The 46,937-nt window shown below is 38.5% G+C and carries 49 protein-coding genes and 1 tRNA gene; 32 read left to right on the forward strand and 18 right to left on the reverse strand.

The genetic code is table 11. The annotated features are described in order from the left end of the window. Window positions 1-126: 126 nt before the first annotated feature. The 3 genes from JOD14_RS07850 to JOD14_RS07860 form a co-directional block, all read right to left on the reverse strand. On the reverse strand, window positions 127-1,137 hold the full coding sequence (locus JOD14_RS07850; RefSeq protein WP_204654279.1) for a peptidylprolyl isomerase: 1,011 nt from the start codon (window positions 1,135-1,137) through the stop codon (window positions 127-129). Between the two features lie 200 nt (window positions 1,138-1,337). After that, on the reverse strand, window positions 1,338-1,691 hold the full coding sequence (locus JOD14_RS07855; protein WP_204654280.1) for a YtxH domain-containing protein: 354 nt from the start codon (window positions 1,689-1,691) through the stop codon (window positions 1,338-1,340). Then, on the reverse strand, window positions 1,692-2,117 hold the full coding sequence (locus JOD14_RS07860) for an HIT family protein (protein ID WP_204654281.1): 426 nt from the start codon (window positions 2,115-2,117) through the stop codon (window positions 1,692-1,694). 183 nt (window positions 2,118-2,300) lie between these two features. Between JOD14_RS07860 and JOD14_RS07865 the strand changes: the two genes are divergently transcribed. The 3 genes from JOD14_RS07865 to manA all read left to right on the forward strand — a co-directional run bounded on the left by JOD14_RS07865 (window position 2,301) and on the right by manA (window position 5,186). Further along, window positions 2,301-3,110 (forward strand): VOC family protein, encoded by an 810-nt coding sequence (locus JOD14_RS07865; protein WP_204654282.1) that lies wholly within the window; start codon window positions 2,301-2,303, stop codon window positions 3,108-3,110. Between the two features lie 82 nt (window positions 3,111-3,192). Beyond that, window positions 3,193-4,203, forward strand: a complete 1,011-nt coding sequence (locus JOD14_RS07870) for a serine hydrolase domain-containing protein (protein ID WP_204654283.1) — start codon at window positions 3,193-3,195, stop codon at window positions 4,201-4,203. A 35-nt stretch (window positions 4,204-4,238) separates the two neighbouring features. Beyond that, window positions 4,239-5,186: a mannose-6-phosphate isomerase, class I gene (gene manA / locus JOD14_RS07875; protein ID WP_204654284.1), complete on the forward strand. Its 948-nt coding sequence runs from the start codon at window positions 4,239-4,241 to the stop codon at window positions 5,184-5,186. Between the two features lie 235 nt (window positions 5,187-5,421). Here the strand turns inward: manA and JOD14_RS07880 are convergent, their stop codons facing one another. The 3 genes from JOD14_RS07880 to JOD14_RS07890 all read right to left on the reverse strand — a co-directional run bounded on the left by JOD14_RS07880 (window position 5,422) and on the right by JOD14_RS07890 (window position 9,568). Continuing rightward, window positions 5,422-6,150, reverse strand: a complete 729-nt coding sequence (locus JOD14_RS07880; RefSeq protein ID WP_204654285.1) for an alpha/beta hydrolase — start codon at window positions 6,148-6,150, stop codon at window positions 5,422-5,424. Beyond that, window positions 6,147-7,172, reverse strand: a complete 1,026-nt coding sequence (locus JOD14_RS07885) for a LacI family DNA-binding transcriptional regulator (RefSeq protein WP_204654286.1) — start codon at window positions 7,170-7,172, stop codon at window positions 6,147-6,149. Before JOD14_RS07885 ends, JOD14_RS07880 begins: the two co-directional genes overlap by 4 nt. A 131-nt stretch (window positions 7,173-7,303) precedes the next feature. Beyond that, entirely contained in the window at window positions 7,304-9,568 is a 2,265-nt protein-coding gene (locus JOD14_RS07890) for a glycoside hydrolase family 65 protein (RefSeq protein ID WP_204654287.1), read from the reverse strand. Between the two features lie 183 nt (window positions 9,569-9,751). Here JOD14_RS07890 and JOD14_RS07895 point away from each other — a divergent pair, with 183 nt between their 5' ends. After that, on the forward strand, window positions 9,752-10,597 hold the full coding sequence (locus JOD14_RS07895) for an endonuclease/exonuclease/phosphatase family protein (RefSeq protein ID WP_204654288.1): 846 nt from the start codon (window positions 9,752-9,754) through the stop codon (window positions 10,595-10,597). Window positions 10,598-10,628: 31 nt separating this feature from the next. On the opposite strand, the gene JOD14_RS07900 is transcribed toward JOD14_RS07895, so the two are convergent. From JOD14_RS07900 to JOD14_RS07940, 9 genes are all read right to left on the reverse strand, one after another. Further along, window positions 10,629-11,093: a PTS sugar transporter subunit IIA gene (locus tag JOD14_RS07900; RefSeq protein WP_204654289.1), complete on the reverse strand. Its 465-nt coding sequence runs from the start codon at window positions 11,091-11,093 to the stop codon at window positions 10,629-10,631. 2 nt (window positions 11,094-11,095) lie between these two features. Continuing rightward, on the reverse strand, window positions 11,096-11,554 hold the full coding sequence (locus tag JOD14_RS07905) for a hypothetical protein (protein WP_204654290.1): 459 nt from the start codon (window positions 11,552-11,554) through the stop codon (window positions 11,096-11,098). Continuing rightward, entirely contained in the window at window positions 11,551-12,324 is a 774-nt protein-coding gene (locus JOD14_RS07910) for an SIS domain-containing protein (protein ID WP_204654291.1), read from the reverse strand. Before JOD14_RS07910 ends, JOD14_RS07905 begins: the two co-directional genes overlap by 4 nt. Window positions 12,325-12,391: 67 nt before the next feature. Continuing rightward, entirely contained in the window at window positions 12,392-13,729 is a 1,338-nt protein-coding gene (locus JOD14_RS07915; RefSeq protein WP_204654292.1) for a 6-phospho-alpha-glucosidase, read from the reverse strand. A gap of 33 nt (window positions 13,730-13,762) precedes the next feature. Beyond that, window positions 13,763-15,361, reverse strand: a complete 1,599-nt coding sequence (locus JOD14_RS07920) for an alpha-glucoside-specific PTS transporter subunit IIBC (RefSeq protein WP_204654293.1) — start codon at window positions 15,359-15,361, stop codon at window positions 13,763-13,765. Window positions 15,362-15,555: 194 nt separating this feature from the next. Next, window positions 15,556-16,218 carry a type 1 glutamine amidotransferase gene (locus tag JOD14_RS07925; protein WP_204654294.1) on the reverse strand — a complete coding sequence of 221 codons (663 nt, stop codon included), beginning with the start codon at window positions 16,216-16,218 and terminating at the stop codon, window positions 15,556-15,558. Then, entirely contained in the window at window positions 16,218-17,564 is a 1,347-nt protein-coding gene (locus JOD14_RS07930; RefSeq protein ID WP_204654295.1) for a Mur ligase family protein, read from the reverse strand. Before JOD14_RS07930 ends, JOD14_RS07925 begins: the two co-directional genes overlap by 1 nt. A gap of 261 nt (window positions 17,565-17,825) precedes the next feature. After that, window positions 17,826-18,623 (reverse strand): Cof-type HAD-IIB family hydrolase, encoded by a 798-nt coding sequence (locus tag JOD14_RS07935; protein WP_204654296.1) that lies wholly within the window; start codon window positions 18,621-18,623, stop codon window positions 17,826-17,828. Between the two features lie 399 nt (window positions 18,624-19,022). Next, window positions 19,023-20,432 carry a TrkH family potassium uptake protein gene (locus tag JOD14_RS07940; protein WP_204654297.1) on the reverse strand — a complete coding sequence of 470 codons (1,410 nt, stop codon included), beginning with the start codon at window positions 20,430-20,432 and terminating at the stop codon, window positions 19,023-19,025. A gap of 226 nt (window positions 20,433-20,658) precedes the next feature. Between JOD14_RS07940 and lepB the strand changes: the two genes are divergently transcribed. From lepB to JOD14_RS07960, 4 genes are all read left to right on the forward strand, one after another. Beyond that, window positions 20,659-21,243: a signal peptidase I gene (lepB, locus tag JOD14_RS07945; RefSeq protein WP_204654298.1), complete on the forward strand. Its 585-nt coding sequence runs from the start codon at window positions 20,659-20,661 to the stop codon at window positions 21,241-21,243. A 15-nt stretch (window positions 21,244-21,258) separates the two neighbouring features. Then, window positions 21,259-21,651, forward strand: coding sequence for an OsmC family protein (locus JOD14_RS07950; RefSeq protein ID WP_204654299.1), 393 nt, complete (start codon window positions 21,259-21,261; stop codon window positions 21,649-21,651). Between the two features lie 117 nt (window positions 21,652-21,768). Continuing rightward, a complete protein-coding gene (locus tag JOD14_RS07955; RefSeq protein ID WP_204654300.1) occupies window positions 21,769-22,467 on the forward strand; it encodes an endonuclease/exonuclease/phosphatase family protein in 699 nt (232 codons plus the stop codon). Window positions 22,468-22,481: 14 nt separating this feature from the next. Further along, complete coding sequence (locus JOD14_RS07960) at window positions 22,482-23,048, forward strand: GNAT family N-acetyltransferase (RefSeq protein ID WP_204654301.1); 567 nt, start codon at window positions 22,482-22,484, stop codon at window positions 23,046-23,048. Between the two features lie 80 nt (window positions 23,049-23,128). Here JOD14_RS07960 and JOD14_RS07965 read toward each other — a convergent pair whose 3' ends face one another. Then, window positions 23,129-23,581: an NUDIX hydrolase gene (locus JOD14_RS07965; protein ID WP_204654302.1), complete on the reverse strand. Its 453-nt coding sequence runs from the start codon at window positions 23,579-23,581 to the stop codon at window positions 23,129-23,131. A gap of 162 nt (window positions 23,582-23,743) precedes the next feature. On the opposite strand from JOD14_RS07965, the gene JOD14_RS07970 reads away from it, so the two are divergent. The 6 genes from JOD14_RS07970 (at window position 23,744) to upp (ending at window position 29,638) form a co-directional block, all read left to right on the forward strand. Further along, window positions 23,744-24,322: a thymidine kinase gene (locus JOD14_RS07970; RefSeq protein ID WP_204654303.1), complete on the forward strand. Its 579-nt coding sequence runs from the start codon at window positions 23,744-23,746 to the stop codon at window positions 24,320-24,322. A 12-nt stretch (window positions 24,323-24,334) separates the two neighbouring features. After that, a complete protein-coding gene (gene prfA / locus JOD14_RS07975; protein WP_204654304.1) occupies window positions 24,335-25,408 on the forward strand; it encodes a peptide chain release factor 1 in 1,074 nt (357 codons plus the stop codon). Continuing rightward, window positions 25,401-26,231: a peptide chain release factor N(5)-glutamine methyltransferase gene (gene prmC, locus JOD14_RS07980; protein WP_204654305.1), complete on the forward strand. Its 831-nt coding sequence runs from the start codon at window positions 25,401-25,403 to the stop codon at window positions 26,229-26,231. The genes prfA and prmC overlap by 8 nt, the downstream gene beginning before the upstream one ends. 203 nt (window positions 26,232-26,434) lie before the next feature. Then, window positions 26,435-27,457: an L-threonylcarbamoyladenylate synthase gene (locus tag JOD14_RS07985; protein ID WP_204654306.1), complete on the forward strand. Its 1,023-nt coding sequence runs from the start codon at window positions 26,435-26,437 to the stop codon at window positions 27,455-27,457. A 147-nt stretch (window positions 27,458-27,604) separates the two neighbouring features. After that, a complete protein-coding gene (glyA, locus tag JOD14_RS07990) occupies window positions 27,605-28,846 on the forward strand; it encodes a serine hydroxymethyltransferase (protein WP_204654307.1) in 1,242 nt (413 codons plus the stop codon). Window positions 28,847-29,008: 162 nt separating this feature from the next. Next, entirely contained in the window at window positions 29,009-29,638 is a 630-nt protein-coding gene (gene upp / locus JOD14_RS07995; protein WP_204654308.1) for a uracil phosphoribosyltransferase, read from the forward strand. A gap of 103 nt (window positions 29,639-29,741) precedes the next feature. Here the strand turns inward: upp and JOD14_RS08000 are convergent, their stop codons facing one another. Further along, window positions 29,742-29,981 carry a hypothetical protein gene (locus JOD14_RS08000; RefSeq protein ID WP_204654309.1) on the reverse strand — a complete coding sequence of 80 codons (240 nt, stop codon included), beginning with the start codon at window positions 29,979-29,981 and terminating at the stop codon, window positions 29,742-29,744. Window positions 29,982-30,192: 211 nt separating this feature from the next. Between JOD14_RS08000 and JOD14_RS08005 the strand changes: the two genes are divergently transcribed. The 7 genes from JOD14_RS08005 (at window position 30,193) to JOD14_RS08035 (ending at window position 34,240) form a co-directional block, all read left to right on the forward strand. Continuing rightward, entirely contained in the window at window positions 30,193-30,735 is a 543-nt protein-coding gene (locus JOD14_RS08005; protein WP_204654310.1) for a GNAT family N-acetyltransferase, read from the forward strand. A gap of 190 nt (window positions 30,736-30,925) precedes the next feature. Then, window positions 30,926-31,471: an AAA family ATPase gene (locus tag JOD14_RS08010; RefSeq protein ID WP_204654311.1), complete on the forward strand. Its 546-nt coding sequence runs from the start codon at window positions 30,926-30,928 to the stop codon at window positions 31,469-31,471. Window positions 31,472-31,719: 248 nt separating this feature from the next. Continuing rightward, a tRNA-Thr gene (locus JOD14_RS08015) sits at window positions 31,720-31,792 on the forward strand. A gap of 211 nt (window positions 31,793-32,003) precedes the next feature. After that, the gene (locus JOD14_RS08020) at window positions 32,004-33,179 is read left to right on the forward strand and encodes an FtsW/RodA/SpoVE family cell cycle protein (RefSeq protein ID WP_204654312.1); all 1,176 of its coding nucleotides are present in this window, start codon (window positions 32,004-32,006) and stop codon (window positions 33,177-33,179) included. A 14-nt stretch (window positions 33,180-33,193) separates the two neighbouring features. Then, window positions 33,194-33,553, forward strand: coding sequence for an arsenate reductase family protein (locus JOD14_RS08025; RefSeq protein ID WP_204654313.1), 360 nt, complete (start codon window positions 33,194-33,196; stop codon window positions 33,551-33,553). Next, on the forward strand, window positions 33,550-33,888 hold the full coding sequence (locus JOD14_RS08030; protein ID WP_204654314.1) for a biotin/lipoyl-containing protein: 339 nt from the start codon (window positions 33,550-33,552) through the stop codon (window positions 33,886-33,888). Before JOD14_RS08025 ends, JOD14_RS08030 begins: the two co-directional genes overlap by 4 nt. Before the next feature lie 100 nt (window positions 33,889-33,988). Next, window positions 33,989-34,240 (forward strand): hypothetical protein, encoded by a 252-nt coding sequence (locus JOD14_RS08035; RefSeq protein WP_204654315.1) that lies wholly within the window; start codon window positions 33,989-33,991, stop codon window positions 34,238-34,240. Window positions 34,241-34,315: 75 nt separating this feature from the next. On the opposite strand, the gene JOD14_RS08040 is transcribed toward JOD14_RS08035, so the two are convergent. Continuing rightward, window positions 34,316-34,906 carry a 50S ribosomal protein L25/general stress protein Ctc gene (locus JOD14_RS08040; RefSeq protein WP_204654316.1) on the reverse strand — a complete coding sequence of 197 codons (591 nt, stop codon included), beginning with the start codon at window positions 34,904-34,906 and terminating at the stop codon, window positions 34,316-34,318. Window positions 34,907-35,203: 297 nt separating this feature from the next. Here JOD14_RS08040 and JOD14_RS08045 point away from each other — a divergent pair, with 297 nt between their 5' ends. From JOD14_RS08045 to JOD14_RS08095, 11 genes are all read left to right on the forward strand, one after another. Further along, window positions 35,204-35,923, forward strand: coding sequence for a pseudouridine synthase (locus JOD14_RS08045; RefSeq protein WP_204654317.1), 720 nt, complete (start codon window positions 35,204-35,206; stop codon window positions 35,921-35,923). A 26-nt stretch (window positions 35,924-35,949) separates the two neighbouring features. Next, a complete protein-coding gene (locus tag JOD14_RS08050; protein WP_204654318.1) occupies window positions 35,950-36,633 on the forward strand; it encodes a YjjG family noncanonical pyrimidine nucleotidase in 684 nt (227 codons plus the stop codon). A gap of 84 nt (window positions 36,634-36,717) precedes the next feature. Then, window positions 36,718-37,350, forward strand: coding sequence for a uridine kinase (udk, locus tag JOD14_RS08055; protein WP_204654319.1), 633 nt, complete (start codon window positions 36,718-36,720; stop codon window positions 37,348-37,350). Between the two features lie 288 nt (window positions 37,351-37,638). Further along, on the forward strand, window positions 37,639-38,595 hold the full coding sequence (locus tag JOD14_RS08060; protein WP_204654320.1) for a Gfo/Idh/MocA family protein: 957 nt from the start codon (window positions 37,639-37,641) through the stop codon (window positions 38,593-38,595). A gap of 116 nt (window positions 38,596-38,711) precedes the next feature. Continuing rightward, a complete protein-coding gene (locus JOD14_RS08065; RefSeq protein ID WP_204654327.1) occupies window positions 38,712-39,494 on the forward strand; it encodes a Cof-type HAD-IIB family hydrolase in 783 nt (260 codons plus the stop codon). Window positions 39,495-39,520: 26 nt separating this feature from the next. Continuing rightward, complete coding sequence (gene mgsA / locus JOD14_RS08070; protein ID WP_204654321.1) at window positions 39,521-39,943, forward strand: methylglyoxal synthase; 423 nt, start codon at window positions 39,521-39,523, stop codon at window positions 39,941-39,943. Between the two features lie 178 nt (window positions 39,944-40,121). Further along, on the forward strand, window positions 40,122-40,919 hold the full coding sequence (locus JOD14_RS08075; protein WP_204654322.1) for a TIGR00282 family metallophosphoesterase: 798 nt from the start codon (window positions 40,122-40,124) through the stop codon (window positions 40,917-40,919). 10 nt (window positions 40,920-40,929) lie between these two features. Then, a complete protein-coding gene (locus JOD14_RS08080; RefSeq protein ID WP_204654323.1) occupies window positions 40,930-41,352 on the forward strand; it encodes a YlbF family regulator in 423 nt (140 codons plus the stop codon). Beyond that, window positions 41,300-43,843 carry a DNA mismatch repair protein MutS gene (gene mutS / locus JOD14_RS08085; RefSeq protein ID WP_204654324.1) on the forward strand — a complete coding sequence of 848 codons (2,544 nt, stop codon included), beginning with the start codon at window positions 41,300-41,302 and terminating at the stop codon, window positions 43,841-43,843. Before JOD14_RS08080 ends, mutS begins: the two co-directional genes overlap by 53 nt. 17 nt (window positions 43,844-43,860) lie before the next feature. Then, window positions 43,861-45,831, forward strand: a complete 1,971-nt coding sequence (gene mutL, locus JOD14_RS08090; protein ID WP_204654325.1) for a DNA mismatch repair endonuclease MutL — start codon at window positions 43,861-43,863, stop codon at window positions 45,829-45,831. Beyond that, complete coding sequence (locus JOD14_RS08095; RefSeq protein ID WP_204654326.1) at window positions 45,828-46,394, forward strand: Maf family protein; 567 nt, start codon at window positions 45,828-45,830, stop codon at window positions 46,392-46,394. Before mutL ends, JOD14_RS08095 begins: the two co-directional genes overlap by 4 nt. Window positions 46,395-46,937: the final 543 nt, after the last annotated feature.

Consider the following 46,937-nt stretch of genomic DNA (forward strand, 5'->3'; position numbering starts at 1 on the left):
CTTTAAAAAGCCAAAATTAAATAACAAAAAAAGAAGAACCTGAGTCCTTCTTAATTATACGGATATTGCTAAACAACACTATTTGACAAAGAGCCTAAAAATAAAGTGGAAAGGTTCTGTCGGCTCTTATTTTGAGCTAGAATCATCCGTTGTTGTTTCTTGTGTTGCGGCAGTATCTTCTGTTGTTTCAGTTGTGTTTTTTGCTTCAGAAGAGTCTTTTGTTTCCTCTGTTTCACTTGATGCCCCTTGATCAGCCGCTTCAATATAAGTGGTTAATAGACTAGCAAAAGCATCATCTTTAATTTTCACGTTCGCTGCTTTTAATTCTAAACCAATCACTTTGTTAACAAAGTTTTGATCAGATAAAATCGTATTTGTTGCAATTTCTTCCACTTGCTCTTGGTATTTACTCATGTCATTGCCTTTATCTTGGTTTTTCACCATTTTAACAATATAAAAAGCGTTACTATAGCCAGATTGTACCGTGATGACATCTGAAACTTCACCGTCTTTTAAAGCAAATGCTGCTTGTTGAACGGCTGCTGGGATTTCAGTCGATAAAGAATCAAATTTAACGGTACCATCTTCGTCTTTTGAAGCATGTAAAGAATTTTCTTTGGCAAGTTCACCAAAATTCGCATCGTCGGCTTTCGCTTTTTCTAATAAACTATCCGCATCTTCTTGTGAAGCAACCATGATGACTTGTGCTTCGACTTCAGGATGGAAAGCTTCCCAAGCGGCTTTTAAATCGGCATCGGTTAATTCAACATGGGCTTTTAAACCAGCTTGGTAAGCAAGACGGTCACGAATAATCGCATTGGCTTCTTTTTTCGTTAAGTTATTTTGTTGTAAAACGGTGTCTAAATCATCACCGAATAAATTTTTCAATTCTGCTTCAACGTCTTTATCAGTAATCTTATCACCATAGGCTTTGTTGAAAACTTTTGATAAAATCATATCAAAAACAATTTGTTGACTACTTTGTTGCGTTCTTGCATTATCGTAAAAATCAAGGGCCGTAATGGTAGCACCTTTCATTGTTGCGATATCGGTGTTTTTTTGATCATTTGAGCAAGCTGCTAAAGCTAAAACACTCATAGAAGTTGCTAAAGCTAAAATGATTTTTTTCTTATTCATTGGGTTACACTCCTGTAATTTAATTTCATTTCTAATGACAACATATACTATACCACACTCTTTTTTAGAAAAGAAAGGCGTGTAAAATTTTTTTGCGAAAAATTCGTAAAAAAGTCTAATTTTAAGGGGGAAATCATGCAATGTTCGCTTTTAAAAGAAAAAAACGCCTCACTTGTGGCATTTTGAGGCGTTTTTTTCTTTTATATTTTATTTTTTTTAAAATCAGCCGCGTCAAGATGTTGTTTTAATGTTTGCACTTGTTCACGAATGCGAGCCATACGAGGATTGGCTTGGAATTTAAAGTCTTCAATCTCTTGTGCGAGTTCTTTTTGAAAAGTCGGTAAGATTTCTTGCGCGAGTTGTTGTGTTTGAAGCAAATTTGCTTGAACGGTTTGAACATCTTGTTGCACCATCTGTACGTTTGCTAAGCCTTCATCGAAAACTTGTTTTAACTCGGCTTGCGTTTCTTGGCCTTTTTTAGGTGCAAATAATAAACCACCAGCTGCACCAATCACGCTACCAAAAAGTAGGCCTTTCATAAATCGAGCAGACATTTATTTCACCTGCTTTGCAATTTTAGCGGCAATTTCAGTTAATTCCTCAGTAGTGTATCGTTCAAAGTTGTTGCTAAAATGAATCGAGAAGTCATCTTCTTGATCAAAGCGTGGAATGAGATGCACGTGTGAATGAAAGACGCTTTGGTAAGCGAGTTCTTTATTGTTATTAACGATGTTTAAGCCTTGCATGTCAGGAAAGGCTGCTTCGAGTGCGCGGGCAATTTTAGGTACGCGAGCAAAGACTTGGCTAGCGAGTTCTTCATCGTAAGAAAAGATGTCTGTAACGTGTTTTTTAGGGACGATTAGCGTATGCCCAGGCGTCACTTGCGAAATGTCTAAAAAAGCATAAACGGCTTCGTCTTCATAAATTTTATAGCTAGGAATTTCTTGTTCTATGATTTTACAAAAAATACAATTGTCCATCTAAAAAACCTCCGAATGTTTTTCTATTACTGTATCATATTTCGGTGAGAAAGAAAGCATCCAAGAGTTTCTTTTTTCGATTCTTCGTTAATCGCATCACAATCTAATAGGTTTTTAGTTGCTTAATTTTTCATTTATCAGTAAAATGATTTGGAAGAAGTAGTTCGAGAGAGGAAGTTTAAGATGTCAGGTTTTACTTTAGGTAACAGCGCTACATTAGCAACGGTGACAATTCGAGTGAAGGATCGCGATAAGATGATTGCATTTTACCGCGATTTGATTGGCTTTGCTTTAAAACAAGAAGAAAATGCGTTAGCCATTATGGGAACAAAAGAAAATGAAAAAGAACAAATTTGGTTAGAAGAAAGCCCAAGAGCAACGGATCATTTTGGTGAAACGAAACGCTTAGCTAATTATGCCATCTGGTTAGATTCTTTAACAGATATTGCGAGCGTGTATCAACGTTTGAAAAAAGCGGCATACGCGAACTTGCAAGTGAATATAACACCGACACAAGTAACACTAAACATTGTTGATCCAGAAGAAAATATTTTAATTTTATCTTGTTTAAATTCGGAAGAAAAAGTGAAACTAGAAGCGGATTTGAGCGCGCTCGCAACGGAAGAAGCCCGTTTTTTAGCGCCAAGTACGCGTGTGTCGACTTTATCATTTAATACACCTGACATTAGTCAGATGCAAGACTTTTTCAATCAAACACTAGGTTTTCAAAAGAAAGCAACGAGTGTTAGTCTACCAGATACGTTAGATATTGAGTTAAATACATCGAATAGTGATAAAATTTTGACACCAAGTCATGAGATTTTAGGAATTGATTTTGTCAAATTTATTTTATCAGAAACCGATTTATTTGCTTTAGAACAACATTTAATTAGCATTGAACAAGAATATTTCATTGATCAAAAGAAAACGATTTTAACCGTCTACGATCCAATCGGCATTGAATGGTGGTTTATGCGTGAAAAAGTAAAATAACTTTTAAAAGGGGAAAGCTTTTCTCCTTTTTTTGTGGAATTTATGCCCACAAAAAATCAACTACGAATAAGGAGCAGTTAAAATGTATCCAAAAACGCAACAAATGATTGAAGAAAAACGAGCAGAAGGTCTTTTTTCGGGTGTCGCTTATCAACTAATTGATCGAGAAAAAGAAACCCAACAAGTCTTAGGCTGGGCCGCTACTTTGCCCGAAAAAGAAGCATTAACCTTTGATCACTTGTTTGATGTTGCTTCTTTAACAAAAGTGGTCTGTACAACAAGTGTCCTTTTACGTTTACTTGAAACAAATAAAATTGAGTTGGATCAAACACTGCACACGTACTTACCTACTTTTTTAGATGAACGGATTACCATTCGTCACTTGCTTACTCACACAAGCGACATTCAAACTTGGATTGAAAAACGTGATCAATTAGATCAAGTGGCATTAAAAGCTGCTTATTTGACGTTACAAGCAGGAGAAAACTTAGGCAAAAAAGTTTGCTACACGGATGCTGGAACAATTTTACTAGGATTTTTACTTGAAGAGCTTTATCAAAAACCTTTAACAGTCATTTTTCAAGAAGAAGTTCTTCAACCACTAGGGATGACGCAAAGCTTTTTCCCACCGTTTAGACAACCGCTAGTAGTACCAACTGAACAGTTAGCCAGTGGTCAAATTTTAAAAGGAATCACCCATGATCCTAAAGCGCGTGTTTTGGAATCTCATGCAGGCAATGCTGGCTTGTTTACGACACTAGCGGATTTGACGCGTTTTGTGCGCATGTACTTAGCCGGCGGGGCAGGTTATTTGAAAGCCACTACCATTTCGGCTTTATACCAAGACCATACCCCAAATCAAACGGGCTTTCGTTCGCTAGGGTGGGATTTGCGAGGAACAAAAGAGCAGCCAATTTTGTTTCACACAGGATACACTGGGACGTTTATGCTCATCGACGTGAAGCAGCAACAAGCCTTTATTTTTTTATCCAATCGGGTCCATCCAAAAGACGAACGAGAAAAATATATCAAACACCGCGATTTATTAATTGCGACATATTTAGCTGAAAAAAGTACCGCAAGCATGTTATAATAGGCAAGAAATAACGAATAAAGAAGGAGATTTTCATGCAACCACTATTTATGCAACCTGTTTTCCAAGAGAAAATTTGGGGAGGAAACCGTTTACGCACGGTCTTTGGCTTTGAGATTCCAAACGATAAAATTGGGGAAGATTGGGCAATCAGTGCGCATCCTCACGGTGTTAGTGTAATTGAAAACGGTCCCTATAAAGGCCAAACATTAGATCAACTTTGGGCACAACACAAAGAATTATTCGGCAACCCAACAGAAGAGGTTTTCCCGTTATTAATTAAAATTTTAGACGCAGAAGATGACTTGTCGGTTCAAGTACATCCAGACGATGCGTATGGTTTAAAACACGAAGGCGAACTCGGTAAAACCGAATGTTGGTATATTATTGATGCCGCTCCAGGAGCAGAGATTATTTATGGTCACCATGCCCAAACGAGAGAAGAATTAGCAGCGATGATTAACGAAGGCCGCTGGGATGATTTATTAACACGCGTACCCGTTAAAAAAGGCGATTTCTTCTACGTACCAAGTGGCACCATCCACGCCATTGGCAAAGGCATCATGATTTTAGAAACACAACAAAGTTCAGATACGACTTACCGTGTGTACGATTACGATCGAAAAGACGACAGTGGCAACCCACGCGAACTGCACATTCAACAGTCGGTGGATGTAACGACGGTTCCTGCTAAAGCACCAGCCTTAAATATTCAAGAAGTCAGAAAAGGAAATTCAGCCGTTGTAACATACGTGAAAACAGACTTCTTCAACGTTTATGAGTGGCAAGTCAAAGGTGCTCTAAGCTTTAGCAAACAAGCGCCGTACACGTTAGCAACGGTAATTGACGGATTTGGTCAATTAGTTGTTAACGGTGAAACGTATGAACTAAAAATGGGTACGAGCTTCATCTTACCAGCTCAAATTGAAAACTGGGAAGTGCAAGGCGAGTTAACGATTATCGCTTCAGAACCAGGGAAATAAGCAGCGATTAGAGGCTGTCATTTAAAAAAATCGATTTGCAAAGAGTACGTTTCTTTTGCAAATCGATTTTTTGATTTTGGAGGAAAATGCGATGCAATTACCTGGTCAATAAAATAAAAGCCACCGCCATTTTCCGTGAAATAAAAGGAAAATGGCGGTGGTTTAACCTTAGTCGTATTCGAGTTAGGTCATTTTTACAACGAGGGATTGTACGTGGCAATGGATGGATTTGACCTTAAAAAGACGTTTCAAGCCAATGAACAATCGTTTGGGCGATTTGGGTTTGTTGGTCTAAAGGTGTAATTGTTGCATTGGAATCCCCTTTTTGAGGACCATAAAGCCCAAAGCCAGCGTGGTTCCCACCTTCAATTGAAGCAAAACGCGTTTGGCTTGGTAAGTAGGCTTTGGCTTGTTCATAGTTTGCTTGGTTTAACACACCATCATTGGTGGCGGTAATTGATAAAACGGGCCAGTCTAATTGGCTAAGATCCCCTTTTTGGTCCGGATAACTGGCTAAAAAGAGGAGGCCGGCGATTTGTTGCTTATTTTTGGCGGCAAATCGACTCGCCATAACACCGCCAAGTGAATGGCCGGCTAGCACAAAAGTTTCTTCTGGGCGTGTTTGTAAAATTTTCTCTGCGATATTGCCTTTTAAGACCGCTAAATTAAAAGGAAAGGAAACGACATAAACATCATAGCCAGCAGTGGCGATTTGTTGCGCTAGGACACTGTAACTCGCTGGGTCAACTAACGCTCCCGGATATAAAATAATGCTAGTCGAATGTTCTTTTTTGCTCGTATAAAAGGTATAGTCTTTTGTGTGAACGGCTTGCTCGCTCAGGATTTGGGCTTGGTTTGAAGCAGGATACATTTGCTTTTGAAGCAACAAAAAGCCAAAGAGTAATAGAAGAAAAAGCGCTCCAATTGTTCGCCATTTTTTAGGGCTCTTTTTTAAAAGCGTCATTTTACGCCTGCTTTCTTATTCAAAACGGTTTCGCGTGGAATTAATTCGTGTGGTACGACGACACGTAGACTCGTTTTAGCAGAACCTTCTTGGAGTTGGGCCATTAATTGTTGGGTTGCAATTTTTCCAAGTGAAGCGACATCAATGTCCATACTCGTTAAATAGGGATGCGTTAAAGTCGTGAAAATCGAATTGTTAAAACTAATCACAGATAAGTCATCGGGCACTTGATAGCCGAGTAGTTGAGCTAATTGAATGATACGTACGGCAAATAAGTCGTCAATCACGACGAGTGCCGAAGCTTGCGTCTGTTCTAGAATATCAGCGAAATTCGTATAGTCTTCGGCTGATTCAAAGGCAACAGCTGGAAAATGAGGCAAGTTCGCCATCATTAATGCTTTTTGGTAACCAAAAAAACGTTCAAAATATAAATTTTCATGCGTGGTATTGGTCGCAAATAAAATTTTTGTGTGCCCTTTTTCAATTAAGTATTCGGTCGCTTGTTTACCAAGTAGTTGGTTATCGTTATCGACATACATCACTTTTTCTTCTTGGGTATACGGTTGTCCAATTAAAGTAAAAGGAATTTTTTCTTCAATTAAGTATAAAATAATCGGATCAAATTTATCAGAGTAAGTGAGGATAAAGCCGTCCACTTGTTTTTGGCGATGCATGCGTTTGACGTTTTCAAGTAATGTTTCAAAATCTCGTGCAGAAGCGACCGCAACTGACATGTTTGACTGGCGAGCTTCTTCGTTAATCGTTTCAATCGTTTCTAAGTAAAAAGGATTACCTAATCGTTCTTTTGAATCTAGTGGTGGTAAGATCACACCAATCGCGCTGGCAATTTGTTTTCCTAAGTTTCGAGCCGCTAAGTTTGGCGTATAGCCAAGTTCTTCCATGACTTTGCGGACTTTTTTCTTGGTTTCTTCAGAAATACTCGGGTGATCATTAATGACACGCGAAACAGTAGAAGTAGCCACGCCCGCTTTTTTAGCGACGTCTTTTACGGTAATACTCATTTTTTTCACTCCCTTACAAAAAATTATCGTATCATACTCGTGATTTGAATACTACTAAAAAACCAAAGCAATCAAAGAAAACGACTGAAAAAGAAAGATTCCTTCAGCCGTTTTCTTTTCCCTATCATTGATTAAGCAAGAGGGAGTGAGCAAGTTTCATTCAATGTAATTTGTTCTTCGTAAACGTTAAAACGTAAAGGTTCTCCTTCTAATAAGCGGAAATTCACTGTTTCAGCATTAACCGTCACAAAAATTAACCGGCCACGATAGTTAATGTGAAAAGCATAAGAGCGCCAAGCTTTTGGTAAAAATGGTGCAAAACTTAGTTCGTTCCCAAAAGTTTTCATTTGCGCAAAACCTTGGACAATCGCTAGCCAACTACCGGTCATCGAAGTAATGTGCAAGCCATCTTCCGTATCGTTGTTGTAGTTATCTAAATCAAGGCGTGCGGTGCGCTCATACATTTCTAACGCTTTTTCTTCTAAACCAAGTTCGGCAGCTAAAATCGCATGGATACTTGGAGAAAGGGACGATTCATGAACGGTCATTGGTTCATAAAATTCAAAGTTTGCTCGTTTTTCTTCTAACGTAAACTGATCACCAAAGAAATAAATTCCTTGTAAAACGTCGGCTTGTTTAATAAAACAAGAACGTAAAATATGATCCCATGACCATTTTTGATTAAGTGGCAAGTGAATCGGGTCTAATTCTGCCACCGACATTAACTCTTTATCTAAGAAAGTGTCGTGTTGGACGAAAACGCCTAATTCTTGATCAACTGGGAAATACATTTTTTCAATAATTTCTTGCCAGTGCGCTTGTTCCTCCGCAGAGATGGTTACGCTTGTTTCATTTTCGTAGTTTAAATAATTTTCTAATGTATAACGTAAAACCCAAGTGGCCACTGTATTCGTGTACCAGTTATTATTCACGTTATTTTCGTATTCGTTTGGACCGGTAACGCCGTGAATCATATATTTGTTGGTGCGTTTTGAAAAGTGTACACGATCTGCCCAGAAGCGCGCAATTTCGACTAAAACTTCTAAACCTTCTTGTTTTAAGTAACGGTCATCGCCAGTATAGTTTGTATAGTTATAAATCGCATAAGCAATCGCACCATTGCGGTGAATCTCTTCAAAAGTAATTTCCCACTCGTTATGACACTCAACGCCAGTAAAAGTCACCATCGGATAAAGGGCGCCTTTTAAGCCTTGTTGACGGGCGTTATGTTGTGCTTGTGGCAATTGGTTGTGGCGGTATTTTAATAAGTTTTTGGTGACTTCTGGTTTGGCTAACGCTAGGTAAAGTGGCACGGCGTAAGCTTCGGTATCCCAATACGTAGCCCCACCGTATTTTTCACCGGTAAAGCCTTTTGGCCCGATATTTAGACGCTCATCTTCACCGTAATACGTTGCAAAAAGTTGGAATAAATTAAAGCGAATCCCTTGTTGGGCCGCGTCATCGCCTTCAATGAGGACATCAGCGAGTTCCCAACGTTTTTGCCAAGCGCGGACGTGTTCGGCTTTTAATTGCGCATAATCTGCTCCAAAATCATTGAATAATTGTTGTGCGAATGGTACTTGTTGCGCGGCTTTTGTATCGCGACTCGTCACAATAAGCACTTGTTTTTCTAACGTTACTTGTTCATTGGTTTTTAAATCGAAGGTAAAGTGTTGGCTCATGCAGAGTGGTTCGCTCGTTGTTTTATCACTCGGCAGATTATGAGCCATACTAGCCGTAATCGTAAATTGTTCAATCCCAAAATCATTTGCAACCGTTTGCGTTGTTAAAAAACTTCTCCCGTCCGCTTCATGAGTGGCAATGGCTTGCCAAAACATTTCATCGTAATTGCTATCTTCGTTTTGAATGTTGTTATCTAATTTTGAAATGACTTCAATTTTAGCTTGTCCCGCTAAAACTTTCGCCTTCATTTGAATCATTGCGAGTTCTTTTTTTACGACACTTAAAAAACGCTCAAAGGTAAACGCGACACTTGTTTCACCAATTGTTACCGTAAATTTACGGGTTAAGAGCCCTTTTTCCATATCGAGTTCTAAGTAAAAATCTTGTACGTCCATTTTGGCTAAATCAATTTCTTGCTCATTCACGAAAATGGACATGGCTGTAAAGTTCACGGCATTGATCACTTTTCCGAAATATTCTGGGTAACCATTTTTCCACCAGCCCACTCGGGTTTTATCAGGAAACCAAACTCCAGCCAAATAAGTGCCGAGATGGTGATCACCACTATAACTTTCTTCAAAATTCCCACGCATCCCCATATAGCCATTCCCAATACTGGTTAAGGATTCTTGTAAGCGACGATTTTCTTTATCAAGTTGGTGAGTTTTAATTTTCCAAGGATCTATTTCAAATAAACGCTGAATCGATTTCATTTTAACGCCTCCAAATGTTCTCTATTTATAGTTACATCATAAACGCAATCGGTTGCGTAGTCAAGTAAGATTCTTTCGTCCTAAGAGGGAAAAATTCCTAAATTTGGGAAACGCCCGGTAAATGCGGGAACGACAAGGAAATATGCTATAATTTATTTGAAGATAAAGGAAGTAGGAAGATAGATGAAAATATTAACATTAAATACGCATAGCTGGTTAGAAGAACAGCAAGCTGAAAAAATGGACCGCCTTGTTGAAAAAATTGTAACTGAAGATTATGATTTGATTGCCTTACAAGAAGTCAATCAACGCGTAGGAGGAGAGCGCGCCGTTTTAGATGATTGGTATTGTCTAAATGAAGACAATGACCGCTTTCCGATTTTAGTGGATAATTTCGCTAAAGTTTTAGCCGAAAGATTACAAATTGCTGATTGTGATTATTACTGGACGTGGGCGTTTAGCCATATCGGTTATGAAGTCTTTGAAGAAGGTTTGGCTTTGTTTTCTAAGACGCCTTTATTAAGTACTTGTACACGCGTTTCAGCTTGTGATGATTTTGCGGATGCGCGCCGTCGTATTTTATTAAGCGCGGTAACGGAACACCAAGGACAACTCTACACGTTTGCTAGTGCCCATCATTCTTGGTGGGAAAATGGTGCTTTTCAAATCGAATGGCAACAAGCTGAAGCTTATTTGAAACAAAGTCCGTACCCGATTATTCTAGCAGGCGATTTTAACCAAATTGCTGGTACAAAAGGACATGATTTAATTTTAGCGAGCGAATTAAAACTTCAAGACGCCTACTTAGCCGCAGAAGTTAAAATTGGAGCCGCGACGATTGAAGGGCCCATTGCTGGTTGGGAAGAAGTGGCAGAAGCGTTACGAATTGATTATGTCTTTTTCACGGATGCGTGGGTTGCCAAAAAGTATGAGGTCGTTTTTGAAGGCCAACGTGAGCCTTTAGTCAGTGATCATTTTGGCGTGGCCGTTGAGTTGTTGCTAAATAAAAAATGCTTAGAAAAATCTTGAAAAAGATTTTTCTAAGCATTTTTGTTTGTGTTTATAAATCAAATAACGGTGCTTGTTGTTCCGTTTGGCCAAGCGGATAATCAGGGATGGTTTTTTCTTCTGGAAATAAAATAACGAGTAAATCGTCTTTGCCTTGTTCTTTTAAAAAGGCGCGGTCGATTTTAGCTAGCCGTGTGTTCGGCGTCACTAAGTCGTTTTCTTTTACAAAAATTTCAAAACCCGCACCATTTAACTCAACCGTATCTAAGCCCATGTGCAGTAAAATCGCTTTTTTGTCTTTTGTTTCCAGACTAATCGCATGTTTAGTTGGAAAAACCGACGTTACCCGCCCTTCAATCGGAGCGTAAATTTCGTCGCTGGCCAGTTCAATTGCTAGGCCTGGTCCCATCATCCCTTCAGAAAAAACGGGATCAGGTACTTGCGCAAGTGCAATCACGGTTCCGTTGGTGGGGGCATGGAAGGCTAATGTTTGTTTCTTTTTAAAAAATGAGAACATAATTAATTCAATCCTTTCAATCGTAAATTTAAAAAGGTGACGAGTAAGCTGAAAAGCAGTAGGGCGAAGGCACTTGCCCAAACAATCCATGTTTGTTTAGTAGTAGGGTTTTCGCAATCATGAGAATCTAAAAAATGATAGGAAAGATAAGCTAAAAGCACTCCAGGAAAGTTGAATAATAGCAATTGTTGGACGATAGCAAAAAGTAAGAATTTTCCTAGGAGACCTTGTTTGCTGTTTGAAATTTGTCGAACGTAATAAAAAAGTGAGGTCATCATTAAAAGTAAGCAAGTCACGAGTAAGCTTACCGTATAGGTCGGATTACTTGTGAGTAAAATAGTAAACGTTTGTCCTTTCAAGACACTAGTAAAAAGCAAAAATAAAAAGAAAAAAGCCGAAATAACTAACCAATACCCCATTAAGAGGTGTTTCATAAAAGGTTTTGCTTTCAAAAAGCTCATGTTGATTCCTCCACTTGTTGTTGATAAATACCATAAGAACGATATAAATAATCAATTAATACATGAATTGAAATTAAAGAAATCACTTCTTTCTTTTTCTTCCCAATATTAAAACTCGAGCAATAATAATTTAAATGATGGGTACTATTACGGGCAAAATAATTATTACCAGACGCGGTAATGGTTAAAACAGGGATTTTTCGCGCTTGAAAAGAAGTTAGATTCATTTTTACATCATCGGTTTCACCACTCACAGAAGAAATGACGACACAATCTTCCGCCGTAATCATCGGCATGGCAACGTCTAATTCTGTTTTATTTGGGATTAAAATCACTCTTTTTTCAAGTGTTAACATCAGCTTTGAAAATTCTTCGAGTGGCTTTTTTTGTGAAAAACCGGTTGAATAACAATAAATCGTTTTACTGTCATGGAAAAGCTTGTTAATTGGTGTGAGATCAATCGAATCCAAATAATGAATCGTTTGCGTGATGTCTTCAATTTGCATGGCAAAAAGTTCTTTTTCACTTGTTTGTTCCAGGGGTTCCTTGTTTTCATTTTTCAAGAAATATTTAAATTCTGAATATCCTGAAAAACCTAACTTTTTAGTTAATCTTAAAATGGATGATTTAGAAGAATGGACTTGTTCCGCCAAATCAATAATACTAAGATTTTCTACTTGTCGTGTATTTTCTAAAATATAATACAAAATCGATAAATCCAGTTCACTCAAATCTTTAATATGCTGATGGATCAATTGTTCAAATTTCACGTCAGCCCCTCCTTTTTCTAGTATTATACTAGAAAAGAAGGGGCGTCGTGTGAAAACTTTCGCTTGTCTAGTTTAATTCAGGCCAAAAATCAAGATTAACCGCGATGAGTTCATCTAAAATTTGTTTGGCTACTCGCGCGTTAGGTACAATTTTTGAAAGGGTTAAAGCTTGCCACAGTTTTTGGTAAGAGCCTTCCACCCAAGCTTCAACGACTAATTTTTCAACGGCCACTTGTTGTTCCATTAAACCTTTTTGGAAACGAGGAATTTCGCCTTGTGTCAATGGTTCGGGTCCATTTGCTCCAACAATACAAGGAACTTCAACCATCGCAGTATCGTCAAAGTTTACAATAGCGCCTTTATTTTGCACAATAAGTAGCATGCGCTCATGCGTGTTATAAGCAATTGCCCGAGCTAAATCAACGATATAACTTGCATGCTCATCAATTTCAAGGGTAGTGCCAAGCGAAGACCCACGCTTAGTAATCGCATGGCACTCACCAAAGACATGGCGCTCGCGTCCAGCCATGACTTCATTTGCTCGCGTATAATCGGGATTGGCTGTAGCCACTTCATCTTGTGGGTAGAAATAATATTTTAAATAAGTATTCGGTAAAGTGGTTGGGTCAATATTGTAAATTTCTTTGGCTTTGGCAAAAGTATGCATCCAACTGGCGTCCATGTGTTGCGATTCTGCTATTTCTTCTGGTAAAGAGTAGCCATGCTGTGCCACGTGGGCTTTAATTTGGGGCATTAAATCATTGCCTTCAAGGTCACGAATATCCGTCCACCAACCAAAGTGGTTTAAGCCGTAGTAACGAACAACCATCTCTTTTCTAGAAGTTAAGCCGATTGCTCTGGCCATGCGCTCTTCAATTCCGACTGGCATATCACAAATATTAATAATTTTTGAATGCGGGCGTAATTTCCGTGTGGCTTCCGCGACAATGGCGGCTGGATTGGAATAATTTAACATCCAAGCATCGGGTGAATATTTTTCCATATAATCTAAAATTTCTAAGACACCACCAATGGAACGCATACCATAAGCGATTCCACCAGGTCCGCAAGTTTCTTGGCCAATCACCCCATATTTTAGTGGGATTTTTTCATCCAGTTCACGCATCGCATAAAGACCTACGCGAATGTGCGCCATAACAAAATCAACGTCAGTAAAGGCTGTTTTTGGATCCGTTGTTGCCATAAATTGAATATCGGACGCTTTTTCTTTTAATAAAATTGCACAAGCATCAGCAATTTGTTTTTGGCGTTCTTCGTTATTATCATAAAATTTAATTTGACGGATGGGGAAACGCTCTAAGTGATCAAGCAACATTAAGACAATACCAGGTGTAAACGTACTGCCGCCACCAGCAATTACGATTGAAAATTTCTTCTTATTCATACTAGTCACCTTTCTTTTTACTTAATCTTGTATCTAATCTTGTATCTCAAGTAGCTTTTCAAATTGTTCGCGCACTTGTGGGACATCTAAACCGACGATGACTTGAAAGGCATTGCCGTTTCGCACGACACCATGTGCACCGCCTGAACGAAATGAATCATCCGGTAACACGAGTGATTCGTCTTTTACCGTAATTCGTAGACGTGTTGCGCAATTATTGACTTTGTCGATATTATCGGTGCCACCGAAACTTTCTAAAAAGACGGCTGCTTGTTCTAAATAACGATTGCTTGCCATAGCAGGTGTTTTTTCACCTAGCGTGCCAGCTTTTTTTTCTTTATAATCTTTTTTGCTAAATAATTTAATTTCGGCGTCATCAATTTCTCGACCAGGCGTTGCTAAATTCATTTTGACAATTAAATAACGGAAAACAAAGAAATAAATGACGGTGAAGCTTAAACCAATCGCTAATTGAGTGAATATCATCCCTTTATGATTGGCAAATAAAGGAATCCAGTTCTTAGCTAATAAATCAAGGAAACCACCGCCCATATCACCAACAACCCCAAAAGCAAACATGGTTGCTGACATTGAGGCCGCAAGTAATGCGTGAATTAAAAAGAGTGGCGGAGAGATAAATAAGAACGTAAATTCAAGCGGTTCCGTAATCCCAGCTAAAAAGGCCGTTAATGTAATCGGGATTAAAATCGAAAGAACGCGTTTTTTATTTTCAGGGCGTGCCGTAAAGTAAAGAGCCGCTGCGATTCCGAGAGAACCAAACATTTTTGAGTTGCCGTGTAAAGCAAAGCCACCTTCTGGGAAAAGTTGTTTCACAGGTGTTGTCGACGCAGAGAAACTATTTAAGTTAGCCATCCAAGCCTTCGTAATCCCTTCCGGAACCACTGCTGGACCAAAAACAAATGGTGAATAAATAAAGTGATGCAATCCAGTTGGAATTAAAATCCGCTCTAAGAACGTATAAATCCAGACGCCTAAAACGCCTGAAGTAGCTAAAAATCCTTGCATGGAGCTAATCCCAAATTGAATTTTCGGCCAAATTAAACAAACGAGAAAGGCCATTGGAACCATCGTGAAAAAGCCGATAATAACGACTAAAGAAGAACCTTGGAAAATTCCTAAGAAATCCGGCAATTTCGTATCAAAAAAGCGGTTATGAATGAAAACAACAATCGCAGAAATCACAATCGCTCCGACAATTCCCGTATCGAGCGTTTGAATGCCGGCAATTAATTTCATACCACTTTCACCACCGACTTCTTGGAAGAAATCAACCCCAAAGAATGGACCAAAATATTTTAACATGCCACTGACGAAGTATTGGAACGTTAAATACACCACAAAAGCTTCCATAACTGCTCGGGCATTGGCTTTTTTAGCTAAACCAATCGGTAAACCAATCACAAACAATAATTCCATTTGATTGAAAACAGTCCAAGCCCCGTCTTCTAAAATCGACCAAACACTATACCAAGTCGTGCCCTCTGTCGCGATACTGCCGACTAACATTGGATTTTTAAAAATAATTGCAAGAGAAACCATTAAACCAGAAAACGAAAAGAGTAATACCGGGGTAAACATGGCTCCACCGAACCTTTGTACTTTTTCCATCATAAAACCAAACAACTCCTTCAATAAGATTTATCAATTGATAAGATAACTGTACGCTAAGCTGATAACGGTTACAACAAGTTCCCGTAGAACTGGGAAGAATTAAGAAGACTGGAATAAAGCGCCAAGTCCCGGGAAATTTCCCATAATTTATTAAAAAAAGCCCTGAAGTGCCTCTCTTCAGGGATCTTTGAACATTATTCACCATATTTTTTAGTTAAAGCAAGCGATAATAAACGTTGGGCAAGGTGTTCATTACGAGCTAAAATGGGCCCGTGAAAATAAGAACCAAAAACATTACGGTAAATAACACCTTCACTTTGATCTTCACCATTATTCCCGTGGCCTTCCAAAACTTTTCCAAGTGGTCTTTCGCTAGCCCCAAGGAACGTTCGGCCGTTATGGTTTTCAAAACCGAGATACGTTTCATCAAACGTTTCATTATAGATTTTAATATCACCAGTAAAGCGTTGATTGTCTTGATTGAGCGTATAGTGATCGAGGGCCCCGATACCTTCGATTTTTTCTCCATTTGCTGTAATATAATAGTGGCCTAATAACTGGTAACCACCACAAATAGCGAGTAAAACACCATCGTTTTCGATGTATTCAATCAAAGCAGCTTTTTTTGTTTGAAGATCTTTTGAAACAATTTTTTGTTCATAATCTTGTCCACCACCAAAAAAGACAAAATCATAGTGATCTGGTTCAAAAGTATCATATAGACTGACCATCTCAATGCTGAAATCAACGTTAATTTTTTTAGCCAAGTAATTTAAAACGAGTAAGTTGCCATTGTCGCCATAAGTATTGAGTAAATTCCCATAAAGGTGGGCCACTCGTAATTGTTTTTTCGTCATTACTTTTGCCCTCCTTTTAAGATACCTTGTTCGGTTAGTTTTTTACGCAGTTGTAAGACGGCCGTGTAAGTCGCTAAAATATAAACGTGTTCCGTTTCAAGTTGTGGAATTTGAGCAATGACTTGATCGAAAGTCGCGAGTTCTTGAATTTTATCTTCTGCAATTCCTGCTACTTTTAAGCGGAACGTCATATCTTTCCGGCGCTCTCCACCTGTAATCACTTGTGGAATCGTATGTTTCGTTAAGTTTTCGTATTCGCCATCCCAAATCCAACTGACATCGACGCCATCCGCATAGTTGGCGTTTAACAAGCAAACCAGTGAAAAATCATAAGGCGCTAAATCAATCATCTCAATCACTTGATTTAAACCGACCGGATTTTTAACTAAGACCAAGGTACATTTTTTATCCCCGATTTGAATCACTTCTTGGCGGCCAAAAACTTTTTCATCATAAGCTAAAGCAGCTTTCATTTTTTCAGGAGCCACGTGATAATATTCCCCAACCGCCGTAGCAGCTAAAGCATTATAAATATTGTACATGCCGCCGACTTCAATTTGATAGTCATTGCCGTCAATCGTAAACGCCGAGGAAGTGTTGGTCATTTCTCCGAGTGCTGTTAATTGATAAGTTAATTCGGGACGTTTGAAATCACAATTTGGGCAATAATATTTGCCTAAATTTGCATAAGTAATCATTTTATAATGTAAAATATGTTGGCAATTTGGACATAAAATGCCGTCGGTGTTATAGTGGGCCATCTGTTCAACGTCGGCTTGATGATTAAAACCATAATAAACTCGAGGGTTTATCGTTGCGACCGAGTTAAAAATAGGCGAATCGCCATTTGCTAAAATCGTTGCTTGCGGTGCTTTTTTCACCCCGTCAAGAATCATTTGATACGTCGAGTAAATTTCCCCATAGCGATCCATTTGGTCACGGAAAATATTAGTGAAGACAAAGAGTTCGGGTTGAATGAAATCCGTCACTTTCGTTAAACTGGCTTCATCAATTTCTAACACCGCAAATTTCTTTTGACCTTTATTTTTTGGTGCGTCTAAAAAGGTTGAAACAATTCCTTGAATCATATTTGAACCGGTTGGATTGGTTAAAACCGGGCCAAATTCTTGTTCTAAAATTTTAACAATTAATGCCGTTGTGAGTGTTTTCCCATTGGTTCCGGTCACGACAATCACCTGGTAGTCTTTTGCTAAATAATCTAAAATTTTTGGATCAAGCTTCAAGGCTAATTTCCCTGGATAACTCGAACCACCTTTAAAGAAAGTTTGTAAAATCCAGCGCGAAAACTTACCGGCTGAAGCTGCAAATAAATGCCTTATTTTCATCAAAATTCCCCATTCGTCCTAAATTAAAAAGAATCATAAAATTCAATTAATCATACCATATTCGAAGAAAAATTGAAAAAACACTTTAATAAAAATTAAAGGAGTGACCAATAACAAAAAAATAGACGAAAGTTCGTCTATTTAATGTCTACTGATTCAATAAAAAAAGATTGAGACAACGGTGTTTGACCTTGATATTTTATATAATGTGCAAGACTTTTAAGGGGAGAACACGGAAAACCGTGCACTTTTATCATTTGTTTAGAGGGCGAGGATTTTTTCAATGGTGTCTAAAACGCCATTTTCATCGTTTGATTTTGTGATAAATACGGCGATGTCTTTGATTTCTTCGAAGGCATTTCGCATCGCAAAGCTATAAGCAGCGGTTTCTAATAGCTCACGATCGTTTAAACCATCGCCAAAAGCCATCGTTTCTTCTTTTGTCACTTGGAGCATCTTTTGTAATTCTGCTACGGTGGTTCCTTTATGGACGCCTGCATTTGAAATGTCAATCCAAGCTGCCTCAGAAGCAACAATATAAGCTTGCTCTTTGAACGCATCTAACTCAAGAACACTTTCAAAACATCTTTTTTGTGAATCAAAAACCGTGATTTTAACAAAATCTTCCGTAATGTCTTGGTAGTTATCCACGGTTTTTACCACTGCATAGGAACCACGCACCATTTTTGCTTGGTCTGTCGGGGTGGTCGTCTTAATAAAAGCGGCTGTTGGCGTACAAGCGATAACTACATGATCAGGCGCAATTTGTTCTAATTTTTCAATAATGGTTAAACCGAGTGCATTTTTTAAGAGGGACTCGTAAACGTATTGGCCCCGATGTTTAATGCGAGTCGCACTATCCCCTAAAATCCAAATTTCTTGACTAAGCTCTTCGCCAAATAATTCTTCGACGCGTTCACATTGTTTTCCTGTACAAACGGCAAAAACCACTTCTTTTTCCTGCATAAGCTGACGGACTTTTTGGTAGTAGGCTTTGTCAAAGCTTCCTTGGCTATTTAAAAAAGTACCGTCTAAGTCTGTAATAATTAATTTAATCATGATGATCCTCGTTTCTTTTTTGGTATTTTGCTGGCGTATGGTAATTGTAACGGGAGAATAGGAGCAACTGACATCCTTAATTAAGGATAGGAACAAAAAGATTTCTTGTCAAATTCATTTTGCGAAATAAGTAAAAAATAGTTAATATCTACCGATTAAATAAAAAATATTGAAACAGCAGTGTTTGACCTCGATATTTTATATAACAAGTGCAAGACTTTTAACGGTAGAACACGGAAAACTGTGCACTTTTATCAATATTGGAGGCTTCTAATGTAGAAACCATAAATTTACACGTAACTTACTTTTGCAGACTTTGATCAATCTGTGAGTAAAAAGAATAGACCTTGAGAATTGTTGGATTAAAAAAACGCCACCCTTTTGATAGGGCGGCGTTTTTTAGCCAGTAATAATTTTTTCTTTCGGGTATTCATAGCCTAAATCTCGCGTTTGTTTTGGTACAAACAGTAAAAGGGTGTAAAGCATGCCAATTCGGCCGATAAACATCAGTGAACAGATCACAATTTTTCCGGTAAAAGAAAGCTCTGCCGTAATCCCTAAAGACATTCCGGTTGTTCCAAAAGCCGAAGCAACTTCGACAATAATCGCAATTAAAGAAAAATCTTCAATCGCAGTCAAAAAGATAACCGAGCCAAAACACATCATTAACGAAAGCATAAAGACTGCAATTGCTTTTTGGACGTCCTCTTCATCAATTTGACGACCAAAGACATTGACACGTGATTCTCTTTTCAAAAAAGAAATTAAATACAAGGCAATTACGGCAACTGTGGTCGTTCGAATCCCTCCACCTACGGAACTAGGGCTACAGCCGATGAACATTAATAAAGCAAAAATAAATAAAGTCGTTGTTTGAAATTCGCTAATGTCGTGAATTTGTAAGCCGGCATTTCGCGTCGTAATCGAATAAAACATACTCGTTACCCATTGTTCTGAAAAAGAAATGCCGTTAAATAAGTGGTTTTTTTCTAAAGCAAAGATGAGTAACGTCCCACCAATAAATAAAACGGTAAAAGTGAGTAAAGAAATTTTAGTAAATAAGGAAAAACGATAGGGCAATTGATGGACTTTTTTCTTTTTAAAATAGCTCTTAAGCCAAGAACGAACGTCCATAATTACAGGGAAACCAATGCCGCCTATAAAAATGAAAAACATAATCCAAAATAAAAAGAAATAATCACGAGCGTAAGGTAAAATAGAGTGCCCCGTTACGTCAAAGCCTGAGTTTGTGACCGCTGAAATGGCTTGATAAAAGCCATTAAAAAAAGCATCGCTCCAATGTTCATAATAACCATTTAATTTGAAATGCAGTCCAAATAAGAGGCCACCAAAAAATTGAAAACCAATTAAAATTAAAAACGTCGACCGAATCATGGAAACAATCCCACTTAAGTGTTGCTGATTGGTGTCAGTCATAATTAACTGACGTTGCTTTAAAGAAATGCGCTTGTTTGACAAAATAAAAAAGAAAGTCGAAATCATCATAATGCCTAACCCACCGATTTGGAATAAAGAGGCCAGTAAAATCGCACCATTTCGATTAAAGACTTCGTTGATTGGAAAAGTCGTTAACCCAGTCACGCTAATTGTGCTAACAGACATAAATAACATGTCGATGAAAGCAACGGAACTACCCGGTTGTCGAAAATAGGGCAAGTAAAACAAGCCCAGTGCTAGTAAAACCATTAATAAATAATAAATAACAATAATTTGAACGGAAGAGACACGTTGGTACAAGAAAGTACGACTACGTCTAAAAAATAGCTGTATTTGCCTTTCCAAATGCATAAAAAAACTCCTCTTCTACCAAGCTGTTGGCGAATATTTCCTATAGTATAACAAATTTTTAATCGCCTGACTCCCAAAACGGCGATTCTCTTTTTTATTTTGGATTTACCAATCTCAAAGAAGACTTTCATTCTTTTGCTATGTTATACTGTTTTTAGGAAAATAAACAATCAAATGATTAAGCCAGTTCTAAAAATAAAATGAAACGAGGAGGGGGGAAATCTAAATGAAGGATTTTATGAAAAATTGGGGCTTTTTTATTATTATTTTAAGCGTCTTTATTCTTCTTCGTTTATTTGTGGTGACGCCAGTTTCAGTGAAGGGGCATTCAATGGACCCAACACTGGCGGACGGCCAAAAGTTGCTTACTTTAAAAACGGACAAGGTGGAACGCTTAGATATTATTACGTTGCAAGAGCCTGATGAACCTGAAAAAATGGCCGTCAAACGGGTGATTGCATTACCTGGCGAAACGGTTGAGATGAAAAATGACCAACTAACCATTAATGGCGAAGTTTTTGCCGAGCCGTACTTAGATGAATACCAAGCGTTGTTTGATACCGGACAGTTAGCAGAAACATATGCCTATAACCCTCAATTTCAAAAAACAGCCGAGAATGCCGAAACATTTACGAGTGATTTTAGTTATACCGTTCCAGAAGGTCAGTATTTTGTATTAGGGGACAATCGTTTAGTCTCAAAAGACAGCCGTTATTTCGGTTTTGTTGATCAGTCGTATATTAAAGGCCGCGTCATTTGGCGTTATTGGCCACTAAATCAAATGTCATTGTTTACCAAAGATAGCAATTAAGAAAGGATGAGTCATTTGACTATTGAATCACTTGTTTTAACCAAAGATGGAAAAGCTTTTACCATGCCGTCCCCAACTGGCGATTGGCAATTATTAAGAGAAATCGGCTATTCGCCCGTCCAAATGCTCGTTAGCAGTATTGCTGGTTGTGGCGGTTATGTTTACGAGTCGGTTTTAAAAAATTCCGACGTGCCCCATACGATTGAACGCGTTCGGGTCGAATACACGCGTAACGAACAAAAAAGATCTCAACCACTCGCATCCGTTGATTTAGTCATTGAGGCAAAAATTCCAGCAGAATACCATGAAAAAGCCTTACGCTGCTTAAAACTAATTGCGCCGAATTGTCCAGTGATTCAATCACTTGATCCAGCCATTCAAGTCAACGAAACGGTCAAATTTATCTAGTACCAAAAACGAGGACGGTTGAAGTGCGCCCCCTAAGTTAGACCAAAAATCTAACCATTGGGTCTCGCTTCACGGTTCCTCGTTTTTTTATCGAATAAAATAAAAGGAAATCATCAGATGAAATTAAGAATTGGGACTTTTAACGTCGCTGCCGGCTTACAACCAGATACACAAGCTCTTGCCCAATTGCTGGCCGCACAAAAACTACAAATAGTCGGTTTACAAGAAATCGACCAAAAATCAAAGCGTAACCCAAAAGAGATGTTACAAGAAATCGCGGGGGCGCATTTTAACGAAGCGTTTTTTCAAGCGACTTTAACTTTTACAGATGGCGGGGAATATGGCGTAGCGAGTGTGAGTCAATTCACAGCACAAACCTATGAAGCGCGTACTTACCAAATAACCGGGGAAGAAAAACGCGTCTTTCAATTTCTCACCTTTGAACTTTCACCTGGGAAAAGACTTGGATTTTATAATACTCACTTGTCTTTTGAAACGCCAACCATCCGAGCCAAACAAGTAGCCGAACTAAAAAAACACCTGAAAACCCATCCTTGCGAGTGGGTAGTCATTGTTGGCGATTTTAACTTTGATCAAAGTTATGATGAATGGGCGCTTTTTGAGGGCTTTCAATGGTGTAATGGTGGCGAAAATCCATGGCAAGACACTTTTTTAGCACCGGATGAAACGATGCAAGTCTTTGCGATTGATAATATCTTAACGACACCAAATGTTACGATTAAACAAATTCAAAAAATCGATACGAAATATTCAGATCACGCTTTATTATGGGCGGAGTTAGATTTTCAAATATGAAAAGAGGAATAAAAATGCGTGGAAAAAAAGTTTATTTGACCCACTTACAAGACGGTGACGCGGCATTACTTAGTAAGTGGCAATGGGATGAAACATTTATGCATGGGATTAGTTCAGATGTTTTTCATCCGTTTCAAGAAAAAGATTGGGAAGAAATGTTTGCCAATACTCAAAGCAATGAAGATTTTTATTTTACCATCCGCAAAGTGAGCGATGACATGCTAATTGGCTTTATTTCACTGACGGATGTGTTGTTACGTAACCGTTGGGGAAATGTCGGTATCGGGATTTTAAATGCCGAAAATCGTGGGAAAGGCTACGGTCAAGAAGCGATTGAACTACTATTAGCTTTTGCGTTTGATCATCTTGGCTTACACAAAGTACGTCTACAAGTGCACGCTTTTAACCAAGCGGCACTGGCACTTTATCAAAAATTAGGGTTTGTCCAAGAAGGCGTCAACCGCGAGAGTGTCTATCACGGTGGCAAATGGTACGATCAAATCGACTTTGGTTTATTGCAAAAAGAATGGCGTGAAATGGAAAGCCGCAAAGTTAGCCGTTTTAAGAAAGAATTTTGTTAGCTCGAATAGACAAAGCATAAAATGAAAGAAAAACGCAAGAAAAGAGTCATGCTTGCGTTTTATTTGTGTTAGGCAGTATTTTAAAATTCCCTATTCACAAAATGGCGTACTTGGCCATCAAATGGTTGTTCCAATAATGCGTGCAAGACGTTTGGTTGAATTTTTGAAAATTGTTCAATAGGAAGCCAAGTAATGCACTGTTCTTTGGTTGGTGCATTTGGGTAATCTTCTTGTAAAGGGTAATCACCTGTATAAACAAATAAAAGCTCGTGAAACAAAGCCCCATCACTTGGGAAAAAATTTTCGATAACCGCCATTAATTGCGGTGCCTCAAGAAAATAGCCAACTTCTTCAAGGAGTTCACGTTGAATGGCTTTTTCGCTTGTTTCACCAAACTGGACCCGCCCGCCAGGCAAAGAATAGCGCCCGCTTGGGAATAAGCTGACGAGGATTTGTTCTTTTTGGGTAAGCCAAAAAGCCACGCGAATATTTAGTTTTCCTTCAGATAATTGACACGTTAGATCTTCAGCCATTATCACAACCTGCTTTCTTTTTCATTTTTGTTGTTTAATTTTAGCATAAATTTCTTAATAATTAAGCCGAAACCTGCTTTTTAAAAGGTGTTTTGAAAGAAATTACTGTAAAAAAATGTTGTTTTCAAGTATAATACCCTAGGAGCAAGTGGAGGATGAAAAATGGCACAATTATTTTTTAAGTATGGCGCAATGAATAGTGGCAAGTCCATTGAGATTTTAAAAGTCGCTCATAATTATGAAGAACAAAATAAACCGGTTGTTTTGATGACTAGTGGTTTAGATACGCGCGCAGGAGTTGGACAAGTGGCCAGTCGGATTGGGATTGAAAAAGACGCGATTCCGATTTTTAGCGAAACGGACCTGTTAGACGTGGTCGCAAATATCCCTTACAAGCCGTATTGTGTGCTAATTGATGAAGCACAATTTTTAACGAAAGCCCATGTGTTGTCACTAACTAAAATCGTTGATCAATTGAAGATTCCAGTAATGGCCTTTGGATTAAAGAATGATTTTCGCAATGAACTTTTTGAAGGTTCAAAATATTTATTATTATACGCGGATAAAATTGAAGAAATGAAGACGATTTGCTGGTTTTGCCACAAAAAAGCCATTATGAATTTACGCTATGTCGATGAAAGACCCGTTTATGAAGGGGAACAAGTTCAAATTGGCGGCAACGAAGCGTATTTTCCAGTTTGCCGACAACATTATTTTGCACCAACTATGAAAAAAGAATAAAGGAGAATCTCTATGTACGATCAGTTACAAGCAATTGAAGACCGTTATGAAGAACTAGGGGAATTATTAAGTGACCCAGCTGTTGTCTCTGATACAAAACGCTTTATGACGTTATCAAAAGAAGAAGCCAGCACACGCGAAACCGTATCCGTGTATCGTCGATATAAAGAAGTCGTAAAAGGTATCGCAGAAACAGAAGAATTATTAGGTGAAAACTTAGACGCGGACATGGCAGAAATGGCCAAAGAAGAACTAAGTGATTTGAAAAAAGAAAAAGAAATCTTAGAAGAACGCATTAAAATTTTATTATTACCAAAAGACCCAAATGATGATAAAAACATTATCATGGAAATTCGTGGGGCAGCAGGCGGCGATGAAGCAGCATTATTTGCCGGTGATTTATTTGAAATGTACCAACGCTATGCCGATGCACAAGGTTGGAAAGTCGAAGTAATGGATGCGAACGTGACGGGCATTGGTGGTTACAAAGAAGTGATTATGATGATTACGGGTGAAAATGTCTTTTCAAAATTAAAATATGAAAGTGGCGCTCACCGTGTGCAACGAGTGCCTTCAACCGAGTCACAAGGGCGCATTCACACGTCAACGGCGACGGTTGTTGTTTTACCAGAAGCCGAAGAAGTCGAAATTGATTTAGCAGATAAAGATATTCGAACTGATATTTACCACGCGTCAGGTGCTGGTGGTCAGCACGTTAACAAGACGGCTTCAGCAGTTCGTTTGACCCACATTCCAACCGGTATTGTGGTGGCGATGCAAGACGAGCGTTCACAGCTTAAAAACCGTGAAAAAGCGATGAAAGTTTTACGCGCCCGTGTATATGATCAATTGCAAACAGAAGCCCAAAGTGAATATGATGCGAACCGTAAGTCAGCGGTTGGAACAGGCGATCGTTCAGAACGGATTCGAACGTATAACTTCCCACAAAACCGTGTGACCGATCACCGAATCGGCCTAACCATTCAAAAACTCGACCAAATTTTAGCTGGAAAGTTAGATGAAGTCGTAGATGCCTTAATTTTATACGATCAAACATCGAAATTAGCTGAGTTGCAAAATGGGTAATACCTATCGAGAAGTCCTTTCCTGGGCTTCTTCTTTTTTAGAAAAGCAAGGAATTGAAGGAAATAGTATTTTATTTGTTTTTTTAGGTCGTAAAAATTGGACCAAGACCGATTGGTTACGTCATTGGGGAGAAGAAATTTCAGCAAAAGATCGTGCTCAAATCAAAGCGGATCTAGAAAAACTAGCACAACACTATCCACCACAGTATTTGCTTGGTTTTGAAGAATTCTATGGTCGTCGTTTTCAAGTAACAAAAGATACTTTAATTCCTCGTCCAGAAACCGAGGAACTCGTTGCGCTTTGTTTGGCAAACGTGACAAACAAAGCGGTATCGGTTGTAGACGTCGGCACCGGAACAGGCGCTATTGCGTTAACGTTAAAAGCCGAACGTCCCAATTGGCAAGTTTGCGCGGTTGATTTATCGGCTGCCGCTCTTGCTATCGCTAAAACGAATGCTCAAGCGTTAAAGGTCGAAGTAACATTTTATTTAGGGAGTATTTTGGCACCGATTCAAGCCCCTGTGGATGTGATTATTTCAAATCCACCTTATATTAGTGAAAATGAGTGGGCAGTGATGGATGAAAGTGTCCGAACGTATGAACCGCAAATGGCTTTATTTGCTGAAAATGAAGGCTTAGCGATTTATCAACAATTGGCCAAAGAAGCGCAAACGAAATTAAAACCAGCTGGACAAGTTTTTTTAGAAATCGGGTTTCAACAAGGCGCCAGTGTCCAAGCCATTTTTCAACAAGCCTTTCCGACGAAAACAGTCACGATTCACCAAGATTTAAGTGGGCAAGACCGCATGATTTGGGTGAGATAATTATCCACAAACTTGTGGGTAAAAATATATTTTCACCATGAATAACAAAAGAAAAATCTTGATTTAACCAAAATGAGAACCTTTTAGTGAATTACCCACAGAATTATCCACACTTGACAAAGGAGTTTTCCACAATCCGTGGATAACTCTGGTGGAGATGTTGATAACTCACCAATCGTTAAGAAAAAGGATGTGTATAACTTGTGGAAACAAAAATTTTCCAAAAAAATGAAATAAAAATGGCAGCAGACACCTTAAGACAAAATGAACTTGTCGCCTTTCCAACTGAAACCGTTTATGGTTTAGGGGCGAATGCGACAAGTGAACAAGCAGTAAAAAAAGTCTTTGCGGTAAAAGGTCGTCCAACAGACAATCCATTAATTGTCCATGTGCAAAACTTTGAGCAAGTTAAAAACTATGTGGCGCAATTTCATCCGCTTACGCCACAAATCGTTGAGCGATTTTGGCCAGGCCCTTTAACATTAATTTTTAAAACCAAACCCAATGCCTTTCCAAGCGTTGTTTCAGCCGGCCTTTCAACGGTTTCGTTTCGGATGCCCAATCATCCGTTGACGTTGGCATTAATTGAAGCGACCGGTGTACCATTAGTCGGCCCATCTGCCAATACTTCTGGCCGCCCAAGCCCAACAACGAGCCAACACGTTTATCATGACTTACAAGGGAAGATTGCCGGTATTTTAGAAGGAGGGGCCACTGAAATTGGGGTTGAGTCGACCGTCTTAGATTTAAGCGATAGCCACCGAGCACCAATGATTTTACGTCCAGGTGGGGTGACGAAAGAAGAATTAGAAGCCGCACTAGGCATGGACGTCTTAGTTGATCCCCATTTAGTCAGCGAAAGCGAGGCACCAAAATCGCCCGGCATGAAATACCAACATTACGCGCCAAGTACCAAGGTTTTGATGATTGGCCCAACCGACTGGGAAGAAGCCTTGAATTGGGCCCAAAAACAGCAGTTAAAAGTCGGCCTACAAGCTAGCCCGGAAGTCGTGCGTCGTTTTCAAAGCCAAGCGCAAGCCAGTTATTGTTACGCCGATAATCAAGTAGCGAGCGCCACCAAAGGCTTATTTGCCGGATTACGTGCTTTAGATGAAGCGGATCTAGATTATATATTCGTTGCAACCTACCCCGAAACAGGGTTAGGTACTGCCTATATGAATCGTCTAAAAAAAGCCGCGAATCAAAAGTATTTTATGAATAATTAAATAAAATAGCAGAAGAACATTCGTGTTTTCTGCTATTTTTTCATGATATTTTTGAAATAATTCATTTTTACGAGTAAAATCATTTCATTCTTTTTTTTGTTTGTGTTACAATCACGATATCTTATTTGAAAGGGTGTTTGGATTTTAATGGATTACAAAGAATTTGACCAAGAATTATGGAATGCAATTGCAAATGAGGGCATTCGTCAGCAAAATAATATTGAATTAATTGCTTCAGAAAATATCGTCTCTGAAGGCGTCATGGCTGCACAAGGAAGTATCTTAACAAACAAATATGCAGAAGGTTATCCAGGCCGCCGCTACTATGGAGGTTGTGAATTTGTTGATGTGGTAGAAACATTAGCGATTGAACGTGCCAAAGAAATTTTTGGAGCAAAATTTGCCAATGTCCAAGCACACTCAGGCTCTCAAGCCAATACAGCTGCTTATCTTTCACTTGTTGAAGCAGGTGATACCATTTTAGGGATGGACTTATCAGCTGGTGGTCATTTAACGCATGGCTCTCCCGTGAACTTTAGTGGAAAAACGTATAACTTTGTCGCTTACGGTGTGGATCCAGCCACCGAAACCATTGACTATGAAGTCGTGCGTATTTTAGCACGTAAACACCAACCAAAATTAATCGTTGCCGGTGCCAGCGCGTATTCTCGCACCATTGATTTTGCAAAATTTAAAGAAATTGCCGATGAAGTTGGGGCAAAATTCATGGTTGATATGGCGCACATTGCCGGTCTTGTGGCAACAGGACATCATCCAAACCCAGTTCCTTATGCCGATATCGTAACAACAACGACACACAAAACTTTACGTGGTCCACGTGGCGGCTTAATTTTAACCAATAACGAAGATTTAGCGAAAAAAATCAATAGCGCCATTTTCCCAGGTATTCAAGGTGGTCCATTAGAACACGTGATTGCTGGAAAAGCAATTGCCTTTAAAGAAGCATTACAAGATGATTTTAAAGACTACTCCGCACAAGTAATCAAAAATGCCCAAGCAATGGCGAAAGTCTTCAATCAATCAACCAAAGCACGTTTAATTTCTGGTGCAACCGATAACCATTTATTATTAGTCCAAGTAACCGATTTTGATATGACTGGTAAACAAGCCGAACAATTACTAGACACGGTGAATATTACGGTTAATAAAAACTCGATTCCATTTGAAAGTTTAAGCCCATTCCAAACAAGTGGGATTCGTATCGGAACGCCTGCAATTACTAGCCGTGGTTTTAAAGAAGAAGCCGCCGTTAAAGTTGCTCAATTAGTCTTAAAAGTGTTAGAAAATAAAGACGATGAAGCAGTCTTAGCGCAAGTGAAAGAAGAAGTGCTTGCTTTAACAGATGCGCATCCGTTGAAAGTAAAATAAGAACACTTAAAAAGGCAGTAGTGAGGCTACTGCCTTTTTTTAATGCAATCTTTCTAGTATTTTGTTTTTTCATCTAAAAAAATCCTCATGTGAACGAACAATCCTTGTCTGTCAATCAAATTTGTTTTACAATAAGAACAACAAAACAAAGGAGCGATTAGAATGGGAAAATTTCAAGTAATTGATCATCCGTTAATCCAACACAAATTAACGATTATCCGCGATAAAAATTGTGGCACAAAAGTATTTCGTGAGGTAGTTGACGAAATTGCGATGTTAATGGCGTATGAAATTTCACGTGACTTACCAGTCGAAGAAGTCGTAATTGAAACACCAATGACAAAAACAACGCAAAAAATGTTGTCTGGCAAAAAAGTCGCTTTGATTCCAATTTTACGTGCAGGTTTAGGCATGGTTGATGGGATTTTACAACTATTGCCAGCCGCAAAAGTCGGACACGTTGGTTTATACCGTGACGAAGAAACCCTTGAACCACATGAGTATTTTGTGAAATTACCAGTTGATATTGATAACCGCCAATTATTAGTAGTGGATCCAATGTTAGCAACAGGTGGTTCGGCTGTGATGGCTATTGAAGCTTTGAAAAAACGTGGCGCATCAAACATTAAATTTGTTTGTCTGGTAGCTGCTCCAGAAGGTGTGAAAGTTTTACAAGAAGCACATCCAGATGTCGATATCTACACAGCTGCTTTAGATGAGCGCTTAAATGAACAAGGCTACATCGTTCCTGGTTTAGGCGATGCGGGTGACCGTCTATTCGGTACAAAATAAATCCAAAAAACAACGCGCACTTTGCTAAAAAGGCGCGTTGTTTTTCGTATCTAAATGTAAAAAAAGCCTAGGCTAGCGTGTTTTGCTAGTAGGCTTTGGCTGATTAACTAATCTTCTTTAAATGTTTGTAATTAATCGTGATCACACCGTTACTTCTACGCATTAAATCACGATTACCGTGTGTTTCATCGATTTCAATAATGGCTGAATTGCGAAGTTGTTTAACGACGGTACCAGTTTCAGCGTGCTCTTGAACGATAAAACTTACCGGCGTATCAATCTCAAATTCTAAGCCAATAGGTGACGGGACAATTGTAGTTTCAAACTTGCCAAATGATGCCATGTTTTAAAAAACCTCCCTTTCATTAAAAACATTATACCATATTTTTCGCAAAATGAGAAATTTTCAAGAAAAAGCGTTTCATTCTTTCATTTTTGTTTAATTTTAGGGGTGAAAAAGGAAAGATAGAATTGCTGAAACATTGACACTTCCTTACGTTAAAAGTATGATTAACAAAATATTCAAAACGATTTATAGTGGAGGGGAAAAAATTATGGCGCTCGTAACGAAGAGACTAATTTTGCGGTCGTGGAAAGAATCAGATGCAGAAAATTTATTTGAACAAGCCAAAGACCCTAATGTTGGACCATCTGCTGGTTGGTCACCTCACCAAAATGTTGATGAAAGCCGTGAGGTAATAAAAAATGTCTTTTGTAAACAAGAATGTTATGCGATTTGCTTAAAAGAAGAAGATGCACCGATTGGTTGTATTGGATTGAAACTCAATGAAAGCACTGAGATGACAAAAAGTGATGAGGAATGCGAATTGAGCTACTGGGTAGGGAAAAACTTTTGGGGCCAAGGCTTAATTCCTGAAGCAGCTAGTGAACTCATTCGTCATGGCTTTGAAGAATTAAACATGACTCAGATTTGGTGTGGATATTATGATGGCAATATGAAATCAAAAAGAGTACAAGAGAAAATCGGTTTTGTTTATCATCATACATGCCAAGAAGTGCCAGTCCCACTTTTAGGTGAAACTAAAATCGGCCATATAAATCATCTGACCAAAGAACGGTGGTTGGCAAGGCAGTGACTTTGATGACCTGTCTATCTATCTTTACTAAATAACAAAATAAAAACTTAGGAAGCCAAACGAACCTTATGGATTTCTAAGCTTTTTTTATATTAAAAGTAAAATATAAAGAGTGGCAACGTAGAATGAATGGTATGGTATTATTAAATCGTGTTCACAATCAAAAAGCTTGTCATAGGAGATGAATGAAATGGCAAATACAATTGGCGTTGTCTTTGTAGGTTTAAATGGTGCTGGCAAATCAACACTCGCAAAATATGTTGGTAAGAAACTCGAATTTGATGTATTAGAGGTAGAAGATTTTTGGTTTGAAACACCGTATGATTATCAAAATCCACGAAAATCTCCCGAAGTAAGTCAGTTAATGTTGGATACAATTGAACAATCGAGTAACGGATTTATTATTGCTGGTAATATTTCTAATCTTTCAAAAAAAATAGAAGCATATCTATCGTTGGTTGTTTATGTGGATGTTGCAAAAGAAGTTCGAGTCCAAAGGGTCATTCAAAGAGAGAAAAATCGGTACGGTTTTTTGGAAAAAGGAACCGATCTTTACAATGAGCGACAAGATTTTTTAACTTTCGTTCAAGCTAGAACACCAGACACCATTTTCTCATGGATTGAAAGAACAAACATTCCAATGCTTAAAATCGATGGAACGAACACGTTTGAACAAAATACATCGATTATCCAACAAAAATTGTTAACATTGTCATATAGTACGGAGATGAAATAAATGTTAAACAGAGTAGACAAAATAGCCATAGAAGTATTTGGGCTTTTTTCGAATTTAGCGCAACACGCCAGCTATGATTAGTGCGCGCTATTTTAAAACAAAAGCAAAAAATAGTTCGTCTCTATTAAGTCGCTGGTTTAAGTGATTTTATACTAGCGTTATAGTAATTATTTAACAGAGTTTATATACTTTTTTCATTTCCCCCCTTTACAATTTTTTCTTTTTCTTCTATAATTTTAATCAGATTTGCCAGCTTAGCTCAGTCGGTAGAGCAACGCACTCGTAACGCGTAGGTCACAGGTTCGATTCCTGCAGCTGGCATAAACATAGCGAAAAAGTCCATGGATCACATTCATCCCTGGACTTTTTTGCTATTTTTAAAAGGAGCGTTCTTTTTTAATTACTCGGTCTTGTTAGCGCTGAACGTTGACTTTGAACCGTTAAAATTTCCTCAAACTTCTTCCCTTGGGTTTCTTTTCTACTAAATACCCTCTATAATAGAGAAGTATTTCTTAAGAAAAGAGCGAATAAAATGAATAAAAATATTTTTCGTAACGACAATCGGATTGACTATGGCGTTATTTTGCCGGTCTTTTTACTTTGTTTAGTCGGCCTGGCCTCGTTATATGTGGCTTTTGATCAGATGCCGTATTTTACAGGGGATCCGTTAAAAGAAGTAGGGAAACAAGCACTGTGGTACGGTGTAGGTGTCCTAGCCGTTTTGATTATTATGCGCATCAAGTCAAAATGGCTATGGAAGTTAACGCCCTTGATTTATGGGGTGGGGTTACTTGTAATGGGGTTGTTGGTTAAGTTTTATGACCAAGCAACCTATGAAGCAACCGGGTCAAAAAACTGGTTTCGTTTTGCCGGCTTTAGTTTGCAACCAGCCGAGTTGATGAAAATTGCGGTTATTTTAATGTTGGCACTGGTTGTCACCCAACACAATGCGCAATATCGGAAAATGGCGACACTTAAAACCGATGGGCTTTTAATTGCTAAAATGCTTGCGGTAATGTTACCGGTATTGGTTTTAATTATGCTTCATGATGATTTTGGCTCCATGCTGGTTTTCTTAGCAATTTTTGGTGGCGTTTTTCTGATGTCAGGGATTTCTTGGAAAATTATTTGGCCGACAATCGGTACGGCAGTTGCTGTTGGTGGGGGAACGATCTTCTTAGTGATGAGTGATACTGGTCGTGAATTTTTATATAAACTTGGTTTTAAAGCGTATCAGTTCAAGCGCATTGATGCTTGGTTAGATCCTTTTCACGATGTACAAGGAAGCTCTGGCCAGGTTGCGAAGTCTCTCATGGCGATTGGTTCGGGTGGCATGACGGGCAAAGGGTTTAACGTGAGTGAAGTGTATGTACCGGTTCGTGAATCCGATATGATTTTTTCAATTATTGGGGAAAATTTTGGTTTTATCGGTAGTACGTTTGTCATCCTGCTTTATTTTTTATTGATTTACCGCATGATTCGGGTTTGTTTTGATACGAATAATGAATTTTATACGTATATTTCAACCGGTATTATTATGATGATTTTATTTCATGTTTTTGAAAATATTGGGGCCAATATCGGCTTATTACCGCTAACGGGGATTCCGTTACCATTTATTAGTCAAGGGGGTTCTGCACTCCTGAGTAATATGATTGGGATTGGCTTAATTTTATCGATGCGTTATCAAACGCCAACAGATTTATAATGGAGGAAAAAAAGATGGTCACACTTTACTGGTATCCAAAATGTAGTACTTGTCAAAAAGCAAAAAAATGGCTCGAAAATAATCAAATCGAAGTAGAATATATTGATTTAGTCAGTCAAACACCAAGTGCCGAAACAATCAAAAATTGGCTGGCAACGAGTGAGGTACCAATCCGTCGTTTCTTTAATACAAGCGGACAAAAATATCGCGAGCAAGGCTTGAAAGATTTGGTTGCAAGTTATACACTAGATGAAGCTAGCCAGAAATTAAGTAGCGATGGCATGTTAATCAAACGCCCAATTTTAGTCAAAGACGGGCAATTTTTAACAAATGGCTTTAAAGAAAGTGATTATGCGGAGGTTTTGTCAAAGTGAAAGCACCAGTATTTAAGAAAAAAGATAATTTATGGATTTTATTTAATGGTAAAGAATACGTGATTGGCTTAACGCAAGAAGCAAGTGAAGAACTTGGAGCAATTACTTATGCAGCTTTACCAAAAGTGAATCAAAAAATGACGGCCGGCGAGATGCTAGTTGAGCTAGAAGCTGAAAAAGCGGTGAGTGAGTTTACCTGTCCATTAGCTGGTGTGATTTCATCAATTAACGAAAAGATTGACACACAAAATAATGATTACAATGATAACGACGAAATGAACGACTGGTTAGTGAGTCTAAAAGACGTTGATCCAGCAGATTTTGAAAAATTATAAAAAGTTAAAAAAACCAGAAAACAAGCGCCTGACGCTGTTTTCTGGTTTTTTAACTAGTGTCTATCGATTCAATAAAAAACATTGAAACAGCGGTGTTTCAATGTTTTTTATGACAAGTACAAGACTTTTAATATATAATCCAAAAATTTACACGCAACTTATTTTTGCAGGTTTTGATCAATCTATTAATTTAAAAATAAACCCTGAAAATCGTTGGATAAAAAAAGGCAATGTTGCGCAACTTCTACCAATGGCTTTGAGTACCTTATTAATTCAAAAAGAATACGGTTCCAATGCTGAAGAAACCGTTATGCAAATTCAAGAAAATTCTTATTTGCAATCCTTTATTTGACGAAAACAACTGATTTTTTAAGCCATTTTAAAAGGACGTCTAGCATAAGACGTCCTTGAGTTGTTTTGCTTTAATTTATTCAGCGGCTGCTTCTTCTGTTTCTTCTTCTTCAGCTTTCGCTCTTGGTTCGCTAATTGCACAAATTTGCTCAACAGCATCAGTGATAATCGTGTAATCTTCTGATACTGGCAAGTCCGCAATCGTAATTGATTTTCCAACTTGTAAATCAGTGATATCGACTTCGATACGCTCAGGCAATTTGTCTGGAGTTGCTGAAACAATTACGTTGTATAAGTTTTGTGTTAAAGAACCACCAATTTTCACACCTGCGGCTTCACCGATTAGAACAATCTCTGCTTCAACTTCGGTCACTTCCGTCATATCAACTGATAAGAATTCCACATGACTAATTTCTCTTGTGAAAGTATCCGTTGTAAATTGGTGAATTAATGTGTTGTAATTTACACCGTCGATGGTTAAACCAACAACTGCGTTTAGACCTTCTTCACGTAATAAACGTTTAAATTCTTGACCATCCACTGAAATTGCCGTGCTATCGATTTTATAACCGTTAACAATTCCTGGGATTCTTCCTTCGTGACGTAATTTGTTGCGCACGCTTCTTGGGCGTAACGCTCTTGTTTTGACTTCCAATGATACTGACATAACTCAATTCCTCCTAATTTTTCTGCCGGTAAGACAGTCATTTCGAAGTAAATTTTTGTTACTCTTGCACATTCAAAGGTTAAGGGTGCGTACATAAAAGTGTACGTAAAAAGGCAACAAACCTGCTGCCCAGAAAGGATACAGTCACTTTCTCCACCAGCTCATAACACTGTGTGTAGTTAGAAACAGATATTTACTTTACCTCTTAACCATAGGACGTATTTTCGATTCTGTCAAGCCTTCTTCTTTTTTCTCTTAAAAACTTGCGGTATAATAACCAAGAAAGAAAGGGATCTTATGCGTTTAGACAAGTTAATTGAAGAAAAATTAAACACTTCAAAAAAAGAAATGAAACGCCTTTTTTTACGGGGACTCGTCAAAATTGATGGCCAAGTTACCTACTCTGAAAGTCAAAATGTCGATAGTCAGCTCCATCAAATTGAAGTAGCTGGACAAAACCTAGAGACAAACGAAAAGTATTATTTATTAGCGAAACCATCAGGTGTCGTTACGGCAAATAAAGATGCGCAACATCAAACGGTCTTTGATCTCCTAGCTCCAGAAGATTTTTCGCCAGCGTTAGTTGCTGCTGGTCGCTTAGATCGAGACACGCAAGGGCTACTTCTTTTAACAAGTAACGGCCAACTGGTTTATGATTTGCTTCATCCAGTAAAAAAAGTCAGCAAAACTTATTTAGCCAAAGTCAATGAAGTGGTCACGCCAGCGGATATTACGGCTTTTGCTGACGGGATTGAATTTTTAGATGGCACTCGGTGTCAAAGTGCCCAACTTAAAATTAGAACAGTCGACTTCAGCCGCAAAGAAAGTGACGTCGAGTTAGTAATCTTTGAAGGGAAATTTCATCAAGTGAAAAAGATGTTTTTAGCTCGGGGCAAAAAAGTCATTGCTTTAAAGCGTGTGACAATGGGCCCACTTGAATTAGGCGACTTACCAATTGGCTCATACCGCGCCCTTACGTTGGCAGAACTGCAACAACTAAAACCGTATTTTCGCTAAAATAGAAAAAAGCTAGGAGGAAAACAATGCGCTATAAAACATTATTATTTGATGTCGATGATACCTTGCTTGATTTTCAAGCCGCTGAAAAACAAGCCTTGCATGCATTATTTCAAACAGAAGGGCTAACCTTAACTTCAGAATTGGAGCAAACGTATAAAAAAATCAATCAAGAACGTTGGCAAGCTTTTGAGCAAGGTCAAATGTCACGCGAAGAAGTCGTGAACGGCCGTTTTGGTGCGTTTTTTGCGCGTTATGGTCGCCAAGTGGATAGCCTTTCGTTCGAACGAAAATACCGCGAATTTTTAAATGAAGGGCACCAACTACTTGGCAACAGTCGGCAAGTCATCGCCGAACTAGCCAAGCAAGCCGATTTGTATGTCGTCACGAATGGGGTTTCAAAAACACAAATGAAGCGGCTAAACGATGCGAAACTATTGCCGTATTTTAAAGAAGTGATTGTATCTGAAGCGACCGGTTATCAAAAGCCGATGCGTGAATTTTTTGATTATACTTTTAAAAAAATCCCTAATTTAAAAAAGAGCCAAACCGTAATTATTGGTGATTCACTGACTTCTGATATTCAAGGTGGGGTGAATGCGGGGATTGATACGATTTGGTTTAACCCAAAGGCGCTACCAACACCCGTGACGATTCAACCGACCTATCGCATTCAACAACTAGAGGAGTTATACGAGATTCTTTCTTAGAATCTTGTGAAAAAGCTAGAAATTCGAGTGATTTTCGCTATAATTAAAAGGATGAAGAAATGAAAGAAGAAAAGGAATTTTAACATGCACAATAAAAAACCGATTATTATTGGCGTAACCGGTGGCTCTGGCAGTGGGAAAACAAGTGTCAGTCGTGCCATCTTAAGCCATTTTCCCAGTCACTCGATTATGATGTTAGAACACGACTCGTATTATAAAAACCAAGACCATCTTCCTTTTGAAGAACGTCTAAAAACCAACTATGATCATCCACTTGCTTTTGATACCGAGCTACTCATTCAACATTTAGAACAATTGTGTCAATTTCAAACGATTGAGATTCCGGTATATGATTATGTGAATCATACTAGAAGCCAAGAAGTTCGCCTGCAAGAACCAAAAGAAGTAATTATTTTAGAAGGTATCTTAATTTTAGAAGACGAGCGTTTGCGTGATTTAATGGACATTAAAATTTATGTGGATACGGACGACGATATTCGGATTATTCGTCGAATTAAACGCGACATCGAAGAACGTGGTCGGACGCTTGACTCAGTGATTAAGCAATACTTAGATGTGGTCAAGCCAATGTATCATCAATTTATTGAACCAACGAAACGATATGCCGATGTGATTGTGCCAGAAGGTGGAGAAAATCATGTCGCTGTGGATTTAATTAACACAAAAATAAAAAGTATTTTTGCTGCAAATAGCTAGCCTTTCTTTTTCATTTGTGCTAGAATACGTTTCATGCGATGAGCCGAGGAAACTAGTTTAACTAGTCACTCAAACAGAGGCACACGAAGAAATTCACCTACCGGATTGTAGGGTGTCGGAAGTTTTGCCTGTGGAAAGCAAGCTTCTACTAGCAATAGTACTGTCTCAGACCAGCAAGTTTTAGGGCTTGCTGGTTTTTTTGTGCTTTTTTTCAAAAAATAAAAATCAGTGATACGAATTCGAAAGAAAATTCGGTATAATAAGAACAAATGATCAAGGAGGAAAAAGATGCCTATTCGTTATGGAATTGTTAGTACCGCATCGATTGTGCCGCGTTTTGTCGCTGGCGTACAAGCGAGTCAAACAGGTGAAGTCGTTGCGATTGCGTCCAGAGCATTAAGCAAAGCCCAGGAAGTAGCGACAACTTTAGGGATACCAAAAGCTTATGGGAGTTATGAAGAGTTGTATGCGGATCCAACGGTCGATGTAATTTATGTCGCAACGTATAATAAAGGACATTATCCTGTGGCAAAAGCGGCCTTATTCGCTGGCAAGCACGTTTTAGTTGAAAAACCATTTGCGTTGACCTTGGATGAAGCCGAAGAACTGTTTGCTATCGCCAAAGAAAAGAAGCGTTTTTTAATGGAAGCTCAAAAGGCTGTCTTCTTACCAATTACCCAAAAAATAAAGGCGCTATTAGAAGAAGGCGTTATCGGTCCCGTTCGTTACGTCCGGGCATTTATGACGTATTCGAACGTAGAAAAAATCACGTGGTTTGCCTCGTTAGAAAGTGGTGGTGGCGCACTTTATGGTTCCGGTAGTTACCCACTTGAATATTTGCAATATTTATTCAACAGTCCGATTGCCGAAGTTGCGGGTACGGCTATCATGTCAAAAGGACAGTCCGATCGGCAGTGCGATTTAAGTCTTTTATTTGAGAATAACTTGCAAAGCCATGTCCTAATTTCGACCGAATTTTCCGCCCCGAGTGGGCTTGTCATTTATGGCGAAAACGGTCGAATTGAAATACCGAATTTTTGGAAAGCTCAAACGGCTAAAATATTTCAAGCAGAACAAATCGAAGAAATCGAAATCACACATGAAAATGAGTTTGTTTTTGAAATTGAGCACGTGAATGACTGTCTAGCGAAAGGGTTCGTCGAAAGTCCAGTTGTGCGTGCTGAAATGACGTTGCAAACGGTCGAATTAGTTGAAAAAATGTATCAACAATGGACGCAAAGTTAAAAATTTGTGCACATTGCCCGATTTTCACCTCAATAAATACAATAGGTTTTCTTTGCCAAGAATGTTTTTCTGTGGTTAAGTAGAAGGGGAAAAACAAAAAGAGAAAGTGAGTTTGTATAGTGAAAAGTCGAAAATTAGTTGCTTTTGATATTGATGGGACCATATTAGATTCAAATAAGCGTCCTTTGGAGAGTACACTCGAGGCGTTGCGACAATTACGTCAAGCTGGTCATTTTGTCACACTGGCTACCGGTCGAAGCCGTTATTTGGCAAGAGAAGTGATTCGCGAATTAGCTTTTGAAAATTATATTTTATGTAATGGGGCAGCCGCGTTTGTAAGTCACCAACAAGTTTTTAAACAAACACTGCCAATCGAAGCGTTAGAGACATTAATTGCTGATTGCACAGCGAAAAATATAGACACAGCTTTAATTCAATTGGATCAAGCGAAACGTTTAACGTCTTTTAATTTAGCACAAGTGGAAGAAGCCATGCATTCTTTTGGCTCAACCGCGCCTCTTTTGGGGGCACTCGAAGCACAAGATGATGTTTATCAAGCGTTGGCTTATTTTGAAGCGCACCAAGACGAACAATTTATCGGAAAATACCCTGAATTTCAATTTGTCCGCTGGCATGAAAAGTGCGTTGACGTGATTCCAGCAGCGGGCTCAAAAGCAGCAACCATTTTGAATGTCGCGAATTATTTAGGCATTAACCAATCAGATATTATTTCATTTGGCGATGGTTTAAACGACAAAGAGATGATTCGAGAAGCTGGAATTGGTGTCGCGATGGGCAATGCGCAAGAAGTAATCAAAAGCCAAGCGGATCTCATCACCAAAGACAATGACCATGATGGCATCTGGGAAGCTTTAAAAACATTAAAACTCGTTGACTAATAGAAGAAAGAATAGAGGGAGAAAACATGAAAATTGCTTTAATTGCACATGATCGCAAAAAAGATTTAATGGTTAAGTTAGTGACTGCGTATCAACCGATTTTAGAAAAACATGAACTATTCGCTACAGGCACAACTGGAGGAAGAATTAGCGAGGCAACTGGCTTACCCGTGCATCGCTTTAAATCAGGTCCTCTAGGTGGAGATCAACAAATTGGAGCGATGATTTCAGAAGATGCCCTCGATATGGTGATTTTCTTACGCGATCCTTTAGCCGCTCAACCACATGAACCAGATGTGACGGCTTTAATTCGCTTATCCGACGTTTATGAAATTCCTTTAGCAACAAACATTGGTACCGCTGAAATTTTATTACGTGGCTTAGCGGCAGGCTTTGCTGATTTTCGTGAAATTATCCATGAAGGCGACCGCCAAGTCATTGCTTTTTAAATAACTAATAATAAAAACGAAAAAGATAGGCTGTGGCAAATGTCACAGCCTATTTCTTATAAAAATAAGTGGTGATCAAAAAAACTTCAAGAATTTCCAAGGTTTATGGTAGAAGCTTTTTTTTCCACCGCAAAACCGATATAATAATACAAGAGTTTAAAAGAGATGAGGAAAAAGTGTGCGAATTTTATTTATAGGGGATGTCGTTGGCTCTTTAGGGCGCGAGACCATTTCAGAATATGTACCAAAGTTAAAAAAGAAGTATCGACCACAAGTGACGATTGTGAATGGTGAAAATGCAGCGTCCGGACGGGGAATTACCGAAAAAATTTATAAAGGTTTTTTACAAGATGGGGTTGATGTTGTAACGCTAGGCAACCACGCTTGGGATAATCGTGATATCTTTGAGTTTATTGCGGAGGCTAAAAAACTCGTCCGACCAGCGAATTTTCCAAAAGGGACACCTGGCGTGGGGATTGTCTATGTAAAAGTCAATCAAATTGAGTTAGCGGTGATTAACTTACAAGCGCGTTCCTTTATGACAGCGCTAGATGACCCGTTTACTAAAATGGACGAAATTTTAAAAGAAGCGAAAAAAAGAACTGCCCATATTTTTGTTGATTTTCACGGTGAAACAACCAGTGAGAAACAAGCGATGGGTTGGTATCTAGACGGTCGCGTATCGGCTGTTGTCGGGACACACACACACGTCCAAACAAACGACGCCCGTATCTTGCCGCAAGGAACGGCTTATTTAACCGATGTTGGAATGACGGGGCCGTATGATGGTATTTTAGGAATGAAAAAAGAAGCGGTGATTGAAAAGTTTATGACGGCTTTACCAAGAAGATTTGAAGTCGTTGAACAAGGACGACACTTACTGTCTGCTTGTATCATTGAGTTAGATGATGCAACAGGGAAAGCCAAAAGTATTCAACCCATTCAAATTAGTGAAGATCGACCTTTAATGGAATAGGAGAAAAAAAGTGGGATTTTTAGAAGAAGAACAACAAGTTGCCCGTGAAGTTGATAAACTCGTGGCCCTTTTACAAGAATCAGAGTTAGTTCAAAATTTTAAAACGGTTGAAAAACAAGCGCGTAACCATGCAGGGTTAAAAGAACTAGAAGAGCAAATTAAAGCTGCGCAAAAAGATGCCGTAAATTTCGCTCATTATGACAAACCAGAGGCCGAAAAAATGGCGATTCAAGAAATTGATCGACTAAATCAAGCATTCAAAAACCACCCTTTAGTGCAAGATTACCGGAACCAATTAATTGAAGCAGATGAGTTATTACAACATATTTCAACTACGATACAAAAAGAAGTGAATGAAGCCATTGAAAAGGAGGAAGAAAATGCCACAAAAAACGAAACACACCCCGATGATGGAACAATACTTTGGCATTAAAGCTTCTTATCCCGATGCCTTTTTATTTTATCGTCTAGGTGATTTTTATGAATTGTTTTATGAAGATGCCTTGGAAGTGGCACAGTTATTAGAATTGACTTTAACAAGTCGGAACAAAAATGCCGAAGACCCAATCCCGATGTGTGGTGTGCCTTATCATGCGGCGGCGGGTTACATTGATACATTAGTCGAACAAGGGTATAAAGTTGCGATTTGTGAACAAGTTGAAGACCCAAAAACAGCAAAAGGGATGGTTAAAAGAGAAGTCGTCCAGTTAATTACACCAGGTACGGTGATGGAGGGGAAAAGTCTTAGTGCCAAAGAAAATAATTACTTAGCCGCCTTAGCTTACACCGATACTAGTTATCAATTTGCTTATGTTGATTTATCAACGGGCGAATTAAAAGCAACGGAATTAACAGAAGAAGCAAGCATCTTAAATGAACTCGCAGCTCTTCAGTCAAAAGAACTCGTTTTGACTAGTGAAATCCCTGCCAGTGTCATTGAACAATTGGAAAAACGCTTAGGCTTGCTTTTCTCTGAAGAAAAAGAACAACTTGAGACAACAGAATTTCTCTTTTTAACGAAAGAATTACCCGAAAATCTAAAAAACGTAACACTAAAATTACTAACTTACTTAAATAAAACCCAAAAACGTAGCCTCGATCATTTACAGCCAGCGCTTTCTTATCAAGTCGATCATTTTTTATCGATTGATTACTACTCTAAATTTAACTTAGAGCTGATTCAATCGATTCGTACAGGGAAAAAGCAAGGGACGTTACTTTGGTTATTAGATGAGACGAAGACCGCGATGGGTGGGCGTTTGTTAAAGCAATGGATTGATCGCCCTTTGATTCAACAAAAACAAATCGAAGCACGTCAAAATCAAGTCGAATCGTTGTTAAAAGCCTTTTTTGAACGAGCAGACTTACAAGAAGTGCTGAAAAAAGTTTATGATTTAGAACGTTTAGCAGGGCGGGTAGCTTTTGGCAGTGTCAACGGCCGTGATTTGCTGCAATTAAAAACGTCCTTGCAACAAGTGCCATTCATTCAAACGATTTTGACAGGAATTAATGAAGGACAATGGACGGCTTTACTTAAACAAATTACGCCATTGGAAGATTTAGTTGCTTTAATTGAACGAGGAATCCATGAAGAGGCACCATTACAAATTACAGAAGGCAATGTCATTAAGACGGGTTACAATGCGCAACTCGACCAATACCGTGAAGCGATGCATTCAGGTAAAAAATGGTTAGCGGAACTAGAAGCAAAAGAACGCGCAGCAACGGGGATTAAAAATCTTAAAATTGGTTTTAACCGCGTGTTTGGTTATTACATTGAAATTACGAAAGCCAACTTAGTCAATTTGCCAGAAGGTCGTTATGAGCGCAAGCAAACACTGGCTAATGCCGAGCGGTTTATTAATCCGGAGCTAAAAGAAATTGAAACATTAATTTTAGAAGCAGAAGAAAAATCGGTGGATTTAGAATACCAACTGTTTCTAGAAATTCGAGAAGAAGTCAAAAAAAGCATCACGCGCTTGCAAAAGCTAGCCCACGGGATTAGCACGTTAGATGTTTTGCAAAGTTTTGCGACGATTAGTGAAAAGTACCAATACGTACGGCCAACGTTTAATCAAAGTCATACGTTAAAGATTATCGATGGGCGACACCCAGTTGTAGAAAAAGTGCTCGGTCATCAAGAGTACATTCCGAATTCGATTGAAATGGATGCCAAAACTTTCATTTTACTCATTACTGGACCGAATATGTCTGGAAAAAGCACCTATATGCGTCAATTAGCGTTAACTGTGATTATGGCGCAAATGGGTTGTTTTATCCCTGCGAAAAGTGCCGAACTACCCGTGTTTGATCGGATTTTTACTAGAATAGGGGCAAGTGATGATTTAATTGCGGGTCAAAGTACCTTCATGGTTGAAATGATGGAAGCCAACCAAGCCTTACAACAAGCAACGCCTGATAGTTTGATTTTATTTGATGAATTAGGCCGAGGCACTGCGACTTACGATGGAATGGCCTTAGCGCAAGCCATCATTGAGTATATCCACCAAAACGTGCAAGCGAAAACCTTATTTTCAACGCATTACCATGAATTAACGCCATTAGAAAAGGAGTTAACCCATTTACGCAATATTCACGTAGGTGCGGTGGAACAAGAAGGTGAAGTGGTCTTTTTACATAAAATGATGGCCGGTCCAGCCGATAAAAGTTATGGCATTCATGTAGCTAAAATTGCTGGTTTACCGAAAAAGTTATTAGAACGTGCCGATTATTTACTCGTTGCCTTAGAAAATGGTGAACAAGCACCAAAAGTTGCACCAGAAGTCGAGCAATTGTCTTTATTTAGTGAAAGTAATGAAGTTGAACGAGAAGTGCTGGGTGAATTAAAAGCCTTAAACGTCCTTGAAATGACACCAATGGATGCTTTAAATGCCTTACATCAATTGCAAAAAAAAGTAAAATAAAGAAAGAAGGTTAGACGATGGGGAAAATTCAAGAACTTTCAGAGAGTCTGGCCAATCAGATTGCTGCCGGGGAAGTCGTCGAACGTCCGGCCTCGGTTGTAAAAGAATTAATCGAAAATGCCCTTGACGCAGGTAGTAGTCAAATTGACATCTTTTTAGAAGAAGCCGGTTTGAAGAAAATTCAAATTATTGATAACGGCGAAGGAATGGTACTAGAAGATGCGCGCAATGCTTTTAAACGTCATGCAACGAGTAAAATTCATAACCGTCATGATTTATTCCGGATTCGAACACTGGGGTTTCGTGGAGAAGCCTTGCCAAGTATCGCTTCGGTTTCACAAGTAACCCTTGAAACGGCTCACCAAACACAAGCACAAGGTACGTATTTAATGTTAAAAGGTGGCAAAGTGATTGAAGAAAAGCCGAGCGCCTTACGTCAAGGCACCAAAATCACAGTTGAGAATTTATTTTATAACACACCAGCCCGTTTGAAATATGTCAAAACCTTACAAACCGAGTTAGCTAATATTGGTGATATCGTTAACCGTTTAGCACTTAGCCACCCAGAAGTTGCTTTTCGTGTAGTCCATGATGGCAATAAAATGTTAACAACGACTGGAAATGGTGATTTAAAACAAAGCATTATGGGAATCTATGGGTTAAACACAGCTAAAAAAATGCGTGAAATAAAAGCAGAAGATCTAGATTTTAAAATTTATGGCTATATTTCTTTACCAGAAGTAACACGAGCCAATCGTAACTATTTATCTATTATTATTAATGGTCGCTACATTAAAAATTTTATTTTAAATAAAGCGATTGTAAATGGCTATGGTTCGAAGTTGATGGTCGGTCGATTCCCGATTGGTGTCGTTAAAATTGAAATGGATCCACTTTTAGTCGATGTGAACGTTCATCCAACTAAGCAAGAAGTTCGTTTATCCAAAGAAGCGGAACTGTCGCATTTAATTACACAAGCCATTCAAACACGTTTAAAAGAAGAGAATTTAATTCCACACGTTGTACCGGATGACGTATTTAAAAAGAAAAAAAATGAAACGAAGCACGTTGAACAAACCGCACTTGATTTCACTAAGCCAAATACAGCGAATGGCACGCTCAACTTTAATCCAAGCACGGGTCAATTTTTTGTCGAAGAAGTGATTCAACCAGTTGTGGATAAAGATGTGGAAAATGCTGTGGAAAAAGTAGTTGTTGAAGAAGAAATCCTAAAAGAAAAAGAAGAAGCGCTTGAATTTCCAACGTTTAACGAAGAGGAAAGTTTGTGTGGGCCGAATGAACTGCCAAAAAAACTTGTGGATAAACCGCTACAATCTTCTGAAAACCAAGAAACTTCCCTTGATGCGGATGTGGGTATTTTTCCACATTTAGAGTATTTTGGACAGATGCATGGTACCTATTTATTTGCTCAAAGCCAAGAAGGGTTATACATCGTCGATCAACATGCCGCCCAAGAGCGAATTAAATATGAGTATTATCGCCAAAAAATTGCTGAAGTAGGCAAAGATTTACAAAGTCTTTTAGTTCCTATTGTATTAGAATATTCACAAGTGGAACGATTAAAAATTCAAGAACATTTAAATATTTTACAAGACGTAAATTTATTTTTAGAAGACTTTGGAAATAATAGCTTCATTATAAGGGAACATCCAAGTTGGTTTCCACCAGGTGAAGAAGAGATGATTATTCGAGAGATTATTGAGATTGTATTAGAGACCGGCACGTTTGATTTGGCGAAGTTTCGAGAAGCGACAGCGATTATGATGAGTTGTAAACGTTCGATTAAAGCCAATCACTATCTAAATGAAAGCCAAGCTCGTCTTTTATTAGCAGATTTAGCGAAATGTGAAAATCCGTTTAATTGCCCGCATGGACGCCCAGTCCTTATTCATTTTTCAAATAGAGAAATGGAACGCATGTTTAAACGAATTCAAGATCACCATCAAACGAAAGGAGCAATCGAATGAAGATTATTTTAGCTTCACAGTCGCCACGACGTAAAGAACTTTTGCAAATGGTTGTTCCTGAATTTCTTATTTACCCAGCAGATGTTGATGAAAGTCAGTACCCGGATGAAAGCCCAGAAGCCTATGTTTTGCGAATTGCTCGTTTGAAGGCGGATAAGATTAGTCTACAGAACCCTGAAGATTTGGTAATCGCCAGTGATACGATTGTGACACTTGATCAAGTAATCTATGGTAAGCCAGCTACAGAAAATGAAGCGCGTCAAACGTTGCAAGCTTTAAGTGGTCAAACGCATATTGTCTATACGTCAGTCGTTTTACAACAAGGAAATAAAAGAAAAGAGACCACGATTCCGACGAAGGTTACTTTTTATCCATTGACTGAAGAGGAGCTTTCAAACTATTTAATGACAAAAGATTATCAAGATAAAGCTGGTTCTTATGGTATTCAAGGTCCGGCCGCGACTTTCATTCAATCGATTGAAGGGGATTACTACAGTGTGATGGGTCTTCCAATCGCATCAGTCTATCGGTTATTACAAGATTTTAGAAAACAACACGATTAGAAGGAGAAGGCTAGCATTTCATTTAAAGAAGAGATTCTTTACGATGCTAGCTGTCTTTTTTTAGTTAGAGGAAAAAGAATTTGAAAAAAATGAAAAAGTAGTTGACTCGGAAATCTTGAAGTGGTAAGGTAAATAACGTTGGTTTTGACGATTAGTTAAAATAAACGATAAGTAAAATAACATTCTGTTGTTTTTTCAACATCATTGTTTATTTAGATAAAACAATGAAAATAAGAAAAAATAACAGTTGACAAATAACGTTGTTGTTTGTTAAGATGATTGAGTTGCTGTTGACGAGAAGAAAAACGAAGTAAAAAACTTTAAAAATTCTTTAAAAAAGAAGTTGACATTTAATTATCAAACTGATATGATATAAAAGTTGCTAACGCGACAAGTTAAAATTTAAGTAGACCTTTGAAAACTGAACAAAGCAAGCAAACGAACCAAATGTGTAGGACTTCTATTTTAATATAGAAGCAAACATACAAAGCAAGCAAAAATGCTAGCAACGTTAATTTATGAGCTTAACAACTGCAAAGTTGT

The sequence above is a fragment of the Enterococcus lemanii genome (genome assembly GCF_016909125.1).
GTDB classification, from domain to species: domain Bacteria; phylum Bacillota; class Bacilli; order Lactobacillales; family Enterococcaceae; genus Enterococcus_I; species Enterococcus_I lemanii.

Bases quoted from the DNA above. Each gene is read 5' to 3' on its own strand.
- JOD14_RS07850 (WP_204654279.1), bottom strand. From the start codon at position 1,137: ATGAATAAGAAAAAAATCATTTTAGCTTTAGCAACTTCTATGAGTGTT.
- JOD14_RS07855 (WP_204654280.1), bottom strand. From the start codon at position 1,691: ATGTCTGCTCGATTTATGAAAGGCCTACTTTTTGGTAGCGTGATTGGT.
- JOD14_RS07860 (WP_204654281.1), bottom strand. From the start codon at position 2,117: ATGGACAATTGTATTTTTTGTAAAATCATAGAACAAGAAATTCCTAGC.
- JOD14_RS07865 (WP_204654282.1), top strand. From the start codon at position 2,301: ATGTCAGGTTTTACTTTAGGTAACAGCGCTACATTAGCAACGGTGACA.
- JOD14_RS07870 (WP_204654283.1), top strand. From the start codon at position 3,193: ATGTATCCAAAAACGCAACAAATGATTGAAGAAAAACGAGCAGAAGGT.
- manA (WP_204654284.1), top strand. From the start codon at position 4,239: ATGCAACCACTATTTATGCAACCTGTTTTCCAAGAGAAAATTTGGGGA.
- JOD14_RS07880 (WP_204654285.1), bottom strand. From the start codon at position 6,150: ATGACGCTTTTAAAAAAGAGCCCTAAAAAATGGCGAACAATTGGAGCG.
- JOD14_RS07885 (WP_204654286.1), bottom strand. From the start codon at position 7,172: ATGAGTATTACCGTAAAAGACGTCGCTAAAAAAGCGGGCGTGGCTACT.
- JOD14_RS07890 (WP_204654287.1), bottom strand. From the start codon at position 9,568: ATGAAATCGATTCAGCGTTTATTTGAAATAGATCCTTGGAAAATTAAA.
- JOD14_RS07895 (WP_204654288.1), top strand. From the start codon at position 9,752: ATGAAAATATTAACATTAAATACGCATAGCTGGTTAGAAGAACAGCAA.
- JOD14_RS07900 (WP_204654289.1), bottom strand. From the start codon at position 11,093: ATGTTCTCATTTTTTAAAAAGAAACAAACATTAGCCTTCCATGCCCCC.
- JOD14_RS07905 (WP_204654290.1), bottom strand. From the start codon at position 11,554: ATGAGCTTTTTGAAAGCAAAACCTTTTATGAAACACCTCTTAATGGGG.
- JOD14_RS07915 (WP_204654292.1), bottom strand. From the start codon at position 13,729: ATGAATAAGAAGAAATTTTCAATCGTAATTGCTGGTGGCGGCAGTACG.
- JOD14_RS07920 (WP_204654293.1), bottom strand. From the start codon at position 15,361: ATGATGGAAAAAGTACAAAGGTTCGGTGGAGCCATGTTTACCCCGGTA.
- JOD14_RS07925 (WP_204654294.1), bottom strand. From the start codon at position 16,218: ATGACGAAAAAACAATTACGAGTGGCCCACCTTTATGGGAATTTACTC.
- JOD14_RS07930 (WP_204654295.1), bottom strand. From the start codon at position 17,564: ATGAAAATAAGGCATTTATTTGCAGCTTCAGCCGGTAAGTTTTCGCGC.
- JOD14_RS07935 (WP_204654296.1), bottom strand. From the start codon at position 18,623: ATGATTAAATTAATTATTACAGACTTAGACGGTACTTTTTTAAATAGC.
- JOD14_RS07940 (WP_204654297.1), bottom strand. From the start codon at position 20,432: ATGCATTTGGAAAGGCAAATACAGCTATTTTTTAGACGTAGTCGTACT.
- lepB (WP_204654298.1), top strand. From the start codon at position 20,659: ATGAAGGATTTTATGAAAAATTGGGGCTTTTTTATTATTATTTTAAGC.
- JOD14_RS07955 (WP_204654300.1), top strand. From the start codon at position 21,769: ATGAAATTAAGAATTGGGACTTTTAACGTCGCTGCCGGCTTACAACCA.
- JOD14_RS07960 (WP_204654301.1), top strand. From the start codon at position 22,482: ATGCGTGGAAAAAAAGTTTATTTGACCCACTTACAAGACGGTGACGCG.
- JOD14_RS07965 (WP_204654302.1), bottom strand. From the start codon at position 23,581: ATGGCTGAAGATCTAACGTGTCAATTATCTGAAGGAAAACTAAATATT.
- JOD14_RS07970 (WP_204654303.1), top strand. From the start codon at position 23,744: ATGGCACAATTATTTTTTAAGTATGGCGCAATGAATAGTGGCAAGTCC.
- prfA (WP_204654304.1), top strand. From the start codon at position 24,335: ATGTACGATCAGTTACAAGCAATTGAAGACCGTTATGAAGAACTAGGG.
- prmC (WP_204654305.1), top strand. From the start codon at position 25,401: ATGGGTAATACCTATCGAGAAGTCCTTTCCTGGGCTTCTTCTTTTTTA.
- glyA (WP_204654307.1), top strand. From the start codon at position 27,605: ATGGATTACAAAGAATTTGACCAAGAATTATGGAATGCAATTGCAAAT.
- upp (WP_204654308.1), top strand. From the start codon at position 29,009: ATGGGAAAATTTCAAGTAATTGATCATCCGTTAATCCAACACAAATTA.
- JOD14_RS08000 (WP_204654309.1), bottom strand. From the start codon at position 29,981: ATGGCATCATTTGGCAAGTTTGAAACTACAATTGTCCCGTCACCTATT.
- JOD14_RS08005 (WP_204654310.1), top strand. From the start codon at position 30,193: ATGGCGCTCGTAACGAAGAGACTAATTTTGCGGTCGTGGAAAGAATCA.
- JOD14_RS08010 (WP_204654311.1), top strand. From the start codon at position 30,926: ATGGCAAATACAATTGGCGTTGTCTTTGTAGGTTTAAATGGTGCTGGC.
- JOD14_RS08020 (WP_204654312.1), top strand. From the start codon at position 32,004: ATGAATAAAAATATTTTTCGTAACGACAATCGGATTGACTATGGCGTT.
- JOD14_RS08025 (WP_204654313.1), top strand. From the start codon at position 33,194: ATGGTCACACTTTACTGGTATCCAAAATGTAGTACTTGTCAAAAAGCA.
- JOD14_RS08035 (WP_204654315.1), top strand. From the start codon at position 33,989: ATGTTTTTTATGACAAGTACAAGACTTTTAATATATAATCCAAAAATT.
- JOD14_RS08040 (WP_204654316.1), bottom strand. From the start codon at position 34,906: ATGTCAGTATCATTGGAAGTCAAAACAAGAGCGTTACGCCCAAGAAGC.
- JOD14_RS08045 (WP_204654317.1), top strand. From the start codon at position 35,204: ATGCGTTTAGACAAGTTAATTGAAGAAAAATTAAACACTTCAAAAAAA.
- JOD14_RS08050 (WP_204654318.1), top strand. From the start codon at position 35,950: ATGCGCTATAAAACATTATTATTTGATGTCGATGATACCTTGCTTGAT.
- udk (WP_204654319.1), top strand. From the start codon at position 36,718: ATGCACAATAAAAAACCGATTATTATTGGCGTAACCGGTGGCTCTGGC.
- JOD14_RS08060 (WP_204654320.1), top strand. From the start codon at position 37,639: ATGCCTATTCGTTATGGAATTGTTAGTACCGCATCGATTGTGCCGCGT.
- mgsA (WP_204654321.1), top strand. From the start codon at position 39,521: ATGAAAATTGCTTTAATTGCACATGATCGCAAAAAAGATTTAATGGTT.
- mutS (WP_204654324.1), top strand. From the start codon at position 41,300: ATGCCACAAAAAACGAAACACACCCCGATGATGGAACAATACTTTGGC.
- mutL (WP_204654325.1), top strand. From the start codon at position 43,861: ATGGGGAAAATTCAAGAACTTTCAGAGAGTCTGGCCAATCAGATTGCT.
- JOD14_RS08095 (WP_204654326.1), top strand. From the start codon at position 45,828: ATGAAGATTATTTTAGCTTCACAGTCGCCACGACGTAAAGAACTTTTG.